The 57,671-nt window shown below is 44.1% G+C and carries 54 protein-coding genes, 1 tRNA gene, 2 rRNA genes, 1 riboswitch and 1 other annotated feature (2 of these 59 cut by a window edge); of the genes, 50 read left to right on the top strand and 7 right to left on the bottom strand.

Annotated elements, in window-relative coordinates; translation table 11 throughout:
* Together EC328_RS09205 and rrf are read left to right on the top strand one after the other, a co-directional pair.
* Positions 1 to 775: ribosomal RNA gene (locus EC328_RS09205) — 23S ribosomal RNA — on the top strand; it begins 2,165 nt to the left of the window's first position.
* 155 nt (positions 776 to 930) lie between these two features.
* Positions 931 to 1,047, top strand: a 5S ribosomal RNA gene (gene rrf / locus EC328_RS09200).
* A 109-nt stretch (positions 1,048 to 1,156) separates the two neighbouring features.
* Here the strand turns inward: rrf and EC328_RS11835 are convergent.
* Positions 1,157 to 1,282 (bottom strand): hypothetical protein, encoded by a 126-nt coding sequence (locus EC328_RS11835; protein WP_276318536.1) that lies wholly within the window; start codon positions 1,280 to 1,282, stop codon positions 1,157 to 1,159.
* A gap of 144 nt (positions 1,283 to 1,426) precedes the next feature.
* On the opposite strand from EC328_RS11835, the gene EC328_RS09195 reads away from it, so the two are divergent.
* The 9 genes from EC328_RS09195 (at position 1,427) to ileS (ending at position 15,565) form a co-directional block, all read left to right on the top strand.
* On the top strand, positions 1,427 to 1,867 hold the full coding sequence (locus tag EC328_RS09195) for a hypothetical protein (RefSeq protein WP_128426515.1): 441 nt from the start codon (positions 1,427 to 1,429) through the stop codon (positions 1,865 to 1,867).
* A gap of 80 nt (positions 1,868 to 1,947) precedes the next feature.
* Positions 1,948 to 3,204: a uracil-xanthine permease family protein gene (locus tag EC328_RS09190; RefSeq protein WP_128426514.1), complete on the top strand. Its 1,257-nt coding sequence runs from the start codon at positions 1,948 to 1,950 to the stop codon at positions 3,202 to 3,204.
* A gap of 189 nt (positions 3,205 to 3,393) precedes the next feature.
* Positions 3,394 to 4,917, top strand: a complete 1,524-nt coding sequence (locus EC328_RS09185; protein ID WP_128426513.1) for a class I SAM-dependent DNA methyltransferase — start codon at positions 3,394 to 3,396, stop codon at positions 4,915 to 4,917.
* Positions 4,907 to 6,070, top strand: a complete 1,164-nt coding sequence (locus EC328_RS09180) for a restriction endonuclease subunit S (RefSeq protein ID WP_128426512.1) — start codon at positions 4,907 to 4,909, stop codon at positions 6,068 to 6,070. Before EC328_RS09185 ends, EC328_RS09180 begins: the two co-directional genes overlap by 11 nt.
* Positions 6,071 to 6,096: 26 nt before the next feature.
* Complete coding sequence (locus EC328_RS09175) at positions 6,097 to 9,339, top strand: type I restriction endonuclease subunit R (RefSeq protein ID WP_128426511.1); 3,243 nt, start codon at positions 6,097 to 6,099, stop codon at positions 9,337 to 9,339.
* A gap of 11 nt (positions 9,340 to 9,350) precedes the next feature.
* Positions 9,351 to 9,512 carry a hypothetical protein gene (locus EC328_RS11535; protein ID WP_164906088.1) on the top strand — a complete coding sequence of 54 codons (162 nt, stop codon included), beginning with the start codon at positions 9,351 to 9,353 and terminating at the stop codon, positions 9,510 to 9,512.
* 44 nt (positions 9,513 to 9,556) lie between these two features.
* A complete protein-coding gene (locus tag EC328_RS09170; RefSeq protein ID WP_128426510.1) occupies positions 9,557 to 10,786 on the top strand; it encodes a BaiN/RdsA family NAD(P)/FAD-dependent oxidoreductase in 1,230 nt (409 codons plus the stop codon).
* 79 nt (positions 10,787 to 10,865) lie between these two features.
* The gene (locus EC328_RS09165) at positions 10,866 to 12,173 is read left to right on the top strand and encodes an NAD(P)H-dependent oxidoreductase (protein ID WP_128426509.1); all 1,308 of its coding nucleotides are present in this window, start codon (positions 10,866 to 10,868) and stop codon (positions 12,171 to 12,173) included.
* A gap of 39 nt (positions 12,174 to 12,212) precedes the next feature.
* Positions 12,213 to 12,420, top strand: a binding site (T-box leader).
* 43 nt (positions 12,421 to 12,463) lie between these two features.
* Positions 12,464 to 15,565, top strand: a complete 3,102-nt coding sequence (gene ileS, locus EC328_RS09160) for an isoleucine--tRNA ligase (protein WP_128426508.1) — start codon at positions 12,464 to 12,466, stop codon at positions 15,563 to 15,565.
* Positions 15,566 to 15,593: 28 nt separating this feature from the next.
* Here ileS and sfsA read toward each other — a convergent pair whose 3' ends face one another.
* Positions 15,594 to 16,277 carry a DNA/RNA nuclease SfsA gene (gene sfsA, locus EC328_RS09155; RefSeq protein ID WP_128426507.1) on the bottom strand — a complete coding sequence of 228 codons (684 nt, stop codon included), beginning with the start codon at positions 16,275 to 16,277 and terminating at the stop codon, positions 15,594 to 15,596.
* Positions 16,278 to 16,381: 104 nt separating this feature from the next.
* Between sfsA and EC328_RS09150 the strand changes: the two genes are divergently transcribed.
* From EC328_RS09150 to guaA (EC328_RS09115), 8 genes are all read left to right on the top strand, one after another.
* The gene (locus EC328_RS09150) at positions 16,382 to 17,710 is read left to right on the top strand and encodes a metallophosphoesterase (RefSeq protein ID WP_164906087.1); all 1,329 of its coding nucleotides are present in this window, start codon (positions 16,382 to 16,384) and stop codon (positions 17,708 to 17,710) included.
* A 68-nt stretch (positions 17,711 to 17,778) separates the two neighbouring features.
* On the top strand, positions 17,779 to 18,300 hold the full coding sequence (locus tag EC328_RS09145) for a ribonuclease domain-containing protein (RefSeq protein WP_240671468.1): 522 nt from the start codon (positions 17,779 to 17,781) through the stop codon (positions 18,298 to 18,300).
* Between the two features lie 11 nt (positions 18,301 to 18,311).
* Positions 18,312 to 18,602 carry a barstar family protein gene (locus tag EC328_RS09140; protein ID WP_128426505.1) on the top strand — a complete coding sequence of 97 codons (291 nt, stop codon included), beginning with the start codon at positions 18,312 to 18,314 and terminating at the stop codon, positions 18,600 to 18,602.
* A 12-nt stretch (positions 18,603 to 18,614) separates the two neighbouring features.
* The gene (locus EC328_RS09135; RefSeq protein WP_128426504.1) at positions 18,615 to 18,983 is read left to right on the top strand and encodes a YbaN family protein; all 369 of its coding nucleotides are present in this window, start codon (positions 18,615 to 18,617) and stop codon (positions 18,981 to 18,983) included.
* Position 18,984: 1 nt separating this feature from the next.
* The gene (locus EC328_RS09130; RefSeq protein ID WP_128427039.1) at positions 18,985 to 19,323 is read left to right on the top strand and encodes a DUF6054 family protein; all 339 of its coding nucleotides are present in this window, start codon (positions 18,985 to 18,987) and stop codon (positions 19,321 to 19,323) included.
* A complete protein-coding gene (locus EC328_RS09125) occupies positions 19,323 to 20,072 on the top strand; it encodes an NAD-dependent protein deacylase (RefSeq protein WP_128426503.1) in 750 nt (249 codons plus the stop codon). Before EC328_RS09130 ends, EC328_RS09125 begins: the two co-directional genes overlap by 1 nt.
* On the top strand, positions 20,054 to 21,244 hold the full coding sequence (locus tag EC328_RS09120) for a class I SAM-dependent methyltransferase (protein ID WP_128426502.1): 1,191 nt from the start codon (positions 20,054 to 20,056) through the stop codon (positions 21,242 to 21,244). Before EC328_RS09125 ends, EC328_RS09120 begins: the two co-directional genes overlap by 19 nt.
* On the top strand, positions 21,244 to 22,782 hold the full coding sequence (gene guaA / locus EC328_RS09115; protein ID WP_128427038.1) for a glutamine-hydrolyzing GMP synthase: 1,539 nt from the start codon (positions 21,244 to 21,246) through the stop codon (positions 22,780 to 22,782). The genes EC328_RS09120 and guaA (EC328_RS09115) overlap by 1 nt, the downstream gene beginning before the upstream one ends.
* Positions 22,783 to 22,967: 185 nt before the next feature.
* Here guaA (EC328_RS09115) and EC328_RS09110 read toward each other — a convergent pair whose 3' ends face one another.
* Positions 22,968 to 24,509, bottom strand: coding sequence for a histidine kinase N-terminal 7TM domain-containing diguanylate cyclase (locus EC328_RS09110; RefSeq protein WP_128426501.1), 1,542 nt, complete (start codon positions 24,507 to 24,509; stop codon positions 22,968 to 22,970).
* A gap of 237 nt (positions 24,510 to 24,746) precedes the next feature.
* Between EC328_RS09110 and guaA (EC328_RS09105) the strand changes: the two genes are divergently transcribed.
* Together guaA (EC328_RS09105) and EC328_RS09100 are read left to right on the top strand one after the other, a co-directional pair.
* Positions 24,747 to 26,036, top strand: a complete 1,290-nt coding sequence (gene guaA, locus EC328_RS09105; protein ID WP_128426500.1) for a glutamine-hydrolyzing GMP synthase — start codon at positions 24,747 to 24,749, stop codon at positions 26,034 to 26,036.
* 537 nt (positions 26,037 to 26,573) lie between these two features.
* Positions 26,574 to 28,511 (top strand): flavocytochrome c, encoded by a 1,938-nt coding sequence (locus tag EC328_RS09100; RefSeq protein ID WP_206363847.1) that lies wholly within the window; start codon positions 26,574 to 26,576, stop codon positions 28,509 to 28,511.
* 122 nt (positions 28,512 to 28,633) lie between these two features.
* On the opposite strand, the gene EC328_RS09095 is transcribed toward EC328_RS09100, so the two are convergent.
* Both EC328_RS09095 and EC328_RS09090 read right to left on the bottom strand, forming a co-directional pair.
* Entirely contained in the window at positions 28,634 to 29,140 is a 507-nt protein-coding gene (locus EC328_RS09095) for an SOUL family heme-binding protein (protein WP_128426498.1), read from the bottom strand.
* A gap of 35 nt (positions 29,141 to 29,175) precedes the next feature.
* Entirely contained in the window at positions 29,176 to 29,517 is a 342-nt protein-coding gene (locus EC328_RS09090) for a 4a-hydroxytetrahydrobiopterin dehydratase (RefSeq protein ID WP_128426497.1), read from the bottom strand.
* 126 nt (positions 29,518 to 29,643) lie between these two features.
* Here EC328_RS09090 and EC328_RS09085 point away from each other — a divergent pair, with 126 nt between their 5' ends.
* From EC328_RS09085 to EC328_RS09065, 5 genes are all read left to right on the top strand, one after another.
* Positions 29,644 to 30,150, top strand: a complete 507-nt coding sequence (locus EC328_RS09085) for a GNAT family N-acetyltransferase (RefSeq protein ID WP_128426496.1) — start codon at positions 29,644 to 29,646, stop codon at positions 30,148 to 30,150.
* A gap of 12 nt (positions 30,151 to 30,162) precedes the next feature.
* Positions 30,163 to 30,762 (top strand): histidine phosphatase family protein, encoded by a 600-nt coding sequence (locus tag EC328_RS09080; protein ID WP_128426495.1) that lies wholly within the window; start codon positions 30,163 to 30,165, stop codon positions 30,760 to 30,762.
* Between the two features lie 160 nt (positions 30,763 to 30,922).
* Positions 30,923 to 31,537: a signal peptidase I gene (lepB, locus tag EC328_RS09075; protein ID WP_164906086.1), complete on the top strand. Its 615-nt coding sequence runs from the start codon at positions 30,923 to 30,925 to the stop codon at positions 31,535 to 31,537.
* Between the two features lie 16 nt (positions 31,538 to 31,553).
* The gene (locus EC328_RS09070; RefSeq protein ID WP_240671467.1) at positions 31,554 to 32,534 is read left to right on the top strand and encodes a 1-aminocyclopropane-1-carboxylate deaminase/D-cysteine desulfhydrase; all 981 of its coding nucleotides are present in this window, start codon (positions 31,554 to 31,556) and stop codon (positions 32,532 to 32,534) included.
* Positions 32,531 to 33,703, top strand: coding sequence for an AI-2E family transporter (locus tag EC328_RS09065; RefSeq protein WP_128426493.1), 1,173 nt, complete (start codon positions 32,531 to 32,533; stop codon positions 33,701 to 33,703). Before EC328_RS09070 ends, EC328_RS09065 begins: the two co-directional genes overlap by 4 nt.
* A gap of 6 nt (positions 33,704 to 33,709) precedes the next feature.
* On the opposite strand, the gene EC328_RS09060 is transcribed toward EC328_RS09065, so the two are convergent.
* Entirely contained in the window at positions 33,710 to 34,024 is a 315-nt protein-coding gene (locus tag EC328_RS09060) for a nitrous oxide-stimulated promoter family protein (protein ID WP_206363846.1), read from the bottom strand.
* A 75-nt stretch (positions 34,025 to 34,099) separates the two neighbouring features.
* Here EC328_RS09060 and EC328_RS09055 point away from each other — a divergent pair, with 75 nt between their 5' ends.
* From EC328_RS09055 to radA, 9 genes are all read left to right on the top strand, one after another.
* A complete protein-coding gene (locus EC328_RS09055) occupies positions 34,100 to 34,741 on the top strand; it encodes a DNA-3-methyladenine glycosylase family protein (protein WP_128426491.1) in 642 nt (213 codons plus the stop codon).
* Complete coding sequence (locus EC328_RS09050; RefSeq protein ID WP_128426490.1) at positions 34,738 to 35,076, top strand: cytoplasmic protein; 339 nt, start codon at positions 34,738 to 34,740, stop codon at positions 35,074 to 35,076. Before EC328_RS09055 ends, EC328_RS09050 begins: the two co-directional genes overlap by 4 nt.
* Positions 35,077 to 35,364: 288 nt before the next feature.
* Complete coding sequence (fusA, locus tag EC328_RS09045; protein ID WP_128426489.1) at positions 35,365 to 37,434, top strand: elongation factor G; 2,070 nt, start codon at positions 35,365 to 35,367, stop codon at positions 37,432 to 37,434.
* 115 nt (positions 37,435 to 37,549) lie between these two features.
* Positions 37,550 to 37,623: riboswitch (cyclic di-GMP riboswitch) on the top strand.
* 13 nt (positions 37,624 to 37,636) lie between these two features.
* Complete coding sequence (locus tag EC328_RS09040; protein ID WP_128426488.1) at positions 37,637 to 38,413, top strand: transglutaminase-like domain-containing protein; 777 nt, start codon at positions 37,637 to 37,639, stop codon at positions 38,411 to 38,413.
* A 72-nt stretch (positions 38,414 to 38,485) separates the two neighbouring features.
* Complete coding sequence (locus EC328_RS09035; RefSeq protein ID WP_128426487.1) at positions 38,486 to 38,941, top strand: CtsR family transcriptional regulator; 456 nt, start codon at positions 38,486 to 38,488, stop codon at positions 38,939 to 38,941.
* 15 nt (positions 38,942 to 38,956) lie between these two features.
* A complete protein-coding gene (locus EC328_RS09030) occupies positions 38,957 to 39,445 on the top strand; it encodes a UvrB/UvrC motif-containing protein (protein WP_164906085.1) in 489 nt (162 codons plus the stop codon).
* Positions 39,438 to 40,454: a protein arginine kinase gene (locus tag EC328_RS09025; RefSeq protein WP_128426485.1), complete on the top strand. Its 1,017-nt coding sequence runs from the start codon at positions 39,438 to 39,440 to the stop codon at positions 40,452 to 40,454. Before EC328_RS09030 ends, EC328_RS09025 begins: the two co-directional genes overlap by 8 nt.
* Positions 40,455 to 40,466: 12 nt before the next feature.
* Positions 40,467 to 42,899 carry an ATP-dependent Clp protease ATP-binding subunit gene (locus EC328_RS09020; RefSeq protein ID WP_128426484.1) on the top strand — a complete coding sequence of 811 codons (2,433 nt, stop codon included), beginning with the start codon at positions 40,467 to 40,469 and terminating at the stop codon, positions 42,897 to 42,899.
* A gap of 17 nt (positions 42,900 to 42,916) precedes the next feature.
* Positions 42,917 to 44,287, top strand: coding sequence for a DNA repair protein RadA (gene radA / locus EC328_RS09015; RefSeq protein WP_276318534.1), 1,371 nt, complete (start codon positions 42,917 to 42,919; stop codon positions 44,285 to 44,287).
* A gap of 25 nt (positions 44,288 to 44,312) precedes the next feature.
* On the opposite strand, the gene EC328_RS09010 is transcribed toward radA, so the two are convergent.
* Complete coding sequence (locus EC328_RS09010) at positions 44,313 to 44,714, bottom strand: DUF1573 domain-containing protein (RefSeq protein WP_128426482.1); 402 nt, start codon at positions 44,712 to 44,714, stop codon at positions 44,313 to 44,315.
* Positions 44,715 to 44,941: 227 nt separating this feature from the next.
* Here EC328_RS09010 and EC328_RS09005 point away from each other — a divergent pair, with 227 nt between their 5' ends.
* The 15 genes from EC328_RS09005 to rpmG form a co-directional block, all read left to right on the top strand.
* Positions 44,942 to 45,439, top strand: coding sequence for a CarD family transcriptional regulator (locus EC328_RS09005; protein WP_128426481.1), 498 nt, complete (start codon positions 44,942 to 44,944; stop codon positions 45,437 to 45,439).
* Between the two features lie 64 nt (positions 45,440 to 45,503).
* Complete coding sequence (locus tag EC328_RS09000) at positions 45,504 to 46,610, top strand: PIN/TRAM domain-containing protein (RefSeq protein WP_128426480.1); 1,107 nt, start codon at positions 45,504 to 45,506, stop codon at positions 46,608 to 46,610.
* A gap of 33 nt (positions 46,611 to 46,643) precedes the next feature.
* The gene (gene ispD, locus EC328_RS11655; protein WP_206363845.1) at positions 46,644 to 47,372 is read left to right on the top strand and encodes a 2-C-methyl-D-erythritol 4-phosphate cytidylyltransferase; all 729 of its coding nucleotides are present in this window, start codon (positions 46,644 to 46,646) and stop codon (positions 47,370 to 47,372) included.
* A gap of 9 nt (positions 47,373 to 47,381) precedes the next feature.
* The gene (ispF, locus tag EC328_RS11650; protein WP_206363844.1) at positions 47,382 to 47,858 is read left to right on the top strand and encodes a 2-C-methyl-D-erythritol 2,4-cyclodiphosphate synthase; all 477 of its coding nucleotides are present in this window, start codon (positions 47,382 to 47,384) and stop codon (positions 47,856 to 47,858) included.
* A gap of 281 nt (positions 47,859 to 48,139) precedes the next feature.
* Positions 48,140 to 49,864 (top strand): proline--tRNA ligase, encoded by a 1,725-nt coding sequence (locus EC328_RS08990; protein WP_128426479.1) that lies wholly within the window; start codon positions 48,140 to 48,142, stop codon positions 49,862 to 49,864.
* 43 nt (positions 49,865 to 49,907) lie between these two features.
* A complete protein-coding gene (gene gltX / locus EC328_RS08985) occupies positions 49,908 to 51,383 on the top strand; it encodes a glutamate--tRNA ligase (protein ID WP_128426478.1) in 1,476 nt (491 codons plus the stop codon).
* A gap of 134 nt (positions 51,384 to 51,517) precedes the next feature.
* Positions 51,518 to 52,912 (top strand): cysteine--tRNA ligase, encoded by a 1,395-nt coding sequence (cysS, locus tag EC328_RS08980; RefSeq protein WP_128426477.1) that lies wholly within the window; start codon positions 51,518 to 51,520, stop codon positions 52,910 to 52,912.
* Entirely contained in the window at positions 52,897 to 53,334 is a 438-nt protein-coding gene (locus EC328_RS08975; protein WP_128426476.1) for a Mini-ribonuclease 3, read from the top strand. Before cysS ends, EC328_RS08975 begins: the two co-directional genes overlap by 16 nt.
* Before the next feature lie 11 nt (positions 53,335 to 53,345).
* Complete coding sequence (gene thyX / locus EC328_RS08970; protein WP_128426475.1) at positions 53,346 to 54,122, top strand: FAD-dependent thymidylate synthase; 777 nt, start codon at positions 53,346 to 53,348, stop codon at positions 54,120 to 54,122.
* A 20-nt stretch (positions 54,123 to 54,142) separates the two neighbouring features.
* Positions 54,143 to 54,886: a 23S rRNA (guanosine(2251)-2'-O)-methyltransferase RlmB gene (gene rlmB / locus EC328_RS08965; protein WP_128426474.1), complete on the top strand. Its 744-nt coding sequence runs from the start codon at positions 54,143 to 54,145 to the stop codon at positions 54,884 to 54,886.
* Positions 54,873 to 55,394: an NYN domain-containing protein gene (locus EC328_RS08960; protein WP_128426473.1), complete on the top strand. Its 522-nt coding sequence runs from the start codon at positions 54,873 to 54,875 to the stop codon at positions 55,392 to 55,394. Before rlmB ends, EC328_RS08960 begins: the two co-directional genes overlap by 14 nt.
* 31 nt (positions 55,395 to 55,425) lie before the next feature.
* Complete coding sequence (gene sigH / locus EC328_RS08955) at positions 55,426 to 56,067, top strand: RNA polymerase sporulation sigma factor SigH (protein ID WP_128426472.1); 642 nt, start codon at positions 55,426 to 55,428, stop codon at positions 56,065 to 56,067.
* A gap of 44 nt (positions 56,068 to 56,111) precedes the next feature.
* Positions 56,112 to 56,187: transfer RNA gene (locus EC328_RS08950), tRNA-Thr, on the top strand.
* Between the two features lie 64 nt (positions 56,188 to 56,251).
* Positions 56,252 to 57,445: an elongation factor Tu gene (tuf, locus tag EC328_RS08945; protein WP_128426471.1), complete on the top strand. Its 1,194-nt coding sequence runs from the start codon at positions 56,252 to 56,254 to the stop codon at positions 57,443 to 57,445.
* Between the two features lie 194 nt (positions 57,446 to 57,639).
* Positions 57,640 to 57,671 carry the beginning of a 50S ribosomal protein L33 gene (gene rpmG, locus EC328_RS08940; protein WP_128426470.1) on the top strand. 118 nt of this gene lie beyond the right edge of the window, so the window shows 32 of its 150 coding nt (coding positions 1-32); the start codon lies at positions 57,640 to 57,642; the stop codon falls past the right edge of the window.

Genomic DNA, 57,671 nt, shown 5'->3' with positions numbered 1-57,671 from the left:
AGGCATAGAAGCAAGTGCGCCAGTATTTGTGGAGCCGTCCTTGGGATACCACTCTTGTGATGCTGAAATTCTAACCTGGCACCGTGAAACCGGTGTGGGGACACTGTCAGTTGGGCAGTTTGACTGGGGCGGTCGCCTCCTAAAAAGTAACGGAGGCGCTCAAAGGTTTCCTCAGCACGGTCGGAAATCGTGCGAAGAGTGTAAAGGCAGAAGGAAGCTTGACTGCGACACCAACAAGTGGAGCAGGAACGAAAGTTGGACTTAGTGATCCGGTGGTACCGCGTGGAAGGGCCATCGCTCAACGGATAAAAGCTACCCCGGGGATAACAGGCTTATACCCCCCAAGAGTCCACATCGACGGGGGTGTTTGGCACCTCGATGTCGGCTCGTCTCATCCTGGGGCTGAAGTAGGTCCCAAGGGTTGGGCTGTTCGCCCATTAAAGAGGCACGCGAGCTGGGTTCAGAACGTCGTGAGACAGTTCGGTCCCTATCCGTCGTGGGCGCAGGAAATTTGAGAGGAGCTGTCCTTAGTACGAGAGGACCGGGATGGACAAACCTATGGTGGATCAGTTGTCTTGCCAAAGGCATGGCTGAGTAGCTAAGTTTGGACGGGATAAGTGCTGAAGGCATCTAAGCACGAAGCCCCCCTCAAGATGAGATTTCCCATCACGGAAGTGAGTAAGACACCAGGAAGACGACCTGGTAGATAGGTCTCAGGTGAAAGAGCAGCAATGTTTGAAGCTAAGAGATACTAATATGTCGAGGACTTGACCTAAACCAATTGACGATTGACAATGCACAATGCACAATTGTGGAAGTAAGGATTTAGGGTCTAAGACCCAAGAGAATGACCCAAGTAATTGTGAACTGTGAACTGAGAATTGTGAATTGAAAGAAGTAATGTTTGTTCTTAGAAAGATTTAGTTTTCGTCTGGTGACGATAGCAAGAGGGAGACACCTGTACCCATACCGAACACAGAAGTTAAGCCTCTTAACGCCGATGGTACTTGGTTGGAAACGACCTGGGAGAGTAGGAAGTTGCCAGTTTCTAAATGAGGATCCGCTGCTTATTGCAGTGGGTCTTTTTTTATGCCTATTACCTCTGTAACCATGCCCTTGTAGGGGCAGACGTCCCTGTCTGCCCGAACCTCCTCTGTCACCCTTGCATCGCCTCTGTAACCATGCCCTTGTAGGGGCAGACGTCCCTGTCTGCCCGAACCTCCTCTGTAACCCTGCCTTCGTAGGGGCAGACGTCCCTGTCTGCCCGAACCTCCTCTGTCATCCCGTGCCTCCCCTTCTGTCATCCCGAGCGAAGTCGAGGGATCTCATCTCATCATTCATTTCTTCCCTCGAAACATCTCCCAAATGGTATAATCAAAATAATAACCTGCACCCGAAATATTCAACCAACCAGGGAGATGATAAAATGCCACGGATAGATGAAAGAAACATAATGTTCTCAAGGATCGCAAGGACTGAAGGCACAAAGGAATACGAGGATTATTACAGCAGAAATCCCCAAAACAAAGAATTTGACGATTCCTTAAGAGCCATGCCCCCTATGAATGGAGACTCAACAAAGTTCTACCATCCACTAAACTCTCCAATGGTCGATGCCGCATTTGCCTTCCTCTCCGATATAAGAGGCCTGGTGGAAGGGCCGCCCTCTGCAGAGACAAAAGTTGAAGCTTCTCCTGAGGAATTCACGAAAAAGCTTAAAGGCTTAGCTGAGCTTTATGGAGCAAAGCTTACAGGTGTTGCACCCTTGGATGGAAGCTATTACTATACACAACCCATTCCGCTGCGTATCGCAGCGGATATTTTATGTCATATGTTATGTTCAAAAATCTTGAATTTGAGATTGTAATAGTGTTTCCCTAATGGTACAATATTCAGGAAAGAAAAAACTTTAAATCAGTCCTGAGAGGCTGGAAAGGAGAATAGAATATGACTGAGAATGTTGTAAAAACAACGTTGAAAGCAGGTAATATCACAACTGCCAATGCAAAAAAAACTGTCCTTGCACTTCAGCATCTAATCGCAATGTTTGGTGCAACGGTACTGGTACCGATCATCACAGGCATGAACCCATCAATAGCACTTCTGTCAGCAGGTATGGGAACACTTATATTCCACGCTTGCACTAAGGGCAAGGTACCCGTTTTCCTCGGTTCATCCTTCGCATTTATCCCCGTAATACTTACAGTTAAAGAATTATTCAATGGTGATCTGGCCTATGCCCAAGGAGGCATCGTAGTAGCCGGATTAATTTATGTCCTTTTATCCTTCCTTATCAAGACAATAGGTGTAGAAAACATACAAAAATTCCTTGCTCCACAGGTAATTGGTCCTATGATCATAGTAATAGGTCTTAACCTTGTACCGGTAGCATATGGAATGGCAACTCAAAACCTTATGGTCGCAGGCTTGACCCTTGGAATCGCTTTATTAATAACTTTCCTTGGAAAAGGCTTCATAAAGCAGCTTTCAATACTTATCGCAGTTCTTGTTGGCTACAGCATAGCCTATGCAATGGGACTTGTAGATCCAACCATAGTAAGCAGTGCAAAGCTTGTAGCAATACCACAGTTCACGCTACCTAAGTTCGACATGGGTGCAATAGCAATAATCGCTCCAGTAGTCCTTGCAGTTTTCATGGAGCATCTTGGAGACATTACCACAAACGGACAGGTTGTTGGCAAGGACTTCATAAAAGACCCGGGCCTTAACAGGACCCTTCTTGGAGACGGTTTGGCAACTATGGCAGCAGCACTAATAGGCGGACCAGCAAACACAACCTACGGAGAGAACACAGGAGTTCTGGCAATAACTAAGAACTACGATCCGTCAACACTAAGACTTGCAGCAGTATTCGCAATAGTACTGGCCTTCGTATCAAAGGTCGGTGCAGTTCTAAGCAGCATCCCAACCTCAGTAATGGGTGGAATAAGCATAATGCTTTTCAGCATGATCGCCCTCATAGGTGTAAAGACTATAAAGAACAGCAAGGTTGAAATGAACTGGAAGAACCTTCTGGTAATGGCAACAATACTTGTACTTGGAATGTTCAGTTCACAGCTTAGCGCAATGCTGGGCTTCACAGTAGGGATCCCAATAAATGAGACCGTTCAGATCACAGGACTAAGCTTCGCAGCAATAGTGGGAATACTTCTAAACGCAGCACTGAACCTTAAAAAGGCATAATGAATAGAGAAATAAATCAAACATATAAGACTGGTTAGGGGTAATACCTTAGCCAGTTTTTTTATTGTATCTAAGAAAATATGGTAAATAAATCAATTCTCCAGAAAATTGGAACAATGGTTTGACCTTCTATGAATTAACAAGTAAAATAAGACATATAGGGAGATATTGACACAAGGAGGATCATATATGTCAGAACAAACAGGGAATATCGGCTTTGAAGAGACACTTTGGAAAGCAGCAGACAAGCTTCGGGGAAGTATGGATGCGGCTGAATACAAGCATGTGGTTCTCGGGTTGATATTTCTAAAATACATATCAGATAAATTTGAAACCAGATTCAACGAGCTGATAGATGAAGGAGAAGGCTTTGAGGAAGACAGGGATGAATACGCTGCAGAGAACATCTTCTGGGTGCCTAAGGAAGCAAGGTGGTCCTTTATTATGGACAATGCAAAGGATCCCAAGATAGGGCAATTCGTGGACGACGCCATGATCCTTATTGAGAAGGAGAACCCGACTCTTAAGGGTGTTCTCGATAAGAGGTACGCAAGGCCGGAGATCGACAAGAGAAGACTTGGAGAGCTTATCGACCTTATTTCAACCATAAAGCTTCACAACAACGGAGAGAAGGATCTCCTTGGAAGAGTGTACGAGTACTTCCTTGGACAGTTCGCCAGCGCAGAGGGTAAAGGCGGTGGAGAATTCTACACTCCTACAAGCATAGTAAAGACCCTTGTAGAAATGATAGAGCCATATCAGGGAAGGGTCTATGATCCATGCTGCGGATCAGGGGGTATGTTCATACAGAGTGAAAAGTTCGTTGAGGATCATCAGGGCAAGGTGGACAACCTTTCCATATACGGCCAGGAGCTTAACTCGACCACTTGGAAGCTCTGCAGGATGAACCTTGCAATAAGGGGACTCGATGCCAACTTGGGACCTCACCACGACGATACCTTCCATAACGACCTTCACAAGACACTTAAGGCAGATTATATATTGGCCAATCCTCCATTTAATATCAGCGACTGGGGAGGAGAACGGTTAAAGGACGATGTCAGATGGAAATACGGGATACCGCCAACAGGCAATGCCAACTACGCATGGTTGCAGCATATGGTATATCACCTTGCTCCAAACGGAACAGCGGGTATAGTACTCGCCAACGGATCATTGAGCTCAAATACCTCCAACGAGGGTGAGATTAGAAAAAACCTTCTTGAAGCAGACTTTGTGGATGCAATAGTAGCACTGCCGGACAAGCTTTTCTATTCAACTGGAATACCTGTATCACTATGGATACTTAATAGGAACAAGAAAGACAACCCAAGCTTCAGATCAAGGGAGCATGAGGTTCTGTTCATTGACGCCCGAAAGCTTGGAGAGATGGTAGACAGAAGACACCGAGAACTTAAGGATGATGATATCCAAAAGATATCGGAGACGTACCACAGCTGGAGAAATAAGGATGGAGACTATGAGGATATTCAGGGCTTCTGCAAATCAGCTAAGCTGGAGGAGATAAGAGGCCACGAATATGTCCTCACTCCGGGAAGATATGTAGGTATAGAAGAAGTAGAGGATGACGGAATACCTTTTGATGAGAGGATGGAGAATATGACTTCCGAGCTTGCAGAGCTATTCGCCAAATCCAGACACCTTGAGGAGGAGATAAGGAAGAGCCTTGGGGGGATTGGGTATGAGTTTTAGTGAGTGGAGAGAGGTTAAACTTGAAGATGTTGTAGAATTCTATAATGGCAAGAAAAGACCAGATAATTATGGTAACTTACCAGTGTATGGTGGGAACGGAATACTTGATTATTGCGATTCAAGCAATACTAGTGGAGAAAACATAATCATTGGACGGGTTGGTGCGTATTGCGGTAATGTTTACTATTACGATGGGAAGTGTTGGATATCAGATAATGCAATACTTGTCCAAGCAAAAGAGGGATATGATAGTAAATATTTGTATTATCATTTATTTGCTAGAAATCTACACAATCTTAGGATAGGAAGTTCGCAACCACTTATTACACAAGGTATTCTTAAGCAGGTACAACTTACCTGCCCACCACTCCAAGAACAAAAAGCCATTGCCCACATCCTATCTACCCTTGATGAAAAGATCGAGGTCAACAACAAAATCAACAAGACCCTGGAAGAGATGGCACAGGCAATATTCAAGCACTGGTTCGTGGACTTTAAATTTCCCAATGAAGACGGAGAGCCATATAAGTCTTCAGGAGGAGAGATGGTTGACAGCGAACTTGGACCTATTCCAAAGGGATGGGAAGTTGGCAGTATTTATTCTATAGCAGATTTTATATATGGTGCCCCATTTAGTTCAAAATTGTTTAATGAGTTAGGAGAAGGCTTACCTATAATTAGGATAAGAGATTTGAAGACTGGAAGCCCTCAGTTTTTTACAACTGAGAAACATATGAAAGAGACAATAATTGAAGCAGGAGATATACTCATTGGCATGGACGCAGAGTTTAGACCAACAATATGGAGGGGTAAAAAGGCTTTGTTGAATCAGAGAGTATGCCTTTTGAAGCCTAAAAATAACCATGTTCACAAATATTACTTGTACGAACTAATAAAGCCATATATGCGAGGTTTGGAATTCTCTAAGACTGGTACAACTGTTATACATTTTGGGAAAAGTGATGTTGATAGAATTAGGATAATAAATCCTAATTCAGTACTATTGGAAAAGTTTAACCATCTAGTTGATCCAATTCACCAAAAGATAGTATACATATCTAAAGAAAATCAAGTACTGGAATCAATCCGTGACACGCTGCTCCCTAAGCTTATGTCTGGAGAAATCAGAGTACCAATCGATAACGAACAATAATCTAAGAGAAAGGAGGCTGTTTAGATATGGATGTGTTCAATGAGAGCATGCTTGAAGAATCAGTCCTTGAGCTGTTGCAATCAATGGGCTATCACTATGCCTTTGGTCCAGACATCTCTCCTGGAGGAGATCAGGAGGAGAGAAAGGACTACAAGGAAGTGATCCTTGCTCACAGAGTTAAAGATGCCCTTAAAAGGATCAACAGGCATCTTCCAGAGGAAGCCCTTGAAGAAGCCTTCAGACAGATCATAACCTTTAACAGCCCCATGCTCGAAGAGAACAACAAATACTTCCACCAGCTTATGGTGGAAGGAATTGAAGTGTCCTTCAATGAAAAAGGTCATATCAGGACCAAAAGGGCATACATAATCGACTTTGACCATCCAGAAAACAACAGCTTTCTTGCAGTGAACCAGCTTACAGTAATAGAGAACGAATCAAGAAGACCAGATGTAGTCATCTACATAAACGGCATCCCATTAGTAGTAATGGAGCTTAAGTCAGCAGTGGATGAAAACGTAGGTATAGAAAGTGCATACAACCAGATCCAGACCTATAAGAAGGACATTCCGTCCCTGTTCAACTACAATGCCTTTTCGATACTGACAGACGGAGTGAATGCAAAGGTAGGAACAATAACTTCAAATCTTGAATGGTTCATGAACTGGAGAACTGAGGACGGAGAAACGATAGAGCCTTTATATAAACCCCAATTCGAGGTACTTATCAAGGGAATGCTTGAAAAAGAAAGGCTGACCGACATCATAAGAAGCTTTATCCTGTTCCAGGAATCAAAGGGATCTGATATCGACATCGACGGCAAGAAGCTTGGCGATGTGAAATCCATAGTAAAGATACTGGCAGGCTATCACCAGTACTTCGCGGTAAAGAAAGCAGTAAAAAAGACCAAGGAAGCAATAGATGTAAATGGAGACAGAAAGATCGGAGTAGTCTGGCACACTCAAGGGTCAGGCAAGAGCTTCTCCATGGTCTTCTATGCAGCAAATCTAATCAGGGAACTCAACAATCCCACAATAATAGTCATAACAGACAGAAACGACCTTGACGATCAGCTCTTCTCAACCTTCAGCAAATCAAAAGAGATCCTAAGACAGACCCCGGTTCAGGCTGATGTAAGAAGACTGACCGATGCTCAGAAGAGAACCAAAGCGTCAGCAGGTAACGGCACAGAGATAAACGGACTGTATGATCTCCTTAACGAAAGGGAATCAGGTGGAATAATTTTTACTACCATCCAGAAGTTTAGCCCTGAAGAAGGAGACATGCCTGTACTAACAGACAGGAGAAACGTAATAGTAATAGCAGATGAAGCCCATAGAAGCCAGTACGGTCTTAAAGCAAAGGCAGACATAAAGACCGGCGAGATCTCCTACGGCTACGCAAAATATGTCAGGGATGCCCTACCAAATGCATCCTTTATAGGCTTTACAGGAACACCAATTGACCTTGAGGACAAGTCCACAACAGCGGTGTTTGGACAAACCATAGATACATACGACATGACCCAGGCAGTAGAGGACGAAGCTACTGTAAGGATCTACTATGAGAACAGGATCATCAAGCTTGATACAGACGACGAAGAGCTGAAGAACCTTGATGAGGAGTTCGAAGAGGTAACCGAAGGTCAGGAGGACTCAGTAAGGGATAAGACAAGGTCCAAGTGGTCTCGCCTTGAAGCAGTGGTAGGCTCTCCCAACAGGATAAAGAAGCTTGCAGAGGATATCGTCAGCCACTACGAGGAGAAATCGAAGGCAATAGACGGCAAGGCAATGATAGTCTGCATGAGCAGACGAATTTGTGCTGAGCTTTACGATGAGATAATATCCATAAGACCGGAATGGCACAATGACGATCTCGACAAGGGCAAGATAAAGGTAGTAATGACAGGAAGCGCAGCTGATGAAGAAAAGATCCAGAAGCATGTCGGCGGCAAGCAGAGACGGGATCTTTTAGCTAAGAGGATGAAGGACAACAACGATGAGTTGAAGCTTGTAATAGTAAGGGATATGTGGCTCACAGGCTTCGACGTGCCCTCCATGCACACAATGTATGTGGACAAGCCAATGAGAGGGCATAACCTGATGCAGGCTATAGCAAGGGTAAACAGGGTATTCAAAGAGAAGTCAGGCGGAGTAGTAGTCGACTACATAGGAATACTTGAAAGCCTTAAGGATGCTCTTAACCAGTACACCAACAAAGACAGGAAAAACACAGGAATAGATACAAGCGTTGCAGTAAACATAATGCTTGAAAAGCTTGAGATACTTAATAATATGATGCATGGCTACAATTACACAGACTTTATGGGTACATCCCAACTTAAGAGAGCAAGAGCAATAGCTGGAGGAATGGACCATATACTTGGAATGTCAGATGAGGACCAGAAGGAGTTCAAGAAGATCACATTAGAGCTGGCCAAAGCCCATGCTCTATGTGCAGCAACAGAAGAGGGCAGGAACAAGAACCTTGAGGTCAGCTACTTCAAGGCAGTAAAGGCAAGCCTGGTAAAGCTTGAAGACAGGAAATCGCCGGTATTATCCAAAGCAGAGATAGATGCAAGGATAAACCAGATGCTTCAAAGAAGCATAATATCCGAGGAAGTAATAGACGTGTTCGATGCATTGAAGCTTGAGAAGCCTGAGATATCGATACTGTCTGAGGACTTCCTCAATGAGATAAGACATATGGACCATAAGAACCTTGCAGTTGAAATGCTCAGGAAGCTCCTTGAAGGAAAGATCAAGACCATTGAGAGAACGAACCTCGTCAAGTCAGAGAAGTTCTCAGAAATGCTCACAAGAGCCCTCAACAAATACAGGAACCAATCACTTACAAACGTTGAAGTGCTTGAAGAGCTTATCAGAATGGCTCATGAGATCAAGGCATCTCAGGATGAAGAGAAGAAGCTGGGACTTTCGGAGGATGAGATTGCATTCTACTATGCTCTTACAGCAGATGACCTTGTAAAGCAGCTTATGGAGGATGAGATCCTGAAGAAGATAGCAAGGGAACTGACAGAGGCTATAAGGAGCAACACTACCGTCGACTGGAACATCCGTAAGAGTGCCAGAGCAAACATAAGGAGGGTCATAAAGCGACTACTTAAGAAGTACGACTATCCACCTGATAAGAGGATCCAAGCTATGACAGTTGTAATGAGACAGGCTGAGAAGATGGCTGGCAACTTCTACGATGAAGTGGAGAGCACCTACGGTTGGGTAGCTGAAGAGGAACAGACAGAGTATTAAGGAGGGCTACAATGTTCGATAAAGTTCATTTTATAGATATTCTTACAAAACTTTATAATTCCAGTTATGGAAGAGTAGTATTAGCAATAGAGCTAACACAATTGAAGCTTTCTCTATCTCAACCAACAAAATTCCCGTATCCCCATAGCCATTATGGGGATACTTCTATATAATCTATACATAGCCCTATACTTTTCATACAGGTCAGGTGATTACAATGAAGAACAAAATAATAATAGTCGGCGGAGGGGCATCCGGACTTATGGCATCCATTGTTGCTGCAAGAAATGGTGCTGAGGTTACCATCCTTGAAAAGAATGACAGGGTAGGTAAAAAGCTCCTTGCCACAGGGAATGGAAGATGCAACTACACCAATGAGGATGTAAGGTTGGTACATTTTCATGGTACAGATAAGGCGTTTATTGAGAAGGCTCTTTCAATATTTGGAAGAGACTCTGTTATAGAATTTTTTGAGCATCTTGGAATTGCTCCTGCATCAGAGGACAACGGCAAGATCTATCCGCTGTCGTTCCAGGCTTCCTCAGTCCTTGATGTCCTTAGATACGAAGCTGACAGGCTTGGTGTAGAGGTAAGGGTAAATTGTAGCGTATCTAAGATTGCGAGGGACGGAAAATTCAAGGTATATCTTAAATCAGGTGAAAGCCTCGCTGCTGACAGGGTGATCCTTGCAACCGGCGGAATGGCCATGCCTGTATCCGGATCTGACGGCAACGGTTACCCCATCGCCAAATCACTTGGGCATAAGGTTATCCCGGCGACTCCATCTCTTGTTCAGCTTAAGCTTAAGAGCGACAAACTAAAGCAGATAAATGGCACAAAGGTTGTCGGAAAGGCTTCGCTTTTTATCGATGGAGAGCTTATCAAGGAGGATCATGGGGACATACTTTTCACAGATTACGGCATAAGCGGTCCGCCGATCCTTCAGCTTAGCAGGGAAGCAGTTATTGCACTTGAAGGATCCAGGCGGGTCAGACTGGATGTTTCCATCATCCTCAATAGGTCCGAGGAGGAGCTGTTGGGTTATCTGGAGAAGAGAAGAGGCTGGATGCCTGAAAAAAAACTTGAGGATTTCCTGATCGGAATGGTAAATAAGAGGCTCATTATACCTGTCATTAAAGAGTTAAAGCTTGATAAGGATAAATTGGCTAAGGATATTTCTGTGGATGAACTAAGGAGCATAGCTCATATTTTGACCTGCTGGAGCTTTGAAGTGATTGGGCACAACGGCTGGGGGCAGGCTCAGACTACTGCAGGAGGGGTGCTCACAAAGGATATCGATCCTGCGACAATGGAATCGAGGCTTGTAAAGGGGTTGTACTTTGCAGGTGAGCTTCTCGATGTTGATGGCGACTGCGGAGGATATAATCTCCAGTGGGCCTGGACAAGCGGCTACATTGCCGGGAACAGTGCAAGCGTCAAATTTTAGTTGAAATGCTGGTTCAACAGGTTTATTATAGAATAGGATTGTTTATATAACGTCCTAAGCGAAATTTCAGGAGGAAGCTATGCTTGGACTAAGGAAAAAGCTGGAGGAGTTGGAAAAAGAGAATAGGCCTATCAAGGTGTGTCTTGTAGGTGCCGGGATGATGGGTAAGGGCTTGGTTAGCCAGCTGCTCAGAGTCAAGGGGATGGAGCCCTCCGTGGTTGCGAGCCACAAGCTGGAGGATTCATTGAAGGCATTCCAGCTGGCGGGAATAGGCAGAGAACAGATCGTTGTTGCTAAGAGCGTTGAAGATATAAATATAGGGATGGAAATGAAGAGGTTCGTAGTTACTGACGACTACGCACTTGCCTTGAAGGCAAATCTTGTGGATGTGGTGGTCGATGCCACCGGGGTCCCAGAAACAGGAGCAAGGATCGCCCTTGGCGCTATCGACAACAGGAAGCACGTTGTTATGCTTAACGTTGAGTCTGACGTTGTTGCAGGTCCATACCTGAATAAGCTCGCAAAAAAGGCAGGAGTGGTATATACAGGTTCTGCAGGGGATGAGCCAGGCGCTGCAATGGAGCTTTATGACTTCGCTGTGGCTTCAGGCTTTAAGGTCCTTGCCCTTGGAAAAGGAAAGAACAATCCTCTGGATTTCTACGTAACGCCAGATCAGGTCGAGGAAAAAGCCAAGGCCTCAGGTCTTAAGCCGCTTAGGCTTGCTTCATTTATAGACGCTACAAATACCATGGTTGAAATGGCTGCTATGGCCAATGCATCGGGCTTCATCCCGGATGTAAGGGGAGGCCACGGGCCAACAGGGACTGTGGAAGAGCTACCAAGGATCTATTCCCTTAAGGAGGAAGGCGGGATCCTTAACGGCTATGGAATCGTAGATTTTACCTTTGGCGTGGCACCTGGCGTGTATGCCGTAATCACTACAGATCAGCCGCAGGTACACAGCGAGATGAGGTTCCTTAAAATGGGGGATGGTCCCAACTACGTGCTCTTCAGGCCATACCACCTGACAAGCCTCGAGACCCCAATTTCAATAGCAAAGGCAGCAATTTACGGGGAAGGCTCAATAGTTCCCAAGGGAGACCTGCCGGTAGCTGAGGTGATAACAAGAGCCAAGAAGGACCTTAAGGCAGGGGAGCATCTGGATGGTATAGGTGAATATACCGTATTTGGAAGCATTGAGGAGTACGGAAGGGCCAGGGAAGAGAAGCTTGTTCCAATAGGTCTTATTAACGATAACGCAAGGATTAAGGTAGATGTAAAGAAGGGTGACTTCCTGACCTACGACATGGTCGAGCTTGATCAGACCACCGAGATATTCAGGCTGAGGCAGCTTCAGGAAGAAATGGCTGAGGACTTGACAAAATAGAGTCCTTCGGGTATATTATTACACAAGCGTACAATCGAATATAGGGCTGTGAAGGGGACAGTAGTTGAGACGAGACATTATAGAGAGGCGTTCAGGAATGGTGAAAGAGCGTCATGTCGAACTCGGTGAAGATCACCCCGGAGCTTGGCACCTGAAAAAAGTAAGGTGCTGCGTGTAGACGTTAGACAATAATGAGTGACAGGATGTTCCTGTAATTTGGGTGGTACCGCGATATTTCGTCCCTAAGTCTTTGACTTAGGGATTTTAATTTTAGTGAAGGAGTGGTGAGTGTGAAAAGGTTTAATGAGTTGTCAAACGAACCTGTAAAGTCAAGAGAAGACAGCATATCCAAGTATTGGAAAGAAATCGACCTTCTGCACAGATCAGTTGAATCAAGAGACCCTGAGAAGACCTACATTTTCTATGAGGGACCTCCGACAGCCAACGGCAAGCCGGGGATCCATCACGTTATGGCCAGGACTCTTAAGGATTTGACGTGCAGATACAAAACTATGCAGGGCTATCAGGTAAAGAGAAAGGCGGGCTGGGATACCCACGGACTGCCGGTAGAGATCGAGGTTGAGAAGCAGCTTAGCCTTGAGAGCAAGCAGGACATTGAAAACTTCGGACTTGAAGAATTCAATGCAAAATGCAGGGAGTCGGTATGGAAGTATGAGAAGCTCTGGAGAGAGATGACAGAGAGAATGGCATACCTTATCGACATGGATAATCCCTATGTAACCCTTGATAATGACTATATCGAATCTGTCTGGTGGATACTGGACAAGTTCTACAAGGAAGGCTATATATATGAGGGACACAAGATCCTTCCATATTGCTCAAGATGCGGTACAGGACTTGCATCACACGAGGTAGCCCTTGGATACGAGGAGATAAAGACTGAGACTGTAACTGTAAAGTTCAAGGTCAAGGACAGGGATGAATACCTGTTGGCATGGACAACTACACCATGGACTCTTCCTTCAAACGTATGCGTAACTGTATCACCTGAGGAAACCTATGTAAGAGCTAAGAAGGATGATGTGGTATACATCCTGGCAAAGGTTCTTGCTGACAAGAATCTCGGTGAGGACTATGAGATACTTGAGGAAATGAAGGGAAGCACCCTTGAGCACCTTGAGTATGAGCAGCTGATACCATTTGTGAAGGTTCCAGGCAAGGCATTCTACGTTACTGTTGCAGATTATGTTACAACTGAGGATGGAACAGGCATAGTTCATACGGCACCGGCCTTTGGCGAGGACGACTACAATACAGGAATGAGATATGGACTTCCTGTCGTAAATCCGGTATCGGAGGAAGGAAAATTCACCGAGACCCCATGGGCAGATATGTTCGTTATGGATGCCGACAAGCACATAATCGCATGGCTCAAGGAGAACGGCAAGCTGTTCAAGAAGGAAAAGATTGACCACAACTATCCACACTGCTGGAGATGCAGGACTCCGCTTTTGTATTACGCAAAGCCGTCCTGGTATATAGAGATGACCAAGCTGAAGGATCAGCTTGTGGCAAACAACAACAGCGTAAACTGGTTCCCGGATTTCGTCGGTGAGAAGAGGTTCGGAAACTGGCTTGAGAATGTAAACGACTGGGCAATATCAAGAAGCAGATACTGGGGTACACCATTCCCCATATGGAGATGTGACAAATGCGGACACACAGACAGCGTAGGGTCAAGGCAGGAGCTTATAGACAGGGCAATAGTGGAAGTAAGCCCTGATATAGATCTTCACAGGCCATATGTCGACGATATCCACTTCAACTGTCCTCATTGCGATGGAGTGATGACCAGGGAGAAGGATGTAATAGACTGCTGGTTCGACAGCGGTGCCATGCCGTTTGCTCAGCATCATTATCCATTTGAGCACAAGGACGACTTTGACACGCTTTTCCCCGCTGACTTTATATGCGAGGGAATCGACCAGACAAGAGGCTGGTTCTATTCACTTATAGCGATATCCACCTTTGTAATGGGGCAGTCGCCATATAAGAATGTACTGGTAAACGACCTCGTTCTGGACAAGGACGGAAAGAAAATGTCCAAGTCAAGAGGCAATACGGTAGATCCTTTCGATCTGTTCGACAGATACGGAGCTGACGTATTGAGATGGTACCTGATATATGTATCACCGCCATGGACACCGACCAAGTTCGACGAGGACGGCTTGAAGGAGGTTGAATCCAAATTCTTCAGAAGCATCAGAAACGTGTACAACTTCTTCTCGATGTATGCAAACACTGACGACATAGACCCAAGGGAGTTCTTCGTGCCATATGAGGAAAGACCTGAGATAGACAGATGGATACTTTCGAAGTTCAATACGCTTTTGAGTGAGTCCAAGGAGAATATGGACATATTCGAGCTTACAAGGACTGTAAGGGCTATCCAGGAGTTTGTCATAGAGGACCTTTCAAACTGGTATATAAGAAGAAACAGGAGAAGGTTCTGGTCAACTCAGCTTGACGACGACAAGAAGTCGGTATACAATACAACTTATGAGATAATGGTAGACCTATGCAAGATCATTGCGCCGTTCGTTCCATTTATATCAGAGGAGCTTTACAGAAACCTTACCGGCGGCGAGTCGGTCCACATAGACTTCTATCCCCAGGCAAGAGCTGAGCTTATAGATAAGAACCTTGAGGATAAAATGGATCTTGTAAGGAACCTTGTGGCTCTTGGAAGAGCATCCAGGGAGAACGTAAGGATCAAGGTAAGACAACCTCTTAACGAGGTGGTTATAGACGGGAAATATGAGGAGCTTATCGGTGACCTTGTACCGCTTATGATGGAGGAGCTTAACGTGAAGAAGGTCGTATTTGAGAAGGACCTTTCACAGTTTATGAACTACTCCCTTAAGCCGAACTTCAAGGAAGCGGGTCCTACACTGGGATCTAAGATAAAGTCCTTTGGAAAGGCATTGGCTGAGGCTGACGCCAAGGAACTTGCCGGATTTCTGGAAAGGGAAGGCAAGGTAACGATGAATCTTGACGGAGCAGACACCGAGATAGTGAAGGATTTCGTACAGGTAACAATTTCCTCCAAGGAAGGCTTCAACGTGGTAATGGAAAACAACCTTTTCGTGATCCTGGACACTACTCTTACCAAGGAGCTTTTGGATGAGGGCTATGCAAGGGAGTTTATATCCAAGGTCCAGCAGATGAGAAAGGCTAACGGCTACGAGATACTCGATACCATCAGGATATTCTATAACGGAGAAGAGCCGATCAGAGAAGCTGTTAAGGAATACGAGGAGTTTATAAAAACTGAGACTCTGGCAACAGAAATCATTGCATCAGATAAGACCGATATGGAGAAGCAGGATCTTAACGGATTAGAAACCGGTATGCTTCTTGAGAAAAACTAAAGGATACAGCCCGCATTTTTGCGGGCTGTTATTTTTTAAGACTTTTTCCAATGTATATTGTATTCGGGGTAACTATAGAGTCGTAGGCAAGTACCCTGACGCCTCTACTCTTTGCAAGCTTGACCGCATCTGCAAAGCCGGGGTCCATGCTTTTGTTTGGCTCAAAGTATTTGGGACCCTCCATCTGGACGAGGAACAGGATCGAGGCTTCATAGCCCTCCTCCTTTGCTTTAATAAGCTCCATTATGTGTTTTGTCCCTCTTACGGTGGGGGCATCCGGAAACCTTGCAACTCCATCCTCCTCAAGAGTAACTCCCTTTACCTCAAGAAATCCCCTTCGCTGTCCGCTTTCATAATAAATATCAAATCTGGAATCGCCGAAGGTTTTCTCTCTTTTTATCAGGTCTGTCTCAGGAAGCTCAGTGATCAACCCTCTTTTAAGAGCATCTGCAGCAACGGCATTTGGCACTTGCGAATCCATATTTATCAGCATGTCTTTCTTCCATACTGAAATTAAGGAATACCTTGTCTTCCGCAGGGTATTTTCCCCATGATCCTCAAGATATACCCTAACACCGGGAATCAGAAGTTCCCTGCACCTTCCGGTGTTTTTGACATGAGCGATAACTTCTCCCTCAGGCAGCAAGACCCTTGCAATAAATCTATTTGGCCTTTCTATAAATATTCCTTCCACTACCTTTTGATAATACATAACGGCCCTCCATATGCTACAATATCCTTAAGCTTATCACGATAAATGCTTTCGGACAACCGATAGGGTCAATTGGTGAGCAAAAACTGAGAATGAGGTACTGTATGAAAATAAGGAAGCTTTCATTTATTATAGTAATCGGCCTGGCTGCAGTCATTGCCTTTATTGGCTTTAACAGAAGCGGTCCTGAGGCTGTCATAGAGTCAGGAAGTGACATCAGGATTTTTATAGCAACTGATCTCCACTACTTCGACAAGAGCCTTACAGACTTTAGTGAAGGCTTCGATGCTTTTGCGGTTACAAGGGATGGGAAGCAGCTGCTTTACTCAGAGGAGATAATGGATTCCTTTTATGAGGATATCAAGGAGCAAAAACCGGACATACTTATCGTAAGCGGAGACCTTACCTACAATGGCGAGGCTGTGAATCACAGGGAGCTATCGGATAGGTTCCTCCGGATCGAAAAACTGGGCACAAGGGTTTATGTGATCCCCGGCAACCACGACGTATTAAGCATCTGGGCAAACGGATACAGGGAGGGCGCTCCATATTCGGCTGAGAATATAACCCATGAGGATTTCAGGGAGATATACGGAAGCTTCGGATACGATGAGGGAATATCCTTCGATGAAAAGACATTGAGCTACCTGGCTGCGCCTTCGGAGGATCTGTGGCTCCTGATGCTTGACTCAAACAAGTACTTCGGGGATTTCAGCATGCCGACAGGAGATGGATATATAACTGAGGAAACTGCAAAGTGGATCAGGGAGTGTGCTGAGATGGCAGAGGCTAAGGGCGCAAAGCTGATCTCAGTTATGCACCATCCGTTGATGAGACACAGCACCCGGGATGTAACCGGGACGTACCTGAGCAACACCACGGATGTAGTGGAGCTTTTCAGGGAGCTTGGAATAGAGCTGAACCTCAGCGGGCATATCCATATCCAGGATATAAAGAGGGACGATCCCGAGGATCCTAAGGTATATGACATAGTCAACAGCGCTCTTATAGTCTACCCACATCAGTACGGGGTCCTTCAGTACAGCGCTGATGGAGGATTTGAATACAGCAAGCAGAGAGTGGATGTTGAAACATGGGCAAAAGAGCAAAAAAAGGAGGATCCTAACCTGCTTGGCTTTAACAGCTACGCAGAGGAAACCTTTGGCAGGAGACCATATAACATCGCCAGGGAAGAGCTTGAGCTCCTTGGAATATATACTGAGTTTGAGATAGAGGAAATGGCATTGATGGTAAGGGACCTTAATCTGAGACAGTTTGAGGGAACAGTATACCCCATAAAAAAGGACCTTCTTGAAGCCCCGATATATAAGCTGTTCATAAAGACCAAATCAGAATACCTTTACGACTTCGTCTACAGCATAGTCCACAGCGTAGATATGGATTCAACAAAGCTCAAGCTGGGGACAGAGTAATGAAGCTGGTTTTTATTTCAGTCTCATTAGGGTAAGAAGTAAGGAGACTATTATCAGGAGGAATACAGATGATGCATAAATATAGAGGCAAGCTTTCACTATTATTGATCATACTAATAATGCTTGCAGCATTCACCGGGTGCAGTACGGCTGTAGAGGAACCGGAAACGATAGAAGTGGAGCTGCCGCAGCTTGAGGAATCTGAACAGTCTGAGGAGCCTTCGGAGTCACCTGAGGAGACTTCAAAGCCTGACGAGAACGGCTATTATACCTCGGCTGAGGATGTGGCACTTTACCTTCACACCTATGGCAGGCTTCCCGACAACTACATTACCAAGTCCGAGGCTTCAAAGCTTGGATGGGATCCTCAAAAGGGGAATCTATGGGATGTTACGGATAAAATGAGCATAGGCGGGGACAGATTCAGCAACAGGGAAAAGCTGCTTCCTGAGGAGGACGGCAGGATCTACTTTGAGTGCGACATAAACTACGAGGGAGGCTACAGAGGCAGCGAAAGGCTTGTGTACTCCAATGATGGACTTATTTTTTACACTGAGGATCACTATGAATCCTTTGAGCAACTTTATTGAGGAGGCGGGGTATGAGGACAATTTTGCTGGATTTCAAAAAATTTCACCATAAAGAGACGTTCCACCCTTATATGAAGAAGAAGGTTCAGCTTCCCGAATACCACGGAAACAACCTCGATGCAATGTGGGATGCAATGAGCTATCTTAAGGAAGACTTAAGGCTTTGCATATACAATTGGGAGGACCATGACGAAGCCGATACTGAAACCTACAGCAAGGCTGTAATCGCTGCACTCAGAGAGCTTTCAGAGCACAACAGCCATATAAGGCTTGAGTTTATAACTATAAGAAGATACTCTTAAAGGAATGGTTAAATGAAGTTAGTCTATATATCACTTGGCTTTTTATCTATTTCAATAGGGGCAGTAGGTGCCTTTATACCTGTGCTTCCAACAACTCCGCTGCTTCTTCTGGGGTCATTTTTCCTTGCGAAGGGCTCAGACAGGTTCAGCACGTGGTTCAGATCAACAAAGCTATATAAGAATAATCTTGAGGATTTTGAGAAAAAGCGCTCCATGACACTTAAGACCAAAATATTGCTTTCAACGTTGTCATCGTCAATGATATGGCTAAGTATTTTCACCGTTGAGAAGCCTTGGCTTAAGGTGATGCTTATAACAGTGGATGTTTTCAAGCACTATTACTTCATATTCAGGATAAAAACGGAGAAGGGGGATGATTGACATGAGTAAAGCAGGCTTTAAAGTGAGTTTACCTTTGATCCAGGCAATGGAGCTTATCAAAGAAGGTCAAAATTCTGAGCTGGTACACGAGGAAATACTTGATATAGGTGATGGAAAGCTTACAGGAACCCTGATCTTTGAGAAATATTTCTTCAGATCAAGCAACAGGGCTGCTCTTATAGTTATTCTGGACAATCTTGAAGGGGTGACGGACTTAAGAGTAATATCTACTGGGAGTTCCCAGGGGCTGGTTATCAATTTTGATTGGGGTGCAGCCAGTGACTTCGTTGAAAGCGTAAGGAGGTCTCTCAAGGACTACATTGTAGGAGAGGATAGATAATGAAGGATCAAATGATTGCCCTGAAAAAAAGAATAGCTGACAGCAATAATATTGTATTCCTGGGCGGGGCAGGGGTTTCAACCGAAAGCGGGATACCTGATTTTCGCTCAGCCAAGGGACTATACAGCTCTAAAGGGAGCAGGGGCTTCACACCTGAAGAGATGTTAAGCTACAGCTTTTTCAGAAGCTATACAGGTGAGTTCTTCAGCTACTATAAGAGTAATCTGATTTACAAGGATGCGCTCCCGAACAAAGCTCACATAGCTCTTGCAAGGCTTGAGAAAATGGGAAAGCTTAAGGCTGTTATAACCCAGAATATCGACGGACTTCACCAGCTGGCAGGATCAAGAAACGTGCTTGAGCTTCACGGATCGATCCATAGAAACTACTGCGTAAGCTGTGGTGAGACCTACAGCCTGGAGCATGTCCTCGATGCAGAGGGTATTCCCAAGTGCCCGAAGTGCGGCGGAGTGGTCAGGCCTGATGTGGTGCTTTATGAAGAAGGCCTTGATATGGAGGTATTCGACAGAGCTATTGATTATATCAGCAAATCGGAGATACTGATCATAGGCGGTACATCTCTCAATGTTTACCCGGCCGCTGGTCTGGTGGACTACTACAGAGGCGATTGCCTTGTTTTGATGAATAAGACTGAGACAAGCTATGATCTTAAAGCAGACTTTGTGCTTAGAGAGCCTATTGGCACTGTTATGGAGGAGTTGACTAAGGAATGGAAGATAATGGATTGAGAGATCTGCTGGACAGGCTTTTTCTACAGGGGAGCCTGTCCAAAGCAATTATAAGCAATAGAAAAAGAAAGACTGAGGAAAGCCCTCTTAAGGTAACAATTAAGCCCTTTGATCAGAAGGGGACTACAAGGTTTCAGTTTGAGAGACACTACCAAAAAAAGGTGACCCACGAAAATCTGGATCCTGAGGATGCCATAGAACTGGCTGAGCAGCTTCTGCTCAATGACTTCAAGCAGGGAGATTTCAAGACTACCGATGGAGAATATCAGGTTTTGGTAAGTAAAAAAGGTGCTACCAGGATCAAGGAGGTTTCTTCTAAAAAGCATTTGGTAGATCTTACCCACGACAGAAAAAAGAACTATATACTTCAGGATGGCGAACCTGTAGATTATCTTGTGCATCTTGGAGTAATGTCGCCAGAGGGCACAGTATACAAGAAAAAGTATGACAAATTCAGGCAGATCAACAGATTTCTTGAGCTTGTAGAGGATGTTGCGGATACCCTTAAGGATAATGGAACGATCAAAATAGTTGATTTTGGATGCGGAAAGAGCTATCTGACCTTTGCTCTTTATCATTATCTGTCTGTTATAAGGGGACTGGATATAAATATTATAGGTATGGATCTTAAGAAGGACGTGATCGATTTTTGCAACGATACCGCTGAGAAGCTTGGCAATGAAAATCTTAAGTTTATCTGTGGAGATATTGCCGACTATGTCCCTGGATCCGACATTGATATGGTTGTCACATTACATGCCTGCGACACTGCTACGGACATTGCTCTGGTAAAGGCAGCCCAATGGGGTGCAAGGGTCATTATGAGCGTTCCCTGCTGCCAGCATGAGCTGTTTTCGAAGATAAAAAATCCGGAGCTTAATGGCATGCTAAAGCACGGAATAATAAAGGAGAGATTAAGTTCTCTGGTGACAGACAGTATCAGGGGGAGTATACTTGAAATATTAGGCTACCAGGTGCAGATATTGGAGTTTGTTGATATGGAGCATACTCCAAAGAACATCATGATCAGAGCCGTAAGGACACATGAGGCCTACAGACCGGAAACTATCCTTGAATACAAGCAGCTGAAGAGTGAGTGGGGTCTGGAGGAGCTGTTTATTGAGAGCTATATGGGAGATTATTTCAAAGTTCAGGGGGAGGAAAGGTTTTGATGGAGAGAGAAACGATCATAGTCCTTGATTTTGGAGGTCAGTATAATCAGCTGATTGCCAGAAGAGTAAGGGAAATGAATGTGTATTGCGAGGTCCATCCTTATACCATCAGTCTTGATAAGCTTAAGGCTATGGATCCTAAGGGGATCATATTTACGGGCGGTCCCAACAGCGTGTATGAAAAAGGAGCGCCTTCTGTAGAAAGGGAGCTGCTGGAATCAGGAATTCCTATCCTTGGGATATGCTACGGAGCTCAGCTTATATCTTATGTACTTGGAGGGAATGTTGAGGCTGCGTCTGCAAGGGAATATGGAAAGGTCAAGCTGGAGGTAGTGGATCCCGAGTCCAGGCTTATGACTGGAGTCAAAAAGGAATCAACCTGCTGGATGAGTCACACTGACTACGTTCAGAAAATGCCTGAGGACTTTAAGGCTACAGCAGTCACAAAGACATGCCCGACAGCAGCATTTGAGAACGAAGAGATGAAGCTTTATGGAGTACAGTTCCACCCTGAGGTTCTTCATTCTGAAGAAGGAAACAAGATACTTTCAAACTTCGTATTCAACGTGGTCGGATGCAAGGGCGACTGGAAAATGGATGAGTTTGTTGAGGAGTCCATTAAGAAGCTTCAGGAGAAAATAGGGAATAAGAAGGTACTTTGTGCACTTTCAGGAGGGGTCGATTCCTCAGTTGCAGCTGTACTTATCGGAAAGGCAGTTGGAAAGCAGTTGACCTGTATATTCGTGGATCATGGCTTGATGCGTAAGGATGAAGGGGATCAGGTTGAGGAGATATTCTCGAAGGATTACGATCTGAATTTTATACGGGTCAATGCGCAGCAGAGATTCTACGACAAGCTTGCAGGAGTAACAGACCCTGAAACCAAGAGAAAAATAATCGGGGAAGAATTTATCCGTGTATTCGAGGAGGAAGCTAAAAAGATCGGGTCGGTTGACTTCCTTGTACAGGGCACTATTTATCCCGATGTAATCGAAAGCGGCCTGGGAGACTCAGCTGTTATAAAGAGCCATCACAACGTTGGAGGTCTTCCGGATTACGTCGACTTCAAGGAGATTATCGAGCCATTAAGGGATCTTTTCAAGGATGAGGTGCGGAAAGTTGGCTTAGAGCTTGGACTGCCGAAGGAGCTAGTCTTCAGACAGCCATTCCCTGGGCCGGGACTTGCTGTAAGGATAATTGGAGAGGTAACCGAGGAGAGAGTCAAGATACTTCAGGCAGCGGATGCTATATTCAGGGAAGAAATTGCAGCTGCAGCTCTCGATACAGATATAAATCAGTATTTTGCAGTTCTTACAAACACTAAAAGCGTTGGAGTTATGGGAGATGGAAGGACCTACGACTTTACCCTGGCACTTAGAGCAGTAACCACCATAGACTTCATGACTGCAGAATTTGCTCAGATTCCCTGGAATATCCTCGGACACATCTCAAGCAGGATCGTAAACGAAGTAAGGCACATAAACAGAGTAGTATACGATATAACCAATAAACCCCCGGCTACTATTGAGTGGGAGTAAAAAAAAGGACTCGAGTCCTTTTTTTATTCCCATTCACGGTAGATCATGGACTCAAGCTTCGACAAATTGGCTCGCTTTCATCTCCTGATCCTCGCCGAAGGGCTACCATCAGCTCTGGATCATATATGATCCAATCACTGTGGTAGTCGTAAAAATATGACTGAAGATCATATTTTTACTCCCATTCATTGATCAAAATATATCACAGTCTGATTCCTACCACGTTCCTTCGCCTGATACATTGCACTGTCCGCAAAGTTCAAAAGCTCATCCAGTTTTTCACATCTATCCTTCTTAAGCTCAGCTATGCCAATGCTTATAGTTACCCGGAGTTCATTATCCTGACATTTGATCCTCAGGTCTTCAACAGCGGATCTCAATGATTCTGCCCTGTCGTAAGCCTCTTCAGCTGTCGTGTTTATCATCGCAACAACAAATTCCTCTCCTCCAAAACGGCCAACTATGTCAGTTGAACGATATGTTGTTTTGATAATTTTTGCAAGTGTACTGAGAACAAGATCTCCGCAGGAATGACCATAGGTATCATTTATTGACTTGAAATGGTCGATGTCCATCATAAGCATAGATAGTTTTTCCTCATACCTAAGCGCACGACCAAGTATTTTGCTGGTTTCTTCCATGAAATACCTGCGGTTATTAAGCCCGGTCAGCTCATCAGTCTGCGCCAGTTCTCTCAGTTGAAGCTCCAGCTTCTCGCTTAGGGTTACGTCCTCAATGGTCAGAAGTATACCAGCCAGTTCGTCCTTTTTACCAATATCCTTTGTCGAAAATTCAATATAATATTCTTCATCATCCGAAGTTATTGTATGTACGCTGGGCTTCCTTGAGTAGATGCTATGGAGCATTTCTTCATGGTCTTCTAATACCAACCCCAAGTCCTCATTTTTAAGCTTCACACCAAAGAGCGAAAAGTATAGCATGCTGGAAGCATTAAAATCTCTTATTATATAGTGTCTGTCCATAAGTATCAAGCCTTCTTGGCTTTCCTCAAATACCCTTTCTCGAGCGAGCTGTTTCAGCCCTAAAAAATTATAGCGGGAAAGAGCATAGTTGATAAGTAAGATACATGGTGGCAGTACTATTGCAGTATAGTCTATCCCCAGTTTTCCAGGATCGATAATGATGAGTACAAGAGCTGCATAGGGTATTATCGACGCTATGAAAAGAAGCTCAAATTGCTTTCTTTCTTGCCTGGTGGTTTTAATAAGCTTTTGATAATAGAAAGTTGTGCAAAGGATCAGAACTGAGAGGGAGTACAGCATTTGAACATAATACCAGGGTCCCTTGCCCAATACTAGGAATGTAAAATCACCCATTACGTTCATTACTACCCTGGAGTAGAATAAGTGGTGAAAATCATTAGTCAACCTCATAAAGAAGGTGATTACAGGTATTATAAAGACAACTATACTTGTCTTACTCCATAAATATTTGATGCGACCGGTATACAGAAGGCTAACCATAAGCCAGAATCCCGGGAAGAATGGAATTCCAAAGTACTGGATTTGATTCCAGAACATCATGGAATCAATAGTCTCCGCATTTACCTCCAACAGATAGCCAAGAAGGTAGATGTCAAGGGTCAGAGCAAGAAAACCAAATGCCTTTGCAAAGGCAGATTTTCCCCTTGAATAAGAGTAGACAAACATTATCGATAGAAAAATTACACTTGAGAACAGATAAATACTTAAGATATTCCTGATCATTCCGGGCTCCTCAAATTATGGAATCTATTTGTATCCATATCAATATAAACTGTCTTCAACTTTTAGCTCTTGTATCCAGTGGTTTAACTCTGTCTTAATCTTTTCTTTAATATATTAACACGGCATATCTTTGATACTCAATACAAAAATTATAAATGTATCTAAATTTAGCATTTATACCCTGTATTGTTTTAAGTAGTTGTGTTACAATATGTCCATTAATCGAGGAGGTAGACTATGAAACAGGATAAAATACTTGTGATCGATCTTGGTAGTACCAGAAACACCTACATAGCAAGGGAAATACGTGAGCTAGGAGTTTATACGGAAATCCATCCCCATGATATTTCTACAGATGAACTGTCAAAAATCACGAATATAAAAGGGATCGTTCTAAATGGTGGTGAGAACAGGGTAGTAGACGGAGTTGAAATAAAGCCATCAGAAGCTCTTATGGAAGCTGGCCTGCCTATACTTTCAGTCGATTTTGATGGGGGTATGCCTTGGCCGAAGGAAGAGTGCCTTAGGATCCAAAGGATGAAGGAATTTGTCTTTGATACATGTAAGGCAGAGCCAAACTGGAATATGGAGAACTTTATAACTGAGCAGGTAGCTCTTATCAGGGAACAGGTTGGAGATGGCAAGGTGCTGTTGGCACTTTCAGGAGGAGTTGATTCATCTGTAGTCGCAGCTCTCCTTATTAAGGCCATAGGAAAGCAACTCACCTGTGTTCATGTAAACCATGGACTGCTTAGAAAGGGAGAACCAGAAGAGGTAATAAGGGTGTTCAGGGAAGAAATGGGAGCTAATCTTGTCTATGTAGACGCTGTGGATCGCTTCCTGGACAAGCTTGAGGGAGTCGCAGATCCTGAGGAGAAGCGCTTGATCATAGGCTCAGAATTTATAAGGGTATTTGAAGATGAAGCCAGAAAGCTGGAGGATGTAAAGTTCCTGGCACAAGGCACTATTTATCCCGATATCATAGAATCCGGCACAAAAACAGTGAAGGCAGTGAAGAGCCATCATAATGTAGGCGGACTGCCGGAGGACCTTGAATTTGAGCTGGTTGAGCCGCTTAAGATGCTTTTTAAAGATGAGGTAAGAGAATGCGGCCTTGCTCTTGGACTTCCAAGATCAATGGTGTTCAGACAGCCCTTCCCGGGGCCAGGTCTTGGAGTAAGGTGTATTGGAGCAATAACTAGAGACAGGCTTGAAGCAGTTAGGGAGTCAGATGCAATACTTAGGGAGGAGTTTGCAATGGCTGGTATGGAGGGCAAGGTTTGGCAATACTTTACGCTAGTTCCAGAGGTAAAGTCGGTTGGAGTAAGAGACCACAAACGCAGCTTTGAATGGCCGGTGGTTATCCGTGCCGTAAATACAGTTGACGCCATGACTGCTACGGTTGAAAGAGTCCCATATGACGTACTTGAAATAATAACCCACAGGATCACCCATGAGGTAAAAGGAGTAAACAGAGTTCTCTATGATCTCACTCCAAAACCAGTGGGGACAATCGAATGGGAATAAAAATAGGACTAAAGGTCATTTTATTACGACTGCCACAGAGAGAGGATCATCATATGATCCAGAGCTTTGATTGCACTTGTAGGAAGGCTTGGAGATTGAAGCAGGCTAGCATCCGAAGCTTTATTTAATAGCCTAATGAGAATAGGTTTATTGTATTAGTGTTCTTAAACCTTTGTTTTACTGATGAAATTATACCGAAGGAATATCCTTAGATCGATATTGGATCAATATAAGATGATAATTGCTAAAAGAAATCGTTTATAGTTTGGGATTCTCATGAGAGAATCCCTTTATTTATAAATTAGCACTCTATTATTGTTAATATATTGACGAAACAAGAGGGAGATGTTAGAATATAAACATAGTTAACTATGCCTACAAAATATTGAAATATAGGCACATTTCAATACATATTTACTTATGCGATGTTAAAATATTGGAGGATTTTAACTTTTAATATAGTCTCAACAGTATTAAAACGTTAAAATATTAACAATATTATTAACTATAAACTTAAACTACGAAAGGAAGATGTTTGTGAAAAAATCATTCAAACTGGTATCACTGATTTTAGCTATGTGTATGCTATTTTCTTTAGCCGCTTGCACACCTAAAACGGATGATACCGAAACTCCAAGTCAAGGCAACGAACAAGAAGTAAATGTAACACCAATGAAAGCAGGAGAGTATATCATTGATGTTACAGGGATGAAGCCCATGCAAGTTAAGGTAATACTGGGCGAGAAATCTATTGATGGGGTTGAAATTGTATCCCACGAGGAAACACCAGGTGTATCAGATGCAGCAATAAAAGACATACCGATAAAAATTGTTGAGGAACAAAGTATAGGTATTGACATTATTTCAGGTGCTACATTAACAAGCAATGCTATAATATCAGCGGTTAAATCAGCTATAGAACAAGCTGGTGGGATAGTATCTGAGTTTGATATAGCCGATATTTCAGATGGCAAAGCAGAAAATTCAAGGCCTTCAATGGGAACAAAAGAAATACCAGAGGAATGGGACATGACTTATGATGTTGTAGTTGTTGGAGGGGGCTTTGCAGGTTTATCAGCTGCCTATCAAGCATCTACACTTGGAGCCAGTACACTCCTTATAGATAAAATGCCGGTACTAGGAGGAAACTCGCAGATAAACGGTGGAGTTTGGGCTTCTTATACCAGTAAAATAGCAGATGATCTATATGTTAAGCTAGGCCTAACTCCCGACACTGCTGAAAAACACATAGAAGACACCATTAAGGGCGGAGACTACATGGGTGATGTAAAGCTGGTAAAAAACTTTGTATATGGTTCTCCGATCATGTTGGATTTAATGCTTGATAACGGCCTTCAAGTACGTGAGTCTATTACAAGGCCTGGAGGTCACTATGGTTATAGAACTTATACTACAATCAATGGAATTGGTGCAGATATAGTTAATGTTCAAAAGAAAATGCTAGAGCAGACATCAGCAACAATTATGTTGAATTCAAAGATGACTCAAATTTATAGAGAATCAACTGGTGAACAAAGAGTTGTTGGGATTAAAATTGAAACACAAGATGGTATTAAAAATGTAAAAGCTGAAAAAGGGGTCATTCTTACTACCGGTGGATTTGCTGGAAATGTAGAAATGCGTTCAAAACATGTACCAGCTCTTACTTCTGATATTCCTACAACAAACCATGTTGGTGCAACTGGTGAAGGAATAATAATGGCTCAAGAGGTTGGAGCAAATACAACGCAGATGTCTTATATTCAGCTTTATCCATTTGCCAATCCTAACAATGGAGTACTGGATTCTTATGCAGTTATTCCTTTTAGCGGTCCAAGTGCAGGAATCGTATATGTTGATCAATATGGCAATCGTTATGTAAACGAGGGCGAAAGACGTGACGTTTGCTCAAGAGCTGCTCAGAATAGTGGTGGGTTCCCGACATTCTCAATATTTGGGCAAGAAATTGTTGAAAAAGCAGGGTTTATTTCTGCTGAGCAACTAGAAAATGGAATTTTTGAAAACCGAATATTTAAGGCTGATACACTGGAAGAGTTAGCTGATATTATCAATTCTAACAAATATAAAGATGGAACCATCAGCATGAATCGTGAGACATTAAAATCAACAATTGAAACTCATAATGGATACGTTGATGCAGGTAAAGATCCTGATTTTGGTAAAGTAATTGATAAGGGTGTTATGCTTAAAATTGAAAAGGGTCCTTATTATGCAATTCCTCAGTGGCCTTCAGTTCATCATACTATGGGAGGGCTTACAATTACAGAAAAGACAGAAGTTCAAGATATTTGGGGAAATGTAATACCAGGATTATATGCAGCAGGAGAAATTACTGGTGGAGTTCATGGTACTAACAGACTTGGCTCTAATGCAATACCAGATGCTTTAGTTCACGGCTATATAGCTGCTGAGGTATCAGTAACGGGAAATCTCCCGGAATTCGTTCAAAAATAATCGTCTGATTAAATTTATACAAAGACTATACTTTAAAACAAGCTATGTTAGCATGCTAACATAGCTTGTTTATTAAACCAAATTCAATTATGAACCAATAGAAGGTGGTAGGAAAATAGCTACTATTTTTCTACCCTTACCATTATCTCATTCCTTCGAAACATGGGAGGTGTAAAGGGTGGATTAAAAAAAGCCAGCATATAATTGGAAATCCTTATATATCCCTTGCCCATATACCATTCCTCCAGCCTTTGAATCATTTTTGATTCCTTGTCATTGTTTGAGAAACCGCCGTACTTAATCACTGCAAACATACCTGAATCGAATTTCCTGATCTTGAGGTTTTTATCATTAGGCTCAGGGATATTATCCTTAAGTTTTTTGGAGACGACAAATGCCATCTTCATTTTATCCTGTCTTATTTCCTCAATTACAGGTACTGTCATTGAAATCTTTTGATTCTGCTTGTTGTTATCTGAGATGTAGCTGAACAAAGTACCAAAGCCCCTGGAAATATAAGGGCCAGCATCGTTGTCGTATTCCACTACATTGAATTCACTATATTCACGTATTTCAAAGCTGTCCTCACTTAATACAACTGAGTAGTCGGGCGTTTCATATCTTCCCATAAAGAAGCTCCTTTTTATGTTTTATAGAGGCCGGGTTAGGCCTCTTTTTCAGCTATATGATCGATTTTCGACGCAAGGATAAAATCATTCTCGTGGAGTCCGCCTATTTTACTTGTGTAGAGCTTCACTCTCACCATTCCCCATGCAATTGTGAGCGTTGGATGGTGACCTTCCTCTTCAGCAAGCATGGCAACCTTGTTTGCAAACTCCATGGCACCCATAAAGTCCTTAAAAGTAAATTTTCTCTCTATATGCTTGTCGTCCTTGCTTTCCCAGTCCATGTGAAGCTTCCTAAGATTTTCCTCGACCTCGAATGGCAGCATCGGGATTGCCCCTACCTCACAGGGTGTGCATTTTTTGTCCCTAAGATCTGACATATCGATTCCTCCTTTCATGTATTCCAATATCATTTATACCCAAATATAAGCTGACGGCCCTTATTGTTTACCCCATTACAGCAGTTTGTGATATAATTATTACAATGATATTTAGGGGGTCATAATATGGGAGAGTCAATCGTAACAAGAATCGAGGGAGTAAGTATAAGGCTTGCGGAAAGAAAAGATGTAGGCCTGGTACTTAGGTTCATAAAGGAGCTTGCAGATTATGAACAGCTTTTAAATGAAGTCGTAGCAACAGAAGAGATATTATTGGAGACAATTTTTGAGAAAAAGGCAGCAGAGGTTGTAATAGCTGAACTGGATGGTGAGCCTGTAGGCTTTGCTTTGTTCTTCCATAACTTTTCAACCTTCCTGGGAAGACCCGGGTTATACCTGGAGGACCTTTATGTAAGACCTGAAATGAGAGGAAGAGGGATCGGGAAGCTGTTGCTTTCATATCTTGCGAAGCTTGCTCTCGACAGAGGCTGTGGGAGATTCGAATGGTGGTGTCTTGACTGGAATACGCCCTCGATCGACTTCTATAAGAGTATAGGTGCCATACCTATGGATGAATGGACGGTTTTCAGAGTCACAGGTGATGCACTTACAAAGCTTGCCAGTGAGTTTTAGGGAGGTTCTTCATTGAGGATATATCTTGTAAGACACGGGGAAACCGTGTGGAATGTTGAGAAGAGGCTGCAGGGGTGGAAGGACTCACCTTTAACTGATAATGGGCTGAGAAGCGCTAAGAGACTGGCAAAGAGGCTTCAGGGCATAAGATTGGACAGAGTATTTTCCAGTGACCAGAAAAGAGCGTTGATAACTGCTGAAATCATTGCTAAGGACAGGGGCATTCCCATTGAAGTGTTAAGCAGCCTTAGAGAACTGAATTTTGGGAGCTGGGAGGGTATGACCATTTCAGAGATAGAGACTTTGTATCCTTTAGAATACAGCACCTATAAAACTGATCCCGACAGGTATACCTCTGTAGGTGGTGAAAATATTGAGCAGCTTTTTGACAGAGCGTCAAAAGCTCTTGAAACTATAGGGTCCTGTGGAGAGGAAAATGTACTTGTAGTGACACATGGTGTGACCATACGTGCTTTAATGACGATAATCAGCGGTCAGGGAATGGATGGATTTGCTAAAATTCCAGTGTTTCTGGGGACTTCACTGACAGAGCTGGAACTTACTGATAAAGGTTATAGGATCATTAGGGCAGCGGATGCTGACCACCTGTAGTATCAGTTCTTAATTGGCAGGATCATTATATGGCTGAAGGGAGTATCCTTATGAGTATATTGCCGTTTGTTATTCTGGGATTGTTTGCTGTTATAATGATTATTTTCATAGTTGGATTTTTCAGGAAGCGATAAAGAAATCATGTAAAGGGATGATATATTTGAAGGAAAGAAAAGGAAAGGGCAGTGAAATGGCGGATTGGTTGATTTCTTTAGCTGTTGCCATGTTTGTAGCTCTTTTTATAGTATCGAATATAGCTACGGTTACTCAGGTAAAAGAGCAGTCGATGGAACCAACCTTTCAAGAGAATGACAGGGTCTTCGTATATAAGCTGGGATATATTTTGTCAGGTCCGGAGAGAGGCGATGTTGTAATCCTCAACAAGAACTCTGTTAAGAGCGGGATTTTTATAAATATGATAAATGAGCTTGAGGAAATTGCCAACAGCATAAATTATAGGCTGGGAAGACCTGCTGAAAAAAATATATTGATCAAGAGGGTCATAGGGATTCCGGGTGACAGGATACTTATAGCTGATGGCAAGGTCTATCTCAATGGCGAAGCCTTGTCAGAGGATTATGTAAATGGCGAAACCTACACGGTGGCTATGGGCATGGAGGAGGAAGTCATTCCTGAAGGAAAGGTCTTTGTAATGGGCGACAACAGAGGCAACAGTCTTGACAGCAGAAATCTTGGTTTTATAAGCTTTAGTCAGCTTAAGGGAAAGGTTGTATACAGATTCTTTCCCATAGATAAGGCAGGAGCAGTCCAATAATGGGAGGAGCGATAGTATGAGGATGCCGAAGAAAATTGAACTTGCCAATTTACCTACCAGGATCGATCACCTCGACAGGTTCAGCGAGGAGCTTGGAGTCGATATTTGGATCAAGAGAGATGATCAGACCGGTTCCGAAATATCGGGGAACAAGGTCAGAAAGCTTGAATTCGCTGTGAAGGAGGCTATAGATTCGGGCTGTGACTACCTAATTACCTGCGGAGGCATACAGTCAAACCATGCAAGGGCAACTGCAGCGGTTGCGGCAAGACTGGGCATGGGCTCAAGACTGGTTCTAAGGGGTACTGAGCGTCAGGTAGCTGAGGGGAACCTGTTTCTAGACAAAATACTCGGGGCAACAGTAAGATTCATTACTCCCGAGGAGTACTCCAGCTCAAGGGGAGAGATCATGCAGGAGGAGGCTGATAAGCTAGCATTAGAGGGGCATAAGGCATATATACTTCCTGAAGGAGCTTCAAACGGCATCGGTTCATTCGGCTATATAAATGCATTCAATGAGATCCTTGAGCAGGAAGAGAAAATGGGCATAGAGTTTGATGCAATAGTAGCTACTGTTGGCTCAGGAGGAACCTTCTCGGGACTTCTTTATGGAAATGAGATAAATGGAAACAGGAAGGATATTATTGGATTTAACATAGCAGGAACCGCAGAGGGATTCAGGGAGATCGTGATGGGTCTTCTTGAGGAAATCGGTGAGATGACTGGAGCAGGGTCGAAGCTGGAACCTGGTGATATTAAAATCATAGATGGATACCCGGGGCTTGGATATGCCTTAAGCCGAAAGGAAGAGATAGACTTTATAAGGCATTTCTCAATGACTGAGGGTATAATTTTGGACCCGGTCTACACCGGGAAGGCGATGTATGGTCTATATTCTGAGATCAAGAATGGTAATCTTAAGAACTATAAGAATATTCTCTTCATCCATACTGGTGGACTTTTCGGATGGACTGAGGAGGCAAGGAGCCTTATATGAAGGTTGAAAGGAATGTAAAGTACATTACAATAGCTATATACAGCTTCGTGGTAATTGCACTTAGCATTGCCTTTTATTTGATAGCCTCAAACTATGGAGCTTTCAAGGAATCAGTTCGTGGGTTAATGAAAAGCATGCAGCCAATATTCATAGGTGCATCAATGGCTTATCTTGTAAATTTTGTTATGGAGGCGGTAGAGAGATATTTGCTGAAGCCCGCCCTTCCGAAAAAGACGAAACTGAAGGTGTTAAGACCCATAAGCATTATTATTACTTATGCAATAATCTCTGTGTTTCTATACTTTTTCGTTTCGATAATATTTCCTCAAATCATCGCATCTATTATAAAGGTAGTAAACGATATTACAGCTAATTTCGATAATATTACCGGATGGGTGGTCGAGTTCGTTGAAGGGATAAATATCAGGCAGGAATACCTTGACCTGGTGGTAGACTACTGGAACGAGTTTTTGAACAATTTGATGGGATTCCTTACAGGACTTCTTCCCGTTCTGGGTGAGATAGTGGCAGTAGTTCTTTCCAGCGTATGGAATATCGTATTGGGAGTCATTGTATCAATATACATTTTATCAGACAAGGAAAGGTTCAAAGCTCTGTCAAGGAAAATGACCTTTGGTTTGTTTTCTGTGCCAAGAGCCAACAGGATAATAGAGCTGACAAGACGTGCAGACCATATATTCGGAAGGTTCCTGGGAGGAAAGATGCTCGATTCAGCAATAATTGCCTTAATAAACTACGGATTCATGATATTTTTTAAGATGCCATATCCAGTACTTGTCTCATTTATTGTCGGCCTAACAAATATCATACCGTTCTTTGGTCCTTTTATCGGCATGGTCCCGTCATTCTTCATCATACTTACAGCTTCACCGGTAAAGGCATTCTGGTTTCTGGTTCAAATACTCCTGATCCAGCAGTTTGACGGAAATTTTCTGGGTCCAAAGATTCTTGGTGATTCTCTCGGGATATCGGCTTTCTGGATATTGTTCTCCCTGCTCGTTGCAGGTAAATTTCTTGGTTTTATAGGTCTTGTCATTGGAGTGCCGCTGTTTGTGTTTATTTATTCCGTAGTCAAGGACAATGTAGAAAGAAGGCTTAAGGATAAGGGCCTCCCGGTAGAAACTGCAAGCTATGTTGTGGATAAGTAATGATTGTCAGCCCAGAATAAGGTGCTTTAAGAGCATGACTGGATTATGGAAGAGCATTCTCGGGCCGGAGTATCTCATGACTGTGCGGATTTTCTCCCTCTCCTCAGGAGCAAAGCAATGGGTCTTACATGCTGAGCAAAAGGTTTTGGTATCCGAATAAGGACAGCTTTCGATCCTTCTATGTGAGTATTTCTCAAGGGCTCTGCAGGAATCGCAAAAATCGCCTTTGGTATGACCGTTACCATTGCAGTAAATGGAGATCATAAGACTGATGATCTCTTTTTCCTTAAGTTTTTTTTGTTCAGTCTTAGAATTGGGCATCATGATTTCTCCTTTCTGATTATTGATAAGATTATAGCATATGTTAATAAAATAAAGAAACGAATGAGGTATTCAATGGAAATATTTAAGTATGGTGAAACAGAGAAGAATCATCTGCGCTTTTCAGATGAAACAATGAACAGACTTATAGGTTCTCTTGGTCATGTGGAAAGAGCTGTAGAGCCTGATATTTTTAAGGCTTTGGTTTCGAGTATTATAAGCCAGCAGATCTCGACCAAAGCAGCAGAAACAGTCAAGGAAAGGCTGTCGCAAAAGGCCGGGGGAATCTCCGTTGAAAGCATATCCAGGTTGTCCTTTGAGGAATTGAGGTCATGCGGTCTTAGTGGCAGGAAAGCAGAGTATATAATGGGGGCTGCAAGAGCTTCTATAGAAGGGGAAGTAGACTTTAATGCCCTGTATTCAATGGATGACCAGGAGGTTATTGATACCTTGGTATCATTAAAGGGGGTAGGGGTCTGGACAGCCGAAATGATGTTGATTTTCTCCCTTCAGAGACCAAACGTATTCAGCTACCTGGACTTGGGGATCAGGAGAGGCATAATGAGAGCTTATGGACTCAAGGAGCTTTCAAAGACTGACTTTGAGTTGCTCAGGGCTAAACTGAGCCCTTACTGTACAGTTGCCTCCTTATATTTTTGGAAGCTTGCTGGTATGGATAACTGGGAATCTGTATTATACGAGGAGGAGTTGATATGAGAAAAATTGCATTTTTTGCATTCAGAGGAAATGAGATGTGCTTTGCCCACCTGCTCTTGAATGCTCTGGATCTGGATTCAAAGGGGATAAAGGCGTTAATAGTGATGGAGGGAGAGGCAGTGCAGCTACTAAAGCCCCTTGAGGAATCAAAAAACCCATTGTACCTTAAAGCCAAGGAGAAAGGCTTGTTTGATTGCATATGCAGGGCTTGTTCAGCAAAGCTTGGATGCCTTGAATTTAACGAGACAACCGGAATACCGCTTAAGGGAGACCTTCAGGGACATCCCTCGATGGAGCAGTACTTAGCACAAGGATACGAGATAATCACTTTATAGCTCTGTTAAACCGGCACCAGAGTAGCCTCTGTGCCGGTAAATTATTTTTTGATTATGAAAAGGTTTCATGTTATAATGTATGGGTGTAGTATTTCAACTTGTTTGAAAATTGCTTTAATTTAAAAGGGTTGAGATGATCTTGAATCAACAGTAGCAATCGCACTATACCGTTTCCATAATAGATGGTCAGGTCCCGGGTGATAGGGTACGAAAATGGTCTGTGCAGCGTGAATAGTTGGCGGATGTTTTAGCCTCGTTGTACTTAAATTTAGTTGGGGGGAATGTATCTTGAAAGCTTATCCTACGGATAAAATCAGAAATGTAGCTTTGCTTGGACACAGCAGCAACGGAAAAACCACTTTAACTGAAGCAATCCTCTTTGCAACAGGTGTTACTACAAGACAAGGAAAGGTAACTGACGGAAATACAGTATCTGACTTCGACAAACAGGAGATCGCAAGAAAGGTCTCTATCGGAACATCTGTTATCCCCATTGAGTGGGACAACTATAAATTCAATCTGCTTGACACTCCAGGATATTTCGACTTCGTAGGCGAGATGTACGGTGCCAAAAGGGCAAGTGAAGGCTCAATTCTTCTTGTTGACGTATCCTCAGGGATAGAGGTGGGCACGGAGAAAGCATGGAAAAATCTTGAAAAATATTCAACTCCAAGGATCGTCTTCGTAAACAAGATGGACAAGGAGAATATAAACTTTGAAAAATTGCTGGAGGATCTGAAATCAGAGCTGGGCGAGAAGATCATACCATTTGCTCTTCCAATCGGATTGTCAAACGATTTCAGGGGCTTCGTTAGCGTTATAGATGGAAAAGCGTATGAATACAACGGGAAGGTAAGGAAAGAGATACCTGTCCCTGCAGACATGAAATCAGCGGTGGAGGAAATCAGGGAAAGCCTGATGGAAAAAATTGCTGAATCAGACGAGGAACTCATGGAGAAGTACTTCGAGGGCGAGGAGTTCACTCCTGAAGAGGTTGAAAAGGGAATAAAGGCATCGGTTGCATCTGGAGACCTGGCACCATTGGTGGTTGGATCAGCTGAGAAAACGATCGGCGCTGACTTCCTACTTGAAATGATCCGGAAATACATTCCATCTCCTGCAGACGTAGGGACCTTCAAGGGAACCAAGGACGACAAGGAGATAATCAGAAAGGTCGATGTCAGCGAACCGTTCTCAGCAGTAGTTTTCAAGACTATCGTTGACCCGTTCGTAGGCAAGCTGACTTTGTTTAAGGTCGTTTCAGGCAAGATAACAAAGGATACAGAGGTATTCAACTCTACCAAGGATAAAACTGAGAAGCTGGGCGGCTTGTTCCTTCTAAGAGGAAAGAACCAGCTTGAGGTTACTGAGATCCAGGCAGGGGACATTGGAGCGACGTCAAAGCTCAACTATACCCAGACAGGAGATACCCTTTGCGATAAGGGTAACCAAACACTTTACGATACGATAAGCTATCCGCAGCCCACACTTTTCATGGCAGTTGAGCCAAAGAACAAGGGCGACGAGGAAAAGATCGGTACATCCCTCAATAAGCTTATGGATGAGGATCCAACATTCGTCATTGAAAGAAATACAGAGACCAAGCAGCTTCTTATCGGCGGGCAGGGAAACATGCAGCTTGCTGTTATAGTCGACAAGCTTAAGCAAAACTTTGGGGTAGATGTACTTCTTAAGAGCCCTAAGATCGCATACAGAGAGACAATCAAGGGAACTGCTTCCGTTCAGGGCAAGCATAAGAAGCAATCAGGCGGAGCTGGTCAGTATGGAGACGTTCATATAAGGTTTGAGCCGTGCGAAGAAGAATTCGTTTTTGCTGAAGAGATCTTCGGAGGTTCTGTCCCAAGAAACTTCTGGCCTGCAGTTGAGAAGGGCTTGAGGGAATCGCTTGAGCATGGTATTCTTGCCGGATGTCCTGTAGTTAACGTTAAGGCTACATTGTTTGACGGTTCATATCATGACGTTGACTCCAACGAGATGGCGTTTAAATTGGCTGCTCAGCTTGCATTCAAGAAGGGTATGGAGGCTGCAAAGCCAGTTCTTCTGGAGCCGATCGTAAAGGTTGACATAGTTATCCCTGAAGCATACATGGGAGATGTTATGGGCGATATGAATAAAAGAAGGGGAAGGATCCTTGGAATGGAGCAGCAGGCTGACGGTTCACAAAAGATAACTGCCGAGGCACCTCATTCTGAGATGTTTGAGTATGCAATAGACTTAAGAGCCATGACTCAGGCAAGAGGAAGCTTCACAATGGAATTCACAAGGTACGAGGAAGTTCCTGCGATGATTGCAGAAAAGATCATAAACGAATACAAGGCTGAAAGAGAGAATCATTAATGTCTGTCTGCCCGGCTGATCAAATCAGTCGGGCTTTTATATGGTTTACAAAAGCTTATTGTGTGGTATAATTAAGTTGACAAGTAACAGGGAGGAATCCTCTCGTTGAACTGTCAAACGATAAAGGCAAACCTGGCGAAAGCCAGGGACGCAAAGCTATAGGGCCTGAAATGGCAGCCAGCTACCGAAAGGAGAGTTTAGTGTGCGGGGTAGATCTATTTGCCTTCTGTTGGTATTTGTCTTTTTATTTGGGTTTTCGACAAGCTCCTTTGGAGACGCATCATATGATATAATCGCATCTGGAAAAGGCACTGCAATGATAGAAAGTGCTCTGTATGGTCCGGATATGAGAATAATGGTTGAAAAGAGCGGCGAAAACTACGTTTATCCCCTGACAAGAGCAGGAGAAGCCATTCCATTGCAGCTGGGGGAAGGCTTATACACCATAAAGATACTAAAGAATATTGAAGGAAACAGATATCAGGTTATAGGTACTGAGAGTGTCCATTCCATTGGAGATCCTTCATATATTGAATCGGCACAGCCTGTTTACTGGAGCGGTTCCTTGAAGCTGACTGAGCTTTCAAACGCATTGAGGCTAAGTGAGAAGACTGACACTGAAAAGCTCAGTGCGGTGTATTCCTATATAACCGGAAACATTAGCTACGACTTTGATAAGATCAACACACTGAAAGCGGATTATATTCCTAATATAGACGATACAATCGATTCCGGGAAGGGTATATGTTACGACTACGCAGCTTTATTTGCAGGACTGATGCGTCTTAATGGTATCCCAACAAAGCTTGTGAAGGGCTATAGGATCGACCTTGCTGCGTATCACGCCTGGAACGAGGTCCTTATAGACGGTAAATGGCACTTGATAGATACAACCTACGATGCAGCCTATAAGAGTGCAGGCATAGAACGGGAAATGCTTCAGGATCCAGTCGATTATACAAAAACTAAAGAGTATTAAAATAACGCTGAATAAGCGTTATTTTTTAGGGTAAAAGACAAAGAAAGTCAAAGTCAGGAAGGAGTTGATCATATGGCTGGACTCAGCAACAACATTGAAAGCTTTATCAAGGAGCTGTTGGAGCAGGCTGACGGCATTATTGAGATACAGAGGAATGAACTGGCCAACTATTTTGATTGTGCACCATCTCAGATCAATTATGTTTTGAGTACGAGATTCAGCCCATATAAAGGATACTATATCGAGAGTAGAAGAGGCGGCGGTGGGTATATTAAGATAGTAAAAGTAAGGCTTCAGGATGACCTCAACATCAACAACATACTGAAGAACATCCTTGGAGATTCAATAACTGAGCATAAGGCTAATGAGATCATAACAGCACTTAATGAGGAAGGCATAATAAATAAGAAAGAGGCGGAAATTGTACGTGCTGCTATAAGCGATCGTGCATTCGACTGCGATGCAAGGAGCAAGAATGCCATAAGGGCTTCTGTCTTGAGGAATATACTACTGGTGCTTATAGATTAAATAAGGAGAATGGTCATGCTTTGCGAATCGTGTAAAAAAAGAGAAGCAAGAGTGCATTATACGGGAGTAATAAATGGATTAGTTGAGGAGCACCATCTTTGTGAGATATGTGCAGCAGGTATCCAGGACCAGATAGGAGGTAAATTTCCGCTTCACAAGCTTTTTGAGGGATTAGCAATAAATACCAGATGCCCCGAATGCGGGTTGAGCTATGAGAAGTTCAAGGCAACGGGCAAGCTTGGATGCGCAAAATGCTATGAGGCATTTGGAAATGAGCTTAAAGGCGTGATCAAGGGTATACATGGACACACTCAGCATAGGGGAAAGATGCCGAAAAGAGGTTTCCCGAGATTGAAGCTGAAAAAGGATATCGAGGAGCTGACCCGACAGCTGGAGCAGGCTGTCTCGGCTGAGGAGTATGAAAAAGCAGCTGTCATCAGAGATGAGATAAAGAGGGTCAGGGAACAGCTGGAGCTTAAGGACAGAGGTGAGAGCAATGACTAAGTGGCTTTCAGACGCCGATTACAATGATGTTGTTGTAAGCACCAGAATAAGGGTAGCAAGGAACCTTAGGGAGCATCCATTTCCAATATATGCCGACCAGCAGGAGGCAAGAAAGGTTCTTGAAATAGTGAGGGATGCTATCGACAGCTCCTTTGAGGAGGGCAGCTACAGGCATTTTGAAATGTCGTCCCTGGAACCCAGAGAAAGAATGAGACTTATGGAGGAGCATCTGATCAGCCCCGTATTGGTAGAGCAGTCTGAGAAGAGTGGTTTTTCCGTAAGAGAAGATGAGAAGGTAACGATAATGGTCAACGAGGAGGATCACATAAGGCTTCAGACTCTTTTGCCGGGCTTGGCTCTTGCTGAAGGGTGGGGGCTTTGCTCCCAGGTTGACGACGCTCTTGAGGATAAACTGGATTATGCCTTTGATGGAGAATACGGATATCTGACGGCTTGTCCCACAAATACCGGAACAGGACTGAGAGCATCTGTAATGCTCCATATGCCTGCTGTATCCATAACAGGACACATCGGGGGAATAATAGATGCTTTGAAGAAGATAGGTCTTACCATAAGAGGGATATATGGCGAGGGTACTGAGGCTGTAGGCCACCTGTATCAGGTTTCCAATCAACTCACCCTTGGTGAGACTGAGGAGGAGATTCTGGAGAAGCTTGAGCGTGTGGTCCATCAGCTTATCACGAGAGAAAGGAATACGAGGCTGTTCCTGCTTGATAAAAAGAATCTGGAGTTTCAGGACAGAGTTTACAGGGCTCTTGGTGCATTGCGATATGCAAGGACCATCTCCTCCCGTGAGGCTATGGAGCTAATATCTGTGATCAAGCTTGGGTGTGATGTATCTTTGCTGGAGGGCTATAACGGCAGCGATTTGATAAGGGAAATGATAGAGATAAAGGCAGGAAGCATACAGAGCGGCTACGGAAGAGCGATGAGCCAGGCTGAAAGAGACATGCTCAGGGCTGAGCTGCTTAGAGAATACTTTAATTAGTGGAGGTAACGTATGGGAATGTTTGGAAGATTTACAGAGAGAGCTCAAAAATCAATAATGCTTGCTCAGGAGGAAGCTAAGAAATTCAATCACAACTATGTGGGAACTGAGCACCTGCTATTGGGACTTATGGCTGAGGAGCAGGGTATTGCTGCAGTAACCCTTAAGGAAATGGGAGTGACTCTTGAAAAGGCAAGGAAAGAGGTTTACGATATCGTCGGAATGGGCCCTGAAAGCGTTGAGATTGTAGGGATGACTCCAAGAACAAAGAAAATATTTGAGCTGGCGTTCGGCGAGGCCAGGAACTTCGGGCACAATTATGTAAGCACAGAGCATCTTCTTCTGGGTCTTATAGCTGAAGGTGAGGGCATAGCTACTGCTATACTTAAGAGGCTTGGAGTAGACCCCGCAAAGCTTGCCCAGGAGGTAGCCAAGAGGATGACTGAGACTACAGCAAAGCAGCAAACCCCGAACAATGAGAAAAAACAGGCGACAAACCTTGAAAAATACAGCATAGATCTCAATAAGATGGCTCAAAATGGAGAGATCGACCCGGTAATAGGAAGAACCAGGGAAATCGAAAGAGTCATTCAGGTCCTTAGCAGAAGGACAAAGAATAATCCTGTGCTCATAGGTGAGCCCGGAGTTGGAAAGACAGCGATCGCTGAAGGCTTAGCCCAGAAGATCGTGGAGGGGGATGTGCCTGAGATAATCAAAGACAAGAGGATAGTGACCCTTGATCTTCCTGGGATGGTAGCAGGAGCGAAGTACAGGGGCGAATTTGAGGAAAGACTGAAATCAGTTATGAAGGAGCTCAAGGAACAGGGAGATGTAATCCTATTTATTGACGAGATGCATACCATAGTCGGAGCTGGGGCAGCTGAAGGAGCTATCGATGCATCCAATATACTGAAGCCCACTCTTGCAAGAGGAGAGCTCCAGATAGTTGGGGCAACTACAATCGATGAGTACAGAAAGCATATTGAAAAGGATTCAGCCCTGGAAAGAAGGCTTCAGCCAATAATAGTTGAAGAGCCCTCGGTAAGCGACACCATAAAGATACTACAGGGCCTGAGAGACAGGTATGAGGCACACCACGGCGTAAAAATAACGGATGACGCTCTGGAAGCGGCGGCAGAGCTTTCCCACAGATACATTACAGACAGATTTCTTCCTGACAAGGCCATAGACCTAATAGATGAGGCTGCCTCAAAGCTGAGGGTAAATAACTACGTCGCACCGACAGAGCTAAAGAAGCTTGAGGAGAGACTGGAGGAGCTGCAGCACGAAAAGGACGAAGCAATAAACACTCAGAACTTTGAAAAGGCGGCAAGGATAAGGGATGAAGAGAAAACCACCAAGGAGATGATTGAGAAAAATAAGCTGAAGTGGCAAAGACTTAAGCAGGAGACAAGTCTTGTCATCGGGTATGATCAGGTAGCTGAGATTGTTTCAAGCTGGACGGGAGTGCCTGTCAGCAGGATGACAACTGAGGAAAGCGAAAGGCTGCTGAAGCTGGAAGAGCTGCTCCACAAGAAGGTCGTTGGTCAGGAGCAGGCGGTCAGGTCTATATCTGCAGCTGTCAGAAGAGCGAGGGTAGGACTTAAGGATCCGAAAAAACCGATTGGAAGCTTTATCTTCGTTGGACCTACGGGAGTTGGAAAGACTTATCTTGCCAAGGCACTTGCGGAGGCTTTGTTCGGTGATGAGGACGCCATGATAAGGATAGATATGAGCGAGTACATGGAGAAGCACTCCGTTTCAAGACTTGTTGGTTCTCCTCCCGGATACGTAGGCTACGACGAAGGAGGTCAGCTGACTGAGGCTGTAAGGAGAAAGCCATATTCTGTGATACTGTTTGATGAAATAGAGAAAGCTCATCCCGATGTATTCAACATGCTGCTCCAGATACTTGATGATGGAAGACTTACTGATTCCAAGGGGAAAACAGTGGATTTCAAGAACACTGTAATAATAATGACCTCCAATGCCGGAGCCACATCTCTCAAGAAGCAGAATGTGCTCGGATTTGCTGCAACCTCCGATGCCGAGGTGGAGGAATACGAGAGAATGAAGGGAATAATCACCGAGGAGCTTAAGGGGACCTTCAGACCTGAGTTTCTCAACAGGCTGGATGAGGTCATCGTATTCCATAGTCTGAAGGAAGAACAGATAATGGAAATAGTGGAGATAATGGTGAAGGATCTGGAAACCAGGATGAGCAAGGTAGGGGTCAATATTTCAATATCGGATGAGACGAAGAAATATATCGCCAAGCAGGGCTTTGATTCTGTATTTGGAGCCAGACCTCTTGAGAGAACCATCAGAAAGATGATCGAGGATCAGCTGGCAGAGGAGATATTAAAGGGAAGCGTTTCAAGAGATGAGGAAATTGTGGCAGACTACGACGGGGAGAAGCTTAAGTTTACAAAGAGACAACATTGATCGGAGAGTGAATGCCTTTGGCTAAGACCGTTAAAATCAATAGATGCAAGGTATGTGGATATGAGATGGTTGGATACATGGGGAAGTGCCCTGAATGCGGTGCCTTTGGATCCTTTGAGGAGCTTTCAAGGTCACCGGAGGGCCCAACCTCAGAACGGAGGCCAAGGGCTGATATAACAAGACTAAAGCAGATAAAGACCTCCAACAGCGAGCGGATCAAAACCTCTTTGGAGGAGTTCGACAGGGTCATGGGCGGAGGCATAGTCAGGGATTCCATTACTATACTGACCGCAAAGCCCGGGGCAGGGAAATCGACACTTCTCCTTCAGGTGGCAAATGACCTTGCGGCAAAGGGCATAAAGGCACTATATGCAACAGGGGAGGAATCAACCTCGCAGGTAAAGGCAAGAGCTGACAGGATACTGAAAAATATAAGCGACGATCTGTTTATTGTATCTGACAACAGCATGGATTCAGTACTCGGGGTCATAGACCAGGTAGATCCTGACTTTGTGATAGTCGACAGCATCCAAACCTTCGTGCTGGAATCATTTCCCGGTTCAAGAGCCGGGTCGCCGACACAGACGATGGAATGTGCCTATGAGCTTGTCAAGGTAGCTAAAAGCTCAAATAAGCCGAGGATGATTTTCGTGGTGGGGCAGATGACCAAGGAGGATGAGCTGGCTGGAGTAAGAGCTCTGGAGCATCTTGTTGATACAGTGCTTGTGATTGAGGGAGACACCAGCGAGGAGCTGAGGACTCTTTTTTCAACCAAGAACAGGTATGGATCTACAGGGGAGATGGGTTTTTTCAATATGACAGAGGAAGGCTTGCTTTCAATAGACAACCCGTCTGAGTACTTTATGACAAGGAGAAGTGAAGGCAGCCAGGTGTCAGGGAGTGCTCTTACTGTAGTAAAGGAAGGAACGAGGCCAATAATTCTTGAGGTCGAATCACTTGTTTCTCACTCCTTTACACCTTATCCCTCGAGGATCGGGGAAGCGCTTAAGAGAGAACAGCTTAATACACTGATATCCATTTTGGAACAAAGGGGAGGAATGCCTCTCTATGACAAGAATGTCGTTATAAAGACGACAGGCGGGATAAAATTAAAGGAGCAATCTTCTAACCTGGCAGTGATCATGAGTATCGTCTCATCGGTGAAAGGGCAGGCAATTCCCTCGGGGACTGTATTTCTGGCCGATGTAGGCCTGACGGGCGAGATAAAAAAGATCCCATCACTGGATGGAAGACTTAGAGAGGCTGATCGCATGGGTATGACAACTGCATTCGTTCCCTTTGATGCCTCTGTGAAATCCAAGTTTGAGAATCTAAGTGTAAAGAGAGTCAGAAATCTGAAGGAAGTAATAAATACCACGCTAAAATAAAACGCAAGAGGCTTGACCTCTTGCGTTATTTCATTCCGTATATTCCCAGGGTTTTAGTTCTGTCCAGTTCCTTAGCGATAGTTCCTGAAAGATCAAAGTCCAGGGTGTTGGCCAATGAAGCCAGGAAGAACATATATGCTCCTATTTCCTGCTCCAGTATCTCCTTGCAGTTCGGGCATATCTCGCCAACAATATGTGAGTCCATCTTACCCAGCATATCGTTAAGCGAGGTCGAATTAAAGTCCTGCTTTTTTGCATTGATCTCTATACAGCCGCAGAAGGTAACGGATTTGGCGATTGCCCTGTTGATTCTGGCATTGTATTCATCCAGCTTGGTCATGATGTCCAGTATACTTCTGTGTCTGACCAATACCTCGGCCGCCTGCTCCTGCAATTCAGTTATCAGTCTTGCTTCGTTGTTACCCATATCCATCCTACCTCCTCTTTTTTCAGCCTCAGCTTAATTATACTTTTCCATTCCTTGCATTGTCAAACCCTTAATGATCTGCTCTATCCAACTACAGGTTTGGATGTGTATAAGCGGTGAAAAAATAGTATTGACACTGTGAAATGTTCTGTGATAATATATTAGCTTTACATAATCGCCACCTTGCGCTATAATTTAAAAGTAAAGTTATTTGAGGAGGGGATCACATGTTTCAAATTGGAGATAGGATAGTGTATCCAATGCATGGAGCAGGGATAATTGAAGATATTGAGATAAAGGAAATACTTGGCGAAAGACGTGAATATTTCATAATTCGTATGCCGATAGGTGACATGAAGGTCATGGTACCGGTTTCTAATGTTGATGATGTGGGAGTCAGATATATTATTGATAAGGAAGAAATCGAAGGTGTTATGGATATCCTTAAAGGACGCAGAAGCACCATGCCTCAGAATTGGAACAGACGCTACAGGATGAACATGGACAGGATCAAAACCGGAGACATAGAGGAGATAGCTGCTGTAGTAAGAAATTTAACCATACTTGACGATAAGAAGGGATTGTCAACTGGTGAAAGAAAAATGCTGGGCAATGCAAGACAGATGCTTTTAAGTGAACTTGTTCTGGCATCCGGAACGGCTATGACTGAAGTCGAGAAGCTGGTCCATGATGCAATCATGGAATCAGAGAACATAGATGAATAAATTTTATGGTAATTGTACTGAAAACGAAGTATAATAATATGTGTTGTTTATTGGAGGTGAGTGTATGGTCAAAAGGATTTTAAGAATATTGATTGGATTATTTGGAATGCTGATAGGATATCTGGCTTACAATCTTATCCGGGAATTTCAGCTATTCAATCTTACAGGAGCAACTGAGTTTGCCGTGATCCTACTATTTATTTTTACCTTTGGAATTATATTTTTTATTTTTTCTTCCTGGATCATGAAAAAAGGGCAAAACATAGCTAGGCTGATAGAAACGGAGATTCAGAAATTCTCGATTCAGAACATAGCTCTGGGAGCTATTGGACTGATCATAGGGCTTGTCATAGCATATCTTCTGAGTCAGCCCCTATACAGGATCAGCATCCCTTATGTGGGAGTCATAGCATCTATAGTTCTCTACGGATTATTCGGTTATCTTGGAATAAAGATACCGACCAAGAATATAGATGATATTTCCAATACTCTGGGGAATTTTGCAGGTAATGTGGCAAGCGGAAGAAAAAGCTCAAAGGACAAGGCAAAGGCTGGCAGATCCTGTCCAAAGATACTTGACACAAGCGTAATAATCGACGGCAGGATAGCAGACATAGTCAAGACTGGCTTTATAGAAGGACCTCTGGTAATACCGGAATTCGTACTGGCAGAGCTTCAGCATATCGCAGATTCATCTGACGGACTTAAGAGAAACAGAGGAAGAAGAGGTCTTGATATTCTGAACAGGATCCAAAACGAACTGGATACTGAAATCATAATCCACGACAAGAAATTTGACGATATCGCCGAGGTGGACTCTAAGCTTCTAAAGCTGACTCAAATGCTAAAGGGCAAGATAATCACCAACGACTATAACCTGAATAAGGTTGCCGAGGTTCAGAGAATAGAAGTCCTCAATATCAATGAGCTTGCAAATGCAGTGAAGCCGGTGGTTCTCCCTGGTGAGGAAATGGTAGTACAGGTTGTTAAGGATGGAAAGGAATCCGGTCAGGGTCTTGCATATCTTGACGATGGTACAATGATCGTAGTAGAGAGCGGGAAAAGGTATATTGGTGAAACCATTGATGTAATAGTTACATCTGTACTTCAAACATCTGCAGGCAGAATGATCTTCGCAAAGCCAAAGGTTTTGTATGACAAAGTAGTCTAAGGCTATTACCTTATCAGTATACGGGGTGAAGGAATGTATAAGGGTAATTACGTATCGGTAATAATAGCAGCTGCTGGAATGAGCAACAGGATGGGAAGCAAGATAAACAAGCAATTTATAGTAATAGACAACAAGCCCATACTGGCTCATACCATTGAAAAGTTTGAGCAGTGCAGATATATAGATGAGATAATCGTGGTAACAAAGGAGAATGAGGTTGATTACTGCCGCAAGGAGATCGTAAGAAGGTATGGCTTCAAGAAGGTCTCAAACATTATCAAGGGTGGCAAGGAAAGACAGGATTCTGTATACAATGGGATCATGGCTCTGAATGAGAAGGCGGATATAGTACTGACGCACGATGGTGCACGTCCATTTGTAAGACAGGAATCCATCCTAAAGGGGATAAAGGGTGCCTATGAGCTTGGAGCCTGTGTTATCGGCGTTCCCCTGAAGGATACTATAAAGGTAGTTGATGACAGCGATATTGTGCACCATACTCCGAAGAGGTCACTGCTGTGGGCAGCTCAGACTCCACAATGCTTTAAGACAAAGCTTTTGAAGGAGGGCTATGAGTATGCCTTCTCAGAGGGCATACTTGGAACTGATGACAGCTCTCTTGTTGAGAAGAAAGGCTACCCTGTAACGATGCTTATGGGGAGCTACGATAATATAAAGATCACCACGCCGGAGGATCTGGTAGTTGCAGAGCTTATAGCTGCGGGCAAATATACCGGTGCAATAAATTCTGAAAGCCTATAGGAGGAGTAAATGAGGATAGGTATAGGATACGACGTGCATCAGCTGGTTGAGGGTAGAAAGCTTATTCTGGGCGGAGTTGAGATCGAGCACGAGAAGGGCTTATTGGGACACTCGGATGCGGATGTCCTGGTCCACAGCCTGATGGATGCAATATTGGGTGCGATGGCTGAGGGTGACATCGGGAAGCATTTCCCCGACACTGACCAAAGCTATAAGGATATATCAAGCCTTATTCTCCTTGGAAGAGTAAAGGATATAATGCGCTCCAGGGGATACAGATTGGTGAATGCCGATTGTGTCGTAGCTGCGCAAAGGCCAAAGCTTGCACCTCATATTGACAAGATGAGGGTAAATATTGCTGAAGTGCTTGAAACCTCGCCTGATAACATAGGTATCAAAGCCACCACCACCGAGTGGCTCGGATTTGAGGGAAGAGAGGAAGGTATATCAGCTCAGGCAGTTTGCCTGATAGAAAAAATGGATTGACAACAAAGGTTCATTTGTGTAAACTAATCAATATTGACGAAGAAGGGGAATAGTAGCGGTTTTCATGGTCTAAGAGAGGAGATCCGAGGCTGAAAAGATCTCTGGCCCGCTGTATCGCAAACCCGTCCCGGAGTATCTGGAGCACCAGACGCAAGGCAGCGTTATAGCCATAAAGTGAACCAATGTGGTTTATAAGAGTGGTACCGCGGAATCGACCCTTCGTCTCTTGCTGAGACGAGGGGTTTTTGTAAGCTTAAAACTATACCAACGAGGTGAATCGAATGAGAATGTCAAAGATGTATATGCCAACCCTTAGAGAGGTGCCTTCAGAGGCCGAAATACCAAGTCATCAGCTGCTCCTTAGGGCAGGCATGATAAGAAAGCTTGTAAGCGGAGTGTATTCCTATCTGCCATTGGGCTACAGGACCATCAGAAAGGTGGAGCAGGTTGTAAGAGAGGAAATGGACAGAGCAGGCTCCCAGGAGCTCCTAATGTCTGCTATCCAGCCAAGAGAGCTTTGGGAGGCATCTGGAAGATGGGCAAATTTCGGACCTGAGATGTGGAGACTGAAGGACAGGAACGACAGAGAGTTTTGTCTGGGGCCTACACATGAGGAATACTTTACTGATCTTGTAAAGGATGAAATCAGATCCTACAAGCAGCTGCCCTTGAATCTTTATCAGATCCAGACGAAGTACAGGGATGAAAAAAGGCCAAGATTCGGTCTAATGAGGTGTCGTGAGTTCATAATGAAGGATGCCTACAGCTTTGACATTGATGATGACGGCATGAGGGAAGCATATCAAAAGATGTGGGACGCCTATGATGCAATCTTTACAAGATTAAAGCTGGATTACAAGGTGGTTCAGGGAGACACTGGTGCCATGGGCGGGAAGATATCCCACGAATTCATGGCCATGAGTGACGTTGGAGAGGGAGTTGTCGCCTATTGCGATCATTGCGACTTTGCGGCTACGGATGAAAAGTCTGCAGTGGTTTACAAAACTCGGGAACACAGCAGGGAACAACTTCAGATGGAAAGAGTCAAGACACCTGAGGTAAAGACTATAGACGCGCTTGTGGAATTTTTTGGAACTGAGAAATACGTGTTTGGTAAGTCGCTTGTATACTCAGTGCAGGGCAATCCTGTAGTTGTTATGGTACCTGGAGACAGAGAGCTTAATGAGACAAAGCTGGCGAATTTCCTTGGAGCTGCAGGACATGAGATTGAAATGGCTGACGAGGATATGATAATAGCAATAACTGGAGCGAACAAAGGTTTTACAGGCCCTGTTGGATTAAAGGAGGGTACAAGACTCATTGTTGACAAGAGAGTGACCGAAATAGCCAATCTTGTGGTCGGAGGCAATGAAACCGACTACCATTTGAAGAACGTGAACTTCGGAAGAGATTTTACCGGAGAGGTTGCGGATGATCTTCTGATGGTGGTTGAAGGGGACAGCTGCCCCGTCTGCGGAGAACCACTTAGGCTGGCAAGAGGGATAGAGGTAGGGAACATATTCCAGTTGGGTACCAAGTACAGCACAAGTCTTGGGGCAACCTTCCTTGATGTGAATGGCAAGGAAAAACCCTTTGTTATGGGAAGCTACGGAGTTGGAATCTCAAGGACTGTTGCTGCGATAGTTGAGCAATACCATGACGAGAAGGGTATCAACTGGCCGCTTGTTGCCGCTCCTTACCATGCGATCATAACCGTAGTAAACTCCAGAAATGAGGAGCAAGCCGAGCTTGGAGAAAAACTTTACTCAATGCTGACGTCGTTTGGTGTTGAAACGCTTCTCGACGACAGGAACGAGAGAGTGGGGGTCAAGTTCAACGACAGAGATCTTATCGGTGTGCCTGTACAAATAACTGTTGGCAAGAAAGCAGCAGAGGGAGTAATCGAATTTTCTCTTAGAAGCAGTGACAACAAGGAAGAAATCACTGTTGATAAGTTGAAGGGCAGAATTGAAGGAGTATTTGCAGAAGCAGGACTAAAGTTATAAAATCAAGAGTAGATTTATAGATGATTATCAGGAGGTGCAGTAAATGAGTGAGATCAGAGTGAGATTTGCCCCCAGCCCTACCGGATATCTTCATATCGGTGGACTCAGGACAGCTCTTTACAATTATCTGTTTGCCAAAAGAAATGGCGGCAAATTTGTATTAAGGATAGAGGATACTGACCAGACCAGGTTTGTTGAAGGAGCTATAGAGAATCTTATCCATTCTCTGGAATGGGCTGGAATAAAGTACGATGAAGGAGTGTTCATTGAGGATGGACATATTGTGGAAAGAGGAGAATACGGTCCATATGTCCAGTCAAAAAGACTTCCAATCTACAGGAAGTATGTCGATGAGCTTCTTGAAAAAGGACACGCCTACTACTGCTTCTGCTCAAAGGACAGGCTGGAGGCGGTAAGGGAAGAGCAGAAAATCAAGGGCATGGTACCAAAGTACGACGGCTTCTGCAGGAATATTCCTCTTGAGGATGCAAGGAAGAGAGTAGCGGCAGGGGAGGAGCACGTCGTAAGACTGAAGCTCCCTTACAACAGGGACATACACTTCCATGATTTAGTGAGAGGCGACATAACCATTAACACCAATGACATAGACGATCAGGTTCTATTGAAATCAGACGGGTACCCGACATACCATATGGCTGTAGTAGTCGATGACCAGCTGATGGGGATAACCCATATAGTAAGGGGCGAGGAGTGGCTGCCTTCAACTCCCAAGCATATTTATCTTTACGAGGCCTTCGGATGGGAAAAACCGACCTATGTTCACCTGCCTACTGTCCTTAATAAGGAAAGGAAGAAACTGTCAAAGAGACACGGAGATGTTTCTGTGGATGACTTCAGAACTAAGGGCTACCTGCCTGAAGGGCTTGTGAATTACCTTGCATTGGTTGGCTGGAGTCCTGAGGACAATGAGGAGATCCTTTCCATGGAGGATATGGTCGAAAGATTTTCCTTCGAAAGAGTATCCAAGACCGGCGGGATATTTGACAAGGATAAGCTGGATTGGGTCAACGGACACTATATAAGGAGCAAGTCCGTAGAGGAGATCAGCGCACTAAGTGTTCCGTATCTTGTTGAAGCTGGATTTATAGATGATGTGTTCGTCAATGAAAATGAAGAATGGCTGAATATCCTTATAGACACCGTACGGGAAGGGATGTCTACACTTTCGGAATTGCCTGAGAAGGTGGATTTCATATTCAAGGATAAGCTTCAAATAGAGGAGGAGGCTTATGCAGAGCATCTTGAAAATGAAAATGCCAAGGTCCTTATGCAGGCTATCAAGGCTGAGCTTGAAAAGATAGATATGATCGATATGGAATATGCCAAGGGCTTTATGAAGCTAATTCAGGGGGCGACAGGCATTAAGGGGAAAAACCTCTTCATGCCTGTAAGGGTAGCTCTCACTGGAAGCGTTCATGGTCCTGAGCTTGTCAATGTGCTGTACCTTCTTGGCAAAGACAGGATAATATCAAGGGCAGACGCCATACTCAACAGGTAGGCGCCTATTGAAATAAGCATCTCAATCGTGTAGAATGGATTTGATAGCAGGAGATGCTTTAACAACGAATACTTAAAAATCGTCTCCGTAATCAGAGACGATTTTTGCATTAAATAAGATCAGGAGGTAAGCATATGAAGCTGTACAATTCACTAACCAGAAGAAAAGAAGAATTCGTGCCTGTGGTAGAAGGTCAGGTATCCATGTACAATTGCGGACCTACTGTCTATAACTTTATCCATGTTGGGAATGCAAGACCGCTGGTTGTATTCGACACATTGCGAAGGTTTTTCATATACAGAGGCTACGACGTTAAATTCGTAGTCAACTTTACGGATATCGATGACAAGCTGATCAATAAGGCCAATGAGGAGAATATAACCGTCAAGGAGGTAGCAGACAGATATATAGCTGCCTTTAAGGAGGACGCACAGGGACTAAATATCTACGATTACAATACCGTGCATCCAAAAGCAACTGACTACATCTCCCAAATGGTCCAGTTTATCGCTGAGCTGGAGAAAAAGGGTGCCGCCTATGCAGTAGACGGCAATGTTTACTTCAGCATAGAAAGCGCAAAGGATTATGGAAAGCTTAGCAAAAAAAACATTGATGAGCTGCAAAGCGGTGCCAGGATCGAGGTAAATGAGGACAAGAGAAATCCTCTGGATTTTGTTCTGTGGAAGAAGGAAAAGCCCGGCGAGCCATCATGGGACAGCCCGTGGGGCAAGGGAAGACCAGGCTGGCATATTGAGTGCTCGGTTATGGCAAAGGCGCTGTTGGGCGAGACGATCGACATCCATTCAGGCGGAGAGGATCTTCAGTTTCCTCACCACGAGAACGAGATCGCCCAGTCGGAGACGCTTTCAGGAAAGCCATTTGCCAACTATTGGCTTCACAACGGGATGCTTTTTGTTGACAATCAGAAGATGTCCAAATCCCTTGGGAATTTCTTTACAATAAAGGAGATCCACCAGGAATACGACCTTGAGGTTTTAAGATTCTTCCTGCTTTCAGCACATTACAGATCACCGATAAATTTCAGCAGAGAGGTTATGGATCAGAATAAGAATGGCCTTGAGAGACTTTACAATGCAAAGAAGCACCTGGAATATTGCCTTGAAAGAGCAGGTAAGGAAGATTCGGAACTTGATAAGGAGTTCGCTTTAAAAGTGGATTCATTCAGAGACAGCTTTATTGCCAGCATGGAGGATGACCTTAATACTGCAGATGCTGTCGCTTCGGTATTTGACCTTGTGAAGTTCACAAATTCAGAGGTTGACGAGACCACAGGCTATAAGGAGACTGAGTACGCTCTGAATACCCTCATGGAGCTGGCAAAGGTCCTTGGGATACTGTCAAAGCAGGATGAGCTTCCCGATGATGAGATCATAAAGCTTATCGAGGAGAGAACGGCAGCCAGGGCAAACAAGGATTTTAAGAAATCGGATGAGATCAGGGATATCCTTAAGGAGAGAGGCATAATCCTTGAGGATACAAAAGATGGTGTAAAATGGAAAAGAGCATAGAGCTTGATGATTTGAACATATTCAGACGAATGAACCAGTCACTTAGCAGAGAGGATGTGGAGATGCTTTCACCCCTTCAGCTGGCTTATATCGGAGATGCAGTCTACGAGCTATTTGTTAGAACTGTTATCCTTAACAGGGATCAAAACGCAAAGCTTCTCCATAAAAAGGCTACTGGCTACGTCAGTGCAGCCTCACAGGCAGAGTTGGTCCACAGCCTCGACGATAAGCTGGACAACAGAGAGAGAGAGATGGTCAGGAAGGGCAGGAATGCAAAGACCAACACTTCGCCAAAAAACGCTGAGTTGATCGATTATAAATATGCCACAGGCTTCGAGTGTCTCATGGGCTATCTCTACCTTTCAGGGAGAGATGAGAGGCTGATGGAGCTGTTTGAAGACATTAAGAAGATCAAAGGATAGGAGGAGGCCCCATGAAGGTACAGTTGCTAAGATATACTCCTGATGGCGAGAAGCTTGTAGCCTCTGCTGCAAAGCTGTGCTACTCTCCGGTGGGAATCGATGAGATAGAGCAGGGACAGGATGAGGAGAGAGTCCATAACTTTCTTGACCTTTTAATGGACCTGGGACACGAAAGCCCCATAGAGCATGTGAGCTTCACATTTGGAATAGAGGGGGTTTCCAGGACCCTTACCCATCAGCTGGTAAGACACAGGATAGCCAGTTATTCCCAGCAATCACAAAGATATGTACGACTTGATCAGTTTGAATACATCATCCCCCCAAGCATAGAAAAAAATCCTGAAGCCAGGGAGCTGTTCATAAAGACAATGGAGGCTGACCAGGCAGCATATGATAAGCTTGTTGAAGTGCTCTTTGCGGAGCATTATGATGCTTACCTTGCTCAGGGCAGAAAGGAAAAGGACGCCAAGCAAAGAGCTGAAAAGGATGCCATCGAGGATGCGAGATATGTTTTTCCCAATGCCTGCGAGACGAAGATAGTAGTTACTATGAATGCAAGGAGCCTCTTAAACTTCTTTGCGTTAAGAACCTGCAACAGAGCACAGTGGGAGATAAGAAGACTTGGGATTGAGATGCTCAGAGAGGTAAAGAAGGTGTATCCTACCCTGTTTAAGAATGCGGGCCCAGGCTGTGTGAACGGCCCATGTCCTGAGGGAGCCATGACCTGTGGCAAAATAGTGGAAGTAAGAGAATTTTTTGAAGATATGAATAGAGAGGCTCAAAGATAGCCTTTGGAGGAGAATAATATATGAATGAAATGTATGTTGCAGGCAGGAATCCCGTACTTGAGCTTTTGAAATCAGAGAAGCAGATAGACAAGCTTTATGTTCTTAAGGGAGAACTGAAGGGCTCGATAACAAAGATCATTGGCATCGCTAAGGACAGGAAGATAGTAGTCCAGCAGGTGGACAAGAAAAAATTGGATTCAATGGCTCAGGGGAACGCACACCAGGGGGTAGTGGCTCTTGTCACAGGGTTTGTATATTCGTCTGTGGATGAGATACTGTCTAAAGCAAAGGCAAGGGGAGAAAAGCCCTTTGTAGTTGTACTGGACGGGGTCGAGGACACTCATAATCTGGGAGCTATCATAAGAACTGCTGAGTGCGCTGGAGTTCATGGAGTAATAATCCCCAAGAGAAGATCGGCAATGGTAAATCAGACTGTATACAAAAGCTCTGCAGGAGCGGTTGAGCATATGAAGATTGCCCAGGTCAACAATATAGTTCAGACGATGGATGAGCTGAAGGCAAAGGGACTATGGCTCTACGGTGCCGATGCTGAGGCTGAGAAGTCCTACTCGGATACTGAGATGACCGGCTCAATAGGAATTGTCATCGGTGGCGAGGGCAAGGGTCTCTCAAGGTTGGTCAAGGATAAGTGCGATGTTCTTGTGAGCATTCCAATGAAGGGGAAAATATCCTCGTTGAACGCATCCAATGCGGCTTCCATTTTGATCTATGAGGCAGTGAGACAATCTCATGGCAGGGAATAGCAAGAACAGTGAGATGCTTGTAGTTGACGGCTACAACATCATAAATTCCTGGGACAGACTTAAAGAAGTTGCAGCGGTCGACTTTGAGCAGGCAAGGCTTGAGCTATTGGAGATACTCTCTGAGTACCACCATTATTCTGGAATAGAAACCATTGTAGTTTTCGATGCTCACCTGGTAAAGGGAAGCATACGTAAGGAAGAGGAGTACAAAGGCATAACGGTTGTTTATACAAAGGAAAATGAGCTTGCAGACCATTATATCGAGAAAATGCTCGATGAGCTTGGACGAATAAAAAGGATAAGAGTCGCAACCTCGGACAGAACGGAGCAGGAGATAATACTTTCCCGGGGCGGGACCAGACTTTCTGCCAGAGAGCTGGAGGCAGAGATCGATGACGAGATGAGGCTTGTTGCAAAAAAAAGGAAAAAGATAAATATGAAGAACGATATCCAATTGGGCAGACTCGCTGACAGAGTCCACCACAAGCTGAAAGATTGGGATAAATAGTTATTATGACTTGATTGCTGGAGGAGTGGAAATGAGCATTGACAGAACAGTATCCGAACCACAGGAGAATCTGGATACAAAGACAGACGAACAAATCGTTGCCATAGCAAATGATGGCAGCATTTCTGCGCTTGAGCACCTCATATACAAGTACAAGGATTTCGTGAAGATCAAGGCACACTCCTATTATATTGTAGGAGCTGACAGGGATGACATCGTGCAGGAGGGTATGATAGGACTCTACAAGGCTATCCGAACCTATGACATGGATAAGGCATCATCTTTTAAGAGCTTTGCGGATATTTGCATTACAAGACAAATGATCACGGCGATCAAATCGGCAACAAGACAAAAGCATATACCCTTGAATACCTACGTCTCCCTTAGCAAGCCAGCCTATGGCGAGGGGAGTTCAAGTGCTATGGAGACTGTAGGCTCAGGCAGGTCGACCGATCCCATGGAGCTTATAATTGGAAAGGAATCGATGGACAGCATTGAGCAAAAGCTGTTTGGACTATTGACTTCACTTGAAAGGGAGGTACTCCAATCCTATGTGGAGGGCAGAAGCTATGAGGAGATAGCGACGAACTTGAACCGTAGGGTAAAGAGCATCGACAACGCGCTTCAAAGGGTAAAAAGGAAAATCGAAAGATACCTTATAATTGGAGAATGAGTATTGACAAGGCTATGGTTCAATAGTAAAATAACATACTGTAAGCCCACGTAGCTCAGGAGGTAGAGCACTTGCATGGTAAGCAAGAGGTCACCGGTTCAAGTCCGGTCGTGGGCTCCATATAAAATTAGAAACACCCGGATAAGTTTTCTTAGGAAGAATATTATTAAGGGAGGATCAAGAAATGGGTAAGCAAAAATTTGAAAGAACGAAACCCCACGTTAACGTAGGAACAATAGGCCACGTTGACCACGGTAAAACCACACTGACAGCAGCGATAACATTAGTGTTGAACAAGAGATTCGGAACAGGTGAATTCATCGACTACGCACATATAGACAAGGCACCTGAGGAGAGAGAAAGAGGAATCACCATATCTACATCCCACGTAGAGTATGAGACAGCAAACAGACACTACGCACACGTAGACTGCCCAGGCCATGCTGACTATGTAAAGAACATGATCACCGGAGCAGCACAGATGGACGGAGCAATCCTTGTAGTATCGGCAGCAGACGGCCCAATGCCACAAACAAGAGAGCACATCCTACTGTCAAGGCAGGTAGGAGTACCTAAGATAGTAGTATTCCTTAACAAGGAAGACATGGTAGACGACCCTGAGCTAATCGAGCTTGTAGAGATGGAAGTAAGAGAGCTTCTGACAGAGTACGAATTCGATGGCGACAACACACCGATCGTAGCAGGATCAGCATTGAAGGCACTTGAGGATCCAATGGGACCATGGGGAGACAAGATAGTTAAGCTAATGGAAGAAGTAGACACATACATTCCACAGCCACAAAGAGAGATAGACAAGCCATTCCTGATGCCAGTAGAGGACGTATTTTCAATCACAGGAAGAGGAACAGTAGCAACAGGCAGAGTAGAAAGAGGAGTAGTAAAGACCGGCGACAACGTAGAGATAGTAGGTCTAACAGAAGAGTCCAGAACAGTAGTAGTAACCGGAGTAGAGATGTTCAGGAAGCTTCTTGACGAGGCACAGGCAGGAGACAACATAGGGGTGCTTCTAAGAGGAGTACAAAGAACTGAGATCGAAAGAGGCCAGGTACTTGCAAAGCCGAAGTCAATAAAGCCCCATACAAAGTTTGACTCAGAGGTATTCGTACTGAGCAAGGAAGAGGGCGGAAGACATACCCCATTCTTCAACGGCTACAGACCACAGTTCTACTTCAGGACAACAGACGTAACAGGCAATATCAAGCTTGAAGAAGGCGTAGAGATGGTAATGCCGGGAGACAACGCAAGATTTTCGATCGAGCTTATCACACCGATCGCGATGGAAGAGGGATTGAGATTCGCGATAAGAGAAGGCGGAAGAACAGTAGGAGCAGGCGTTGTAACTAAGGTTTACGAATAATTTATAAAAGACTGGGTCTTTTGACCTGGTCTTTTTAATGATTCCCGCAGGCTCAAACGGGTCAATAAATTTATTGACAGCATTTTTTATTTATGATAGGTTATATTAGTAGTCTTAAAATAATGGGATATTGTGCCCTGATACTTTTATTGACATAGAATTTCGGAATCGGGAAAGGGTAGGAGGTGTGATAAATGAGAGACAGAGTCACATTGGCGTGCACTGA

This window comes from Gudongella oleilytica (genome assembly GCF_004101785.1).
GTDB classification, from domain to species: domain Bacteria; phylum Bacillota; class Clostridia; order Tissierellales; family Tissierellaceae; genus Gudongella; species Gudongella oleilytica.
This window is presented reverse-complemented; position numbering and strand designations above follow the sequence as displayed.

Excerpts from the sequence above, each read along its gene's own strand:
- sfsA (WP_128426507.1), bottom strand. The coding sequence starts at position 16,277 with ATGTATTATCAAAAGGTAGTGGAAGGAATATTTATAGAAAGGCCAAAT.
- EC328_RS08960 (WP_128426473.1), top strand. The coding sequence starts at position 54,873 with ATGGCAGGGAATAGCAAGAACAGTGAGATGCTTGTAGTTGACGGCTAC.
- EC328_RS09030 (WP_164906085.1), top strand. The coding sequence starts at position 38,957 with ATGCTTTGCGAATCGTGTAAAAAAAGAGAAGCAAGAGTGCATTATACG.
- EC328_RS11835 (WP_276318536.1), bottom strand. The coding sequence starts at position 1,282 with ATGACAGAGGAGGTTCGGGCAGACAGGGACGTCTGCCCCTACGAAGGC.
- cysS (WP_128426477.1), top strand. The coding sequence starts at position 51,518 with ATGAAGCTGTACAATTCACTAACCAGAAGAAAAGAAGAATTCGTGCCT.
- EC328_RS09135 (WP_128426504.1), top strand. The coding sequence starts at position 18,615 with ATGAAGTTAGTCTATATATCACTTGGCTTTTTATCTATTTCAATAGGG.
- EC328_RS09000 (WP_128426480.1), top strand. The coding sequence starts at position 45,504 with ATGGTCAAAAGGATTTTAAGAATATTGATTGGATTATTTGGAATGCTG.
- gltX (WP_128426478.1), top strand. The coding sequence starts at position 49,908 with ATGAGTGAGATCAGAGTGAGATTTGCCCCCAGCCCTACCGGATATCTT.
- EC328_RS09010 (WP_128426482.1), bottom strand. The coding sequence starts at position 44,714 with ATGGGTAACAACGAAGCAAGACTGATAACTGAATTGCAGGAGCAGGCG.
- EC328_RS09185 (WP_128426513.1), top strand. The coding sequence starts at position 3,394 with ATGTCAGAACAAACAGGGAATATCGGCTTTGAAGAGACACTTTGGAAA.
- EC328_RS09020 (WP_128426484.1), top strand. The coding sequence starts at position 40,467 with ATGGGAATGTTTGGAAGATTTACAGAGAGAGCTCAAAAATCAATAATG.
- EC328_RS09065 (WP_128426493.1), top strand. The coding sequence starts at position 32,531 with ATGAAGGTTGAAAGGAATGTAAAGTACATTACAATAGCTATATACAGC.
- EC328_RS09110 (WP_128426501.1), bottom strand. The coding sequence starts at position 24,509 with ATGATCAGGAATATCTTAAGTATTTATCTGTTCTCAAGTGTAATTTTT.
- EC328_RS08975 (WP_128426476.1), top strand. The coding sequence starts at position 52,897 with ATGGAAAAGAGCATAGAGCTTGATGATTTGAACATATTCAGACGAATG.
- guaA (WP_128427038.1), top strand. The coding sequence starts at position 21,244 with ATGGAGAGAGAAACGATCATAGTCCTTGATTTTGGAGGTCAGTATAAT.
- EC328_RS09070 (WP_240671467.1), top strand. The coding sequence starts at position 31,554 with ATGAGGATGCCGAAGAAAATTGAACTTGCCAATTTACCTACCAGGATC.
- EC328_RS09095 (WP_128426498.1), bottom strand. The coding sequence starts at position 29,140 with ATGGGAAGATATGAAACGCCCGACTACTCAGTTGTATTAAGTGAGGAC.
- EC328_RS09165 (WP_128426509.1), top strand. The coding sequence starts at position 10,866 with ATGCTTGGACTAAGGAAAAAGCTGGAGGAGTTGGAAAAAGAGAATAGG.
- EC328_RS09125 (WP_128426503.1), top strand. The coding sequence starts at position 19,323 with ATGAAGGATCAAATGATTGCCCTGAAAAAAAGAATAGCTGACAGCAAT.
- EC328_RS09170 (WP_128426510.1), top strand. The coding sequence starts at position 9,557 with ATGAAGAACAAAATAATAATAGTCGGCGGAGGGGCATCCGGACTTATG.
- EC328_RS09120 (WP_128426502.1), top strand. The coding sequence starts at position 20,054 with ATGGAAGATAATGGATTGAGAGATCTGCTGGACAGGCTTTTTCTACAG.
- EC328_RS09035 (WP_128426487.1), top strand. The coding sequence starts at position 38,486 with ATGGCTGGACTCAGCAACAACATTGAAAGCTTTATCAAGGAGCTGTTG.
- ispF (WP_206363844.1), top strand. The coding sequence starts at position 47,382 with ATGAGGATAGGTATAGGATACGACGTGCATCAGCTGGTTGAGGGTAGA.
- EC328_RS09190 (WP_128426514.1), top strand. The coding sequence starts at position 1,948 with ATGACTGAGAATGTTGTAAAAACAACGTTGAAAGCAGGTAATATCACA.
- thyX (WP_128426475.1), top strand. The coding sequence starts at position 53,346 with ATGAAGGTACAGTTGCTAAGATATACTCCTGATGGCGAGAAGCTTGTA.
- guaA (WP_128426500.1), top strand. The coding sequence starts at position 24,747 with ATGAAACAGGATAAAATACTTGTGATCGATCTTGGTAGTACCAGAAAC.
- sigH (WP_128426472.1), top strand. The coding sequence starts at position 55,426 with ATGAGCATTGACAGAACAGTATCCGAACCACAGGAGAATCTGGATACA.
- EC328_RS09180 (WP_128426512.1), top strand. The coding sequence starts at position 4,907 with ATGAGTTTTAGTGAGTGGAGAGAGGTTAAACTTGAAGATGTTGTAGAA.
- EC328_RS09025 (WP_128426485.1), top strand. The coding sequence starts at position 39,438 with ATGACTAAGTGGCTTTCAGACGCCGATTACAATGATGTTGTTGTAAGC.
- tuf (WP_128426471.1), top strand. The coding sequence starts at position 56,252 with ATGGGTAAGCAAAAATTTGAAAGAACGAAACCCCACGTTAACGTAGGA.
- EC328_RS09085 (WP_128426496.1), top strand. The coding sequence starts at position 29,644 with ATGGGAGAGTCAATCGTAACAAGAATCGAGGGAGTAAGTATAAGGCTT.
- EC328_RS09140 (WP_128426505.1), top strand. The coding sequence starts at position 18,312 with ATGAGGACAATTTTGCTGGATTTCAAAAAATTTCACCATAAAGAGACG.
- EC328_RS09005 (WP_128426481.1), top strand. The coding sequence starts at position 44,942 with ATGTTTCAAATTGGAGATAGGATAGTGTATCCAATGCATGGAGCAGGG.
- EC328_RS09050 (WP_128426490.1), top strand. The coding sequence starts at position 34,738 with ATGAGAAAAATTGCATTTTTTGCATTCAGAGGAAATGAGATGTGCTTT.
- EC328_RS09060 (WP_206363846.1), bottom strand. The coding sequence starts at position 34,024 with ATGCCCAATTCTAAGACTGAACAAAAAAAACTTAAGGAAAAAGAGATC.
- EC328_RS09175 (WP_128426511.1), top strand. The coding sequence starts at position 6,097 with ATGGATGTGTTCAATGAGAGCATGCTTGAAGAATCAGTCCTTGAGCTG.
- EC328_RS09195 (WP_128426515.1), top strand. The coding sequence starts at position 1,427 with ATGCCACGGATAGATGAAAGAAACATAATGTTCTCAAGGATCGCAAGG.
- rlmB (WP_128426474.1), top strand. The coding sequence starts at position 54,143 with ATGAATGAAATGTATGTTGCAGGCAGGAATCCCGTACTTGAGCTTTTG.
- EC328_RS09090 (WP_128426497.1), bottom strand. The coding sequence starts at position 29,517 with ATGTCAGATCTTAGGGACAAAAAATGCACACCCTGTGAGGTAGGGGCA.
- ispD (WP_206363845.1), top strand. The coding sequence starts at position 46,644 with ATGTATAAGGGTAATTACGTATCGGTAATAATAGCAGCTGCTGGAATG.
- EC328_RS09130 (WP_128427039.1), top strand. The coding sequence starts at position 18,985 with ATGAGTAAAGCAGGCTTTAAAGTGAGTTTACCTTTGATCCAGGCAATG.
- EC328_RS09150 (WP_164906087.1), top strand. The coding sequence starts at position 16,382 with ATGAAAATAAGGAAGCTTTCATTTATTATAGTAATCGGCCTGGCTGCA.
- EC328_RS11535 (WP_164906088.1), top strand. The coding sequence starts at position 9,351 with ATGTTCGATAAAGTTCATTTTATAGATATTCTTACAAAACTTTATAAT.
- EC328_RS08990 (WP_128426479.1), top strand. The coding sequence starts at position 48,140 with ATGAGAATGTCAAAGATGTATATGCCAACCCTTAGAGAGGTGCCTTCA.
- EC328_RS09055 (WP_128426491.1), top strand. The coding sequence starts at position 34,100 with ATGGAAATATTTAAGTATGGTGAAACAGAGAAGAATCATCTGCGCTTT.
- EC328_RS09145 (WP_240671468.1), top strand. The coding sequence starts at position 17,779 with ATGATGCATAAATATAGAGGCAAGCTTTCACTATTATTGATCATACTA.